This is a genomic window from Lactobacillus sp. wkB10 (assembly GCF_000760615.1).
GTDB lineage: Bacteria > Bacillota > Bacilli > Lactobacillales > Lactobacillaceae > Lactobacillus > Lactobacillus huangpiensis.
This window is the reverse complement of the sequence record NZ_JRJB01000004.1, coordinates 57,672-114,534: the sequence shown is the minus strand read 5'-3', so window position 1 is coordinate 114,534 and position 56,863 is coordinate 57,672. Positions and strand designations below refer to the sequence as shown.

Here is a 56,863-nt window from a genome sequence, read left to right as displayed (position 1 = left end):
AATAATTGGGATCTTGATGTTAGTCATACCAGCATAGACGGAATAGGTAGCTTTAATGGCGATTTTATCATTGCTTTAAGCGATGTAGCTGATGATTTAAGAGCCAAAGAGAAAAAAATTCCTATAGTAGGTATTAAAAATATGATGGATCAGAATGAAATTGAGGCCAAATTAGCTCCTCTTATGAATGAATAAAACAGGTGAAAGAAATGTTAAATTTTATTATTAGTTTTCTAAGTCAACCTGCTGTGCTGCTAGGTTTTGTGGCATTTATAGGATTGGTTGCCCAAAAAGACAAGGATTGGACAGATGTCACTAAGGGTACAGCAAAAACTGTTATCGGATTTTTAATATTTGGTATTGGTTCAAGCACTTTAACTGGCGTTTTGCAAAACTTCAATGTTTTATTTCAATCAGCCTTTCATATTCACGGCTTGATCGCTTCTCCTGAAGCGGCCACAGCTGCTGCACAAACAAAGTATGGCTTTGTTGTCGCTCTGATTTTAATTTTGGGCTTTGTAATGAATATCGTTTTTGCCAGAATTACGCCATTTAAAAATATCTTCTTTACGGGTCAACATAGTCTCTATTTTGCCTGTGTTTTAGGCCTGGTTCTTAAATTCAGCGGACTAAGCAATTTATGGGCCATTATTATTGGAGGGATTATTTTAGGCCTTTGTGCCAGTGCTTTACCAGAACTTTGTCAGCCATTTATGCGCAGAATTACTGGTAACGACAATCAGGCGATTGGTCACTATAACATGTTTGGTTATGCATTGTCTGGTGCAATCGGCCTGTTGTTCAAAAAGCACAAAGATGAAACTACAGAAAACTTTAACTTGCCAAAATCACTTTCGATATTCAAAGACTTTTTGATGGGTCTTGCAATTATCATGTTGATTTTATTCTACGTTTCAGCGCTGGCTGCAGGTCCGGTAGTTACAGGTAAACTTTCTGGTCCAGTCAATTGGTTAGTTTATCCGTTTATTCAGGCTATGACCTTTACTGCTGGAATGGGTGTTTTGATGTATGGTGTTGGAATGTTCCTAGAAGAGATTACTAATGCCTTTGTTGCAATTTCAACCAAGTTTATCCCAGGTTCACGTCCAGCTTTAGACGTACCAACAGTTTTTCCTTTTGCACCGACTGCAGTTTTGGTAGGTTTTGTCAGTTCTTACGCAGCTGGACTTGTAGCCATCGGGATAATGATTTTATTCCATAGTCCAATTGTGATTATTCCAGCAGCCCATATTTGCTTTTTCTCAGGCGGAACTGCTGCAATTTTTGGCAACTCAACAGGGGGCTGGCGTGGAGCCATTGTAGGTTCTTTCGTTGTGGGACTTTTGTTAGCATTCTTACCACTAATCCTAGTACCAGTCTTTCAACAAATGGGTATCAATAGTTCAACATTCCCGAATATTGACTACAACATTGTCGGCTCATTACTTCATGGCGTTTTGCAACTGTTTCATTAGGAGTAATTAAATGTTACAAAAAAATTTTTATGTAAGACAAATTAGTGATTTAAACATAATGACAGTGGTGCGAGATACGCCTGCAGAAACTTTGCGTATTGCAAAAGCCTGCTTTAAAGGCGGCGTTAAAGCGATTGAAATAAGTTTTACCGTTCCTACAGCCTTAGAGGCTATGAAGCTGGTTAAAAAAGAAATACCTGAAATGGTAATATGTGCTGGCACTGTTTTAGATACTGCTACTGCCAGACTAGCCATAATGGGTGGTGCTGAACTGATACTTTCTCCTGCTTTTGATTTGGAAGTAGCACAAATTTGTAATTTGTATCAAGTGCCTTATGCACCAGGTTGCAATAGCGTATCTGAAATAACTACTGCTTTAAAAAATGGTGCTTCTTTTATTAAAGTATTTCCAGGATCCAGTATGGGTGGAGTAAAAGAAATTAAAACAATAAGCACGCCTATACCTTATATGCCAATTTTGATTTCTGGCGGTGCTTCTGTAAAAAATTACCGTGACTTTCTCTCTGCTGGTGCTGATTGTGTCTGTTTTGGGTCAGCACTAACTGGTGATTCTGAAAAAATAACTGATAATGCTGTTCAGTTAACTAAAACTTTAGCTGATTTTCGGTCAGAGAAGAGGTAGTAATATGGATATTATTTCAAATATACAAGATGTCATTGAAAAAGAAATTTCGGCAATTGAACAGGTAGAAAAAGATCTACCTCTTAATGATCAAGATTACGAAAAAGTAGTTAATAAAATTATTTCTTTAAAAGAAAATGGCAGATTAATTTTCACTGGAGTAGGTAAGTCAGGCCATATAGGTAAAAAACTTGCTGCTACATTTGCAAGTACTGGTACACCTTCATTTTTTGTGCATGCTACAGAAGCTATGCATGGTGACCTAGGGATGATCACTGCTTCTGATTTGGTTATTGATATATCAAATTCCGGAGAAACTAAAGAAGCTGTCGCGGTAGTTGCACCAATTCAACGATTAGGTGCAAAAGTAGTCGCATTAACTGGCAATCAGGACTCAACTTTGGCCAAAGACTGTGATTACTTATTATTAGTCCATGTAGATGGTGAAGCAGACGAACACAACTTGGCTCCCACTAATAGTTCAACTTCCGCGTTAGTAGTCGGAGATGCAATTGCATTGACAGTCTCCAAAGCTAAGGGATTTTCTGAAAAAGACTTTGGCAAATTTCATCCGGGAGGAGCATTAGGCAAGAGGCTCGTTAAAGAAGGAGTTATTAAATAAAAACATTTATGAAGGAGATGGCAAAATGTTCAATGGTATTATTACTCCGATTGTGACGCCTTTTAATCGTGACAAAGCACAATCGATTAATTACCAGGCAGCTCATGTGTTAATTGACAAATTAATTAGTGCTGGTGTAAGTGGTATTTTTGCTCTTGGGAGTAATGGTGAATTTCACGTATTAACTCACGCTGAAAAAATTGCTTTTGTGAAAGCCGTGGTTCAGTACGTTGATCATCGCGTGCCGGTTTTTGCAGGAGCTGGGGCTTGCTCAACGAGTGAAACTATTGCTTTATCCCATGAGATGGAGGCTGCAGGAGCTGATGCCTTGTCAATAATAAATCCATATTTTATTAGACCACAAGATGATGAGCTATTTGACTTTTATCGTGATGTGGCAGCAAGTGTTGATTTGCCAGTAATTATGTACAATATTCCTAAAAATACCGGTTATAATATTCCGGTTAATGTTGTACGTAAACTTGCTGAAATTGATAACATTGTCGGGATTAAAGACAGTAGTGGTGATGTGGATTTAATTCGTAAATATCAAGAAGTTGCCACTGACAATAAGTTTCAAGTACTAATTGGTTCAGACTCAAAGATTTCTGTCGCTTATAAAATGGGTGTAAAAGCTGCTATTGCTGCAACAAGCAATCTAATTCCAAATGTTTTAGTTAACCTTGATCGTGCTCTAAAAGATGGCAATGATCAAGAAGCAGAAAAGTTACAAAAAAGCATAGATGTTTTACGTTCAGCCCTAAAGTTAGGGACGGTACCTGCAGTTTTAAAGCGGTCTGTAGAATTAGCCAATATTGCAAATGCAGGCCCAGCACGTAAACCGATGAGAGAAACCACGACTCAGGTTGACCAGGAAATTATTAAGATGCTCAAATATTATGGTCTGCATTCATAGTTAAAGCTAACTGATTAATTTGAAGCCACTATTTCATGATTATTCACTGTGATAGAAGAGACAGTATTTTATACTAAAAAGCAATGGTAAATTTTGCAATGACAGTGGCAATAGTGGATTTAGAAACTTTAATATTAAAAAAAGACTGACAAATTTCGTTTGTGAAACGCTGATTTATCAGTCTTTTTTATAACAATCTTAGCTAATGCGTAGAAAGTATTTTTCTAGTCTTTTTTATTCACTTCAGAGAAACTGTTGTTAACTTTTTTGGGATTAACTGGCTCTCAAAATGTTTATTTATTTTTTTCTAGAACTGTCATGAATAAATAATTTACGAGTATCAAGGGTAGTCTTATGATAAATTGTATTATATATCTTTCTTTTTGGATGAGCCCAACCCATACCACGTTTACCATAGTTGGGGATAATAGCTCTTTTTATGGCCCTTGTTGCTCTTCCCTTTGTTCTGGCAGAGATTGACCTTCTTAAACTAGGCTTTCTAAAACCAATTTTAATCATTACCTATTCTTCTCCTTAATCTTCCCATTTACATAAGGTGTAGCCTTGGTTAATAGCCCTTTTTAATGATATTTTGGTTATGTTTCCATGTGCTCTTCGAAGACCACGGCAACTCGGATTAAAATGATATCTTCTTCCCGAATTAGGAGCTATATAGACTTTACGTACATTACGTTTGGCGACACCTTTTTGCTTTTTTTGCTTTCTTTTTGCAGCTAACTTTCTTTTGCGAGCAGCTTTTCTTCTTTTAACAGTTACTTTTTCAGTAACTACTTTTTTCGCATTACTTTTTACTACTTTTGTTGATTTTGCGATAACCGTTTGTTGTGCATCTTGTATACCTGTGTTGCCAGACACAAAATTAGTGAAAAAAGTTATAAAAACCACTACAAAACAAAACCATATTTTTTTATAAAAAGCTTTTTTATTCTGCATATTTTACCTCCCAAATAAAATAATTAGTTTCTTAATATAATCATATCGCATATAGAAATAAAAAGTGCAAGTTTTTATATAAATGTATATAATATAAATCATATATATTAAAGTAAAAACGTATTTGATAACAAAATTTTGATTTTTCATTTAAGTAATATTTGTCTATTAACCAAGGGGAGAAGATTATGAGTATAGGACCTTTATCAGAGTGGGTTACTGCGGCCGCTGAAATTGCTGCTGTATGTGTTGCTTTATTTTTACCTGTTTACGATAAAAAACAGGAAAAACGTAAAAAGACACGCAATATGAAGGCAATTTTTAGATTTTTAATTAGAAAAGCACTGGACGAAAAAGATACGTCAAATTTAGAATCTTACTTTAAAATAAGTTATCTGGTGATTGACAGTAATGACGATAAACAGGTTTATTCATTAGTGCAACATGCAATTGAAATTTTGAATAATAAAGATATTACGCAGGATAAAAAAGAAACAGATGTTGAGCAACTGCTGGAATATCTTAAATAAAAAATACCTGTTTCAACGTAATAAAGGATCAGGAAAAGCCAGTCTTTTAGGTTAACAAAAAGGCATTGAGTATATTACTCAGTGCCTTTTTAATATGTTGTTTTTATTGTACTTATATTATTGGTTAGCAATTTTTCAAAACTAATTATTGAGTACAGATAGCTTTGGTCAAGCTAAATATTTAATTTTTGAGGCTTTGATTAAATCTCCTCCTCTAGCTGCAACGTTATAAAACAATTCTGCTTTATTATTATCGGAATTAGTCATCTTTACAGCTTTATATTCTGATTTCATCTGCTTTTTGACCAAGATGTCTCATTACTTTACCTTCCTTATCATAATACTGAATCATTAAAAAACTGATAAGTCCTTGTTTGATAATGTAACCTGAATTTTTATTCAAGTGACATAAATTTAACAAGATTTATCAGTTTTTAAGTTGAAATTGTTATTGAGTGCTAATATTTAGTTTCCTTAATATCGTCTTCTGGTCGGTGCTCTTGAATTCGAATTAGCTGCCATGTAAAATCACTTTCAGGCACACCATCTAAGTTTATGCTCAATTCGTCATCAGCAAAAGTGAAATCCAGCTCAGTCCTATTCTCAATCATTTCGATACGATTAGGATTGTCGGACAGACCCAGAATTTTTAGTGTTTCTGGCAGTGGCTGTTTGATAAAAATATATTTTTGATAAGGCATGTGCCTATTCTGGAGTACGAAACCGTTATTGTCTTCTACATTGCTAATTTTAAGCGCGCAGGGTTCGCTTTCATTAAAAGCATGGCCAAAAAGATGCATCCAGTTGTTGATTTGCTTAAGCATTTCTTCAGTTTCAGAAGGCAACTTATCATTATCTGTGACCGGAATATTAATTATCGTATTTTGCCCATCTTTACGATTGGCTACAAGCTTTGCAACTGCATCTGCTGGGACTAAATCACAACTTTCTTGGATAGTTTCTGCATCGACCAAAGCAATAGTATATTTTGCACAAGCTTTTTTAAAGTCTGTTTGATGAGCGTCAACGCTGACAGCCCGGGCTCCTATATTGCGAGCAGTTTTAACTAAAAAATCAGCGTCTACATCTTTTGTACTTTTTAGTTTAAAATTTAATACGATGGCAAAATCAGGATTCATTGATTTCTCTCCTTCAGTAGATATTATTAATAAGTTTAACCCAAAAGGTGGTAAAGATGAAAATTATTATTTCACCGGCAATGAAAATGACAGTTGATAATGACTCTTTTTCTGCAAGGACGCACCCGCAATTTTTAGCTCAAGCTCAAGAATTAGCTGCTTTTCTAAAAAAATGTAGTTTTAACGAATTACAAAAAATTTGGCAATCTAGTGATCGTACAACTAAAGAAGGTCAAAGGCAAATTCAAAATCTAAACTTGAATCAAAAAGATGGTTTAACTCCTGCGATTATTTCTTATTCTGGCATTCAGTATCAATATATGGCTCCCGACCTGTTCACTAAACCCGCCTTGTCTTATTTGCAAGAGAATGTCCGTATATTATCAGGTCTGTACGGTGTTTTGCGACCTTTTGACGGTGTGTGGCCATACAGATTGGAAATGAAAAACAAGGTAAAGGGGTTTAAACAGCCCAATTTATACCGATTTTGGGGCACGACAATTGCGAACAATCTTTTTGATGAAGATCAGATACTCATTAATTTGGCTTCTAAAGAATATTCTCGCAATGTTACTCCATACGTTAAGAATGGCAGGCAGATGATTACTGTTGATTTTCAAGAAACGAAAAACGGTCAGTGGAAAACAGTTGGGGTGCATGCCAAGATGGCTCGTGGAGAAATGGTGCGCTATATTGCTGAAAATCAATTAACTGAACCGGAGCAACTGCAGGGCTTTCATGATTTTGGTTTTGTGTTTGAGCCGAAAGTTAGTACTGATAACACTTATGTTTTCAGGACAAAGTTCGATTTTAAACGGCGCTAAAGTTTAAGATATAGAAATGTGAGGTTATTATGCAAATTGTTTTTGTTCGCCACGGTCAGACAGATTTAAATAAAACCGGTCGTATTCAAGGTTCGGTTTTTGATCATGATTTAGATGAGACTGGTCGTGCATGTGCTGAAAAAGCTGCTGCGAATTTCGATCCTTCGGGATTTGATGTAGTTTTTTCAAGTCCTTTAAAGAGATCTTTGACAACCGCTGAAATTTTTACTAAAGGACAAAAAGAAATAAAAATTGATAAAAGGCTAACGGAAATTAATTTTGGCGAATGGGATGGTCATTTTCTTTCAGAGCTAGGGCAAAAATATCCTGATGCCATTGATCCTTGGGGCAAGGCTGCAGCTGACTATATTAAATATGCACCAAGTGGCGAATCTTTTGCAGCTCTGGATAGAAGGTGCGGCAGTTTTTTAGATGATATGAAAAAGAATTATTTGACTAAAAAAGTGCTTGTATTTTGCCATGGTACTTTAATTAGAATGATGTTTGCCCACTATTTTACTCATGGTGACATGAAGTATTTTGAAACCATGGATAATTGTGCTTTAGCAAAAGTTTCCTATCTTAATGGTATTCCCCGGGTAAATTATTATAACCGTATTTTAACTTTTGAATAGCGTACTAAGTCTCATTGAAGAGGCTTTTTTTTGAAAACAATTATTCGAGCATTATAATTGACGACTAAAAATAAATGAACTATTATTTTTATAAAGTGACACGATGTCACTTATGACAAAAGGAGATGATTAGGAAAATGGCTAAGTCAACTTTTATTAACTTGCCTGCCGGCAAAAAGAAAAAAATTGAAAGTGCGTTGTTAAAAGAATTCAGCAGCTATCCTTTGGCAAAAGCGCAAGTAGCGCGAATAGTGAAAGAAACGGGCATCGCACGCGGGGCTTTTTACAAATATTTTGTTGATTTAGAAGATGCATACCATTATATGTATGAATTAGCTCTAAAAAGTATTCATTTGCCCATAAAAATAAAAGCGCAGTTTGATGCACAACAATATTATGACAATGTTGTTCATTTTATTGAAGAAATGCAAGCAAGTACCTATGCCGGATTAATAAAAATGCATATCTTGTATAATGAAAGTTCACCTGGTCATCCTTTTACACCAAAAATACTAGCTGGATTAGATCCGCAGAATTGGAGTGCAATGGTGCTAAGTCATGCCACCATTCGCTTAGTATTAACAAATCCAGTTCAAAAAAAGGCAATTATGACTCGTTTTAAAGCGAGCTTGGAACTGTTAAACAAAGGAAAGAACTAATGTTTTTAGCAATTAAAGAAATAAAAAGAGAGAAACTACGTTATGGGTTAATAATCTTAATGATTTTTTTGATTAGTTATCTTATATTTGTCTTATCGGCACTAGCAACTGGCTTGGCCAGTGAAAATACTCAGGCACTTGAATCTTGGGATGCTCAAAAAGTAGTCTTAAATAAAAATGCTAACGTAAGCATGAGTCAGTCATTTCTAACAAAAACTGATTTAAAAAAAGCAACACTATCTAAAGATGAAGCTTTATTGGGCCAAATCCCAGTGGTAGTTAAGAAAGCCGGACGTCCTCAAATTTCAGCACAATTTATTGGAGTTAAAAAGAAACAGTTTATTTATCATGATCAGGAACTTATTGCGGGTAGAAAAGCAAAAAAGAATTATGAGGTGGCTGTTGACCAAGCATTTAAAACCAAAGGGTACAAATTGGGCGACAAGCTTGCACTTAACGGTTCGAGTAGAAAGTACAAGATTGTAGGTTTTGTTAAAAATGCGAAAATTAATATTGCTCCAATTATTTACGGGACATTGGAGTCTTGGAAAAAATTGCGGCAAGGGATGCCAACTTTAGAGGCTTCAGCTGTAATTTCTCGTAATCATGACTACAAATATAATTATAAAGATAGCAAAACCTATCCCATTGACCAATTTATTAAAAAGCTTCCAGGATATACAGCACAAAATATGACTTTTGAATTGATGATCGGATTTTTATACATTATTTCATTAATTATAATCGCAGTTTTCCTGTACATTTTAACAATGCAAAAAATGCATAATTATGCGGTCATGCGTGCACAGGGAATTCCCAGCAGTACATTGGTGAAAGCAACCATTAGTCAGGCAATTATATTAGTCCTTGCTGGATTAATTATTGGCTTGGCAGCCATGCTCGTAACAGTTAAAGTTTTACCTGCCGCAGTTCCTATCAGCTTCACTCCTGAAATTATTCTGACCGGTACAATAGGTTTGCTGTTAACGGCAATTATTGGCAGCTTAATTCCAATCAGATCAATTTTAAAGGTAGATCCGGCACAGGCAATAGGTGAATAATATGGCAATTATCGAATTAAAAAATGTTCAAAAAGTTTATGGCACTGGAGCTGCACAAGTCGTTGCTCTAAAAAATATCAATTTTAAAGCCAATCTAGGTGAAGTGGTTTTAATTATGGGCCCTTCAGGAGCAGGTAAAAGCACCTTTTTAACAATAGCTGGTTCTTTGCAAAAACCAACTACAGGAGAGGTTATTGTCAATGGTCAGAATATTGCACGTATTTCTGCAAAAGCAAGTGATCATTTACGACTAACGCAGCTGGGTTTTGTATTGCAGGCTTATAATTTAGTTCCTTTTTTAAAAATTAGAGAGCAGTTTGAGCTAGTTAATAAGGTAAAGAAAGCAGGAAATATCAGTCAAGAAAAATTGCAGGAACTATTAAAACAGCTTGGTATCAATTCTTTACTTGATAAATATCCGAGTGAATTATCAGGCGGGCAGCAGCAACGGGCAGCAATTGCACGTGCTCTTTACGCCAATCCTCAAATTTTGCTGGCTGATGAGCCTACTGCTTCACTTGACAGTGAAAATGTTTCAGAAGTAGGAAAGTTGTTTAAAAAACTGGCGAAAAATTATAATAAGGCAGTTTTGTTGGTAACGCATGATCCAAGATTAAAGCAATACGCAGACCATATTTATGAAATGATGGATGGAGAAATAAAGCAAGAGATTTAGTTATTAAATTTCGTAAATAAAAATAACACTATAAAAAATAACTGCAAAAATTATTTTGATTAAAAGCGAGAAATCAACTAATCTTTTTTTATTAATAGTAATCTTATTATTTACAATAATTTCAGTTTAACATGAATAATGTTATTAATTAAAAATATTTTCAAAAAGTTTAAATTTGACAGAAAAATCCTTAATTCTTTTGTGTTAGAAAAAAAGTACTTTGTCCTTGACAAAGTACTTTTAAATTTACTATTCTTATTACTGAAAAGAAAATGTTATTTTTTGCAGTAAGATAACTAATGTAATTAAAAGCAGAGTTATTAATTTGTTTTTTAACTGCTTGAGTAAATTACTAGGAAATAATGATTTCTTTGCTAAAATAACAAAAAAGTATTTTTGAGTATATGTTTTAGTTTGGTATAATTTTTATTTTATTTGTTAGCGGTACCAGTATTTTATATTACTGATCAAAGCTATTCATGTAGAGGTATAGTAATGAATGATATCCCTGAAGATAAGTCGATTGAGTTATCAACTGATTATCAAAATCATAGTATTAATATGACATTTTCAGACAATCTAATAGATGATTCTGAACGAGGTTATATTCTTTCTGCTGCTTTCTTCTCTTATTGTGCTGCGCAAGGTCTAAGCAAAGAAGAAGTAAGTGACATGGTTTCAACTTATTATGATGAGTTTTTAAATAATGAGGAATAATAATTGACTCATTTCAAATATTTGTCTAAATGAAGTTTCGATAGTAGTAATACTGTCTCTGGAAAAACTGGTTTATAAAATAGTACGTTTTAAAGTTAATCAAGGAAAAAACCAAAATGGCTAGAAAAAAAGAAATAGGAAGAAATAAGATTTTAAGCATTGCCTACAAAATGGTTGTTAAGGATGGTATTGAGAGTTTGACTGCCCGCAATATTGCCAAGGCGGGGCATTTTTCGACGCAGCCTTTATATCTTGAATTTAACAGTATGGAAGACTTACGCAAAGAAGTATTGCGTAAAATTGCGGATAATTTAAAAAATAATATTTTGCAGAAAAAGTATACGGATAAACCATTAATTAATATGGATTTATCTTATATTGATTTTGCCAAGGAACAGGAAAACTTGTTCAGAGCAATGTTTGTTGACGGTAAATTTGGTAGTAAAATTATCGCCGATACATTAATTAATTTTGGTATTGAAAAATTTAGGGAGCAGTATCCGGATAGTAATTATTCCGAAGATAAAATTAGAAGTGTCGTCATTGCTAACTGGATTACTACCAGTGGTATTGCTTCATTAATAGTTAATAAAATTGCAACATTTTCGCAAACACAAATTATAAATGTTTTAACAGCACAGATTAACGATGCAATCTTAAATGACTGGCTAAGCAAGACAAATAAAGTTTCATTATTTGATACTAATGAAGGCAAGAACAAAAAATAAGCCTTAATGCATTATTAGTAAAGGATTTATTGGTTCGATTCAGGTATTAAATTATTAAAACTACCTGAAAGCAGGAGCATGTTAAAAAGATACGAATATGCTATAATTAGTACAGAAATTAGTATCCTGAAAGGTGGTTTTTATGAAAATCCTTGCATTATCTGGCTCAAATGCCAATAATTCATTTAATGAGGCATTGCTTAAATTTATATCTAAGCATTTTGCCGACAAGTATGATTTTAAGTTTGCAACTGTTAAAGGGTTGCCAATGTTTAAAGAGGGTGAAGATGCTCCCGAAGCAATCCAAACCTTGAGTAAAGAAATTGAAGACGCTGATTTGGTTTTAATTGGCTCTCCTGAGCAACAACACTCTGTTACCAGTGCTTTGAGCAGTGCACTTGAGTGGTTATCCTGTGTAACTCACCCATTCAAGGGCAAGCCGGTTGCTATTGTTTCAACTTCACCAATGCCACAAGGTGGATCTCGTTCACAAAGTCGTTTGAAGAGTTTGTTGACTGCACCAGGCTTTGGCGCTAAGGTCTTTAACGGTGATGAGTTCATGATGGGTGTTGCACCAACACAATTTGATGATAATGGTGACTTGAAAGATGAGTCAACCGTTAAATTCTTAGGTCAATTTTTCGATGAAGTTGATAGTTGGTACGCACAAGTAACTAAGTAGGAGGGCCGAGAATGAAAATATTAGCAATTGTTGGTACAAATGCATCTTTTTCATATAATCGTTTTTTAGCACAATTTATTGCTAAGCGTTATAGTGATAAAGCAGATATTGAAGTAAAAGAAGTCGATAAATTGACCCCTTTCTGCAGAACAGAAATGGCTGATGACACTATTAAGGCCTGGATTGAAGACGTTAAGAGTGCTGATGGCATAGTAATCACTACCCCTGAATATGATCATACTATTCCTGCTGCTTTAAAGAGCAGTCTTGAATGGTTAGGTTCACATGCAGGTCCTAATGTTATGAAGATGAAGCCAGTTGCTGTTGCTGGTGCATCATACGGTTCACAAGGTACTGGTCGTGCTCAAGAAGATATGCGTGAAATTTTGCTTTCACCTGATATGAGTGCAAACGTTTTGCCGGGCAACGAAGTTTTGATTGGTCAAGCTCCAGATAAGTTTAACAAAGAAACTGGTGAGTTGACTGATGAAGCAACTATTAAGCAGTTAGATGGCATGATGGATAACTTCTTCAAGTTTGTTGAACAAGCACATAAATAAACTTTTGCCAGTTTAACTGGCAGAGAGTAAAATAACCGGATAGGAGCATCCTATCCGGTTATTTTTGATGTGAAAGGAAGTTGGCATGACTGAACCTGTCGTTTTACCTGTAAAATCTGTGCGAAATCCTCGTGACTTGGGTGGCTATATTGGCTTTGGTGGCCACAAAATTAAAAGTCATCGCTTATTGCGTACGGGCAACATAAGTAAAATAATTCCAAAAGATAAAAATTTTTTACTTGATTATGGTCTGACTAAAATTATCGATTTGCGTTCCCCAGCTGAGTGCAAGGCTAATCCCGACCAAAAAATACCAGGTGTTGACCATTATGAATTTCCATTGTCAGTCGATGATAATACTGGTGGCAACGGACTAGATATGAGTATAGATTTTGAACATTATCGCCATGATCAGTATGCTGGCTTCTATACTATGTGTCAGAGATATCATGACCATGTCAGCAATAAATTTTCTCAGAATAGTATTAGTCAGATCATCAATTTGATTGCTGCTACGACAGAGGGTTCTGTTTTATACCATTGTTCAGAAGGTAAAGATAGAACAGGATTAGTAACTGTAATATTGCTTTACATTTTAGGAGTAGATTTAGAGACAATTCGGCAGGATTATCTTTATTCGAACTTGATGCTCAACGATTATCGCAAGGTTCGTGATGAGCAATTTAAAAGAGCCGGTGAAAATGATAAGTTTCGTGCCAACATGCGTATTTTGGGTTCAGTAGCAAATGCGTATTTTGATACCAGCTTGATTACAATTAATGAAAACTATGGCGATATTGATTCATATATTGTTAAGCAATTAGGAATTGATGAACAGATGCAGGAAAAAATAAGAGAAAACTATTTGGAAAAGTAAGGATAAATCAATGATAAAAAATTTAGCTTTAGAACAACAAGTGGGACAGCACCACGCTTTAGGCACATCAATAACTTTACAAATCTTTGGAGCACTGGATAAAAGCGTCATTAATGATTCTTTTACTTTGATTGATCATTATGAAGATCTGTTAACAGTTAATCGAGATGTATCCGAAGTAATGGATGTAAACCATGCTGCTGGCAAACATCCCGTGCAAGTTTCCAGTGGTACCTATGATTTGATCAAATTGGCAGTAGAAAAGAGCCGGGAAAATTTTGGCTTTAATGCTTTGATTGGTCCAGTCGTTAAGTTATGGGCAATTGGTTTTAAGGATGCCCATGTTCCAACTGATGATCAGATTAAAGAAAGAATGAAACTGATTGACCCGTTTAGCGTTGACTTAAATGATTCTGATCAAACTGTCTTCTTGAAAAAAGCAGGAATGGAATTAGATCTTGGAGGTATTGCTAAAGGTTGGATTGCGGATCGTATCAAAGATTTCTGGATGGCCTATGGCGTTCATGCCGGAATTATCAACCTTGGCGGAAATATTTTACTTGTTGGTGATTCTCCTAAACGGACTAGTGGTCAGTGGTCAGTAGGAGTGCAGGATCCTAAAGAACCTCGTGGCAATAATATAGCTTCGGTAATGGTGCCACAATGTTCAGCTGTTACTAGTGGTACCTATGAACGATATCTCGAAGTTGACGGTCATAAATACCACCACTTAATTGACCCTAGAACCGGCTATCCTGTTGAAACAAATTTAGCTGGAGTCACTACTTTTACCAGGTACTCAGTTGAAGCAGAAATTGAATGCAAAAGGCTGTTTTTTGCGGGAAAGCCCATTGCCGGTTGGCATGATGATCCTGATCGCATCGGAGCTGTTTTTGTATATAATGATGAGCACGTTGAGTATGATAATTTTCAAAAGTAGTAAATAAAAAGGTGCCCAAATGAAGGCACTTTTTTTGTTACATTATGTTTTTATCTTAAAAGATAACGATAAAGAAGTCATTTTTAATTTTATAAAAACAAAAACAGCTTTTAACCAACAGGCAAAAGCTGAGTTCTGATCTTAATTATTCTAAGCTGCAGTTCGACTAATACTAAAAATGCTGTTAAACAGACCATTAGATAAACCTGGCGTATTGTAAATAATGAAACGGATAAATGACGAATCGAGAGTTTGCTGGATAAACCATGGGTTTTGCAAGGCATTTAACATAGACAAAATAATATAAACGAAAAAATAACTGGCAAAAAAAGACGCGACAGCACCTAATACGCTATCTAGTAAATTACCAAAATTAGTTGCATGAGGATTTTTATTTGGCACCCATCCTTTAAAAATCTTAACCACCATTTTGCCGATAAAGACAATAACGAAAAAGGCTAAAAAACGGAAAAGCATCAAATTAGTTCCGGGAGTTAATGTGGTTTGAATATTTTGTCCCGTGATCTGACTATAAAGCCAATTGCCGACAGGATTTTGAAAAAGTATTGCTGCAATGAAGACAATGGCAGAAAAAACCAAATTGATGATTAGTCTGGTAAAGCCTGTTTGAAATCCTTTATAAGTTTTTAGTGCCAAATAAGCCAGAACAATTAAAGTAATAATCATATTAATCTCCTTTGACGATATTATAGCTTAATTTATGCGTTTAGACTTTGACGATAGTCAAAAAATATTCCATAATTAAAGGGATGCATTGACTTTACAATAAGCCATTTTTAGCGTTAAATTTAAAGGGTGTGAAACAAGGTTTCACGGGTGAAAAATGAATCCTGAACAGTTTGTCCAAGAATTATCAAAACGTAATTTTAAATTAAATGAAAATCAAATCAACCAATTTAACCAATACTTTACCAGTCTGATTGAGACTAATAAAAAAGTTAATCTAACACGAATAACAGAAAAAGATGATGTTTACTTAAAACATTTTTTTGACAGTATTACTCCTCTTTTTACGTTTGGCGAAATATTTACGAAATCTCAGACTTTGTGTGATGTTGGTGCAGGAGCAGGCTTTCCTTCAATTCCTTTAAAAATTATGGTGCCTGAATTACGAGTAACAATAGTTGATTCTCTTGGCAAAAGACTGAACTTTTTGCAGGAATTAATCACTCAGCTGGACTTGAAGAATGTTGCTTTAGTTCATGGACGCGCAGAAGATGTTGGACAAAATAAGCAGTATCGTGAGCAGTTTGATATTGTAACTGCCCGTGCGGTTGCCAACATGGCTGTGTTGAGTGAATATTGTTTGCCACTAGTTAAGAAAAATGGCAATTTTATCGCTCTCAAAGGACCAAAAGCTGAAGATGAATTAAATTCCAGTCAAAAAGCCTTAAAAAGTTTAGGTGGCAAGACAATTACTGTAAAAGAATTGCAATTGCCTCATAGCAGTGAAGACCGCACGTTGATTTTGGTAAAAAAAGTGCAGGCCACACCTAAAAAGTACCCGCGACAGGCGGGCACACCACACCGTAAACCAATTCAATAAACAGGGGGACTCAAAATGTCATTATTTTCTTCTTTGCGTCATCATGAAGAAATACCTAAAAATAAACAAGTTCAGGATATTGAACTAAGTAAAATTAAACCTAATTCATATCAGCCACGGCATGAGTTTTCTGAAGAATCAATTCGTGAATTAGCAACGACTTTAGATAAAGATGGCTTGCTTCAGCCTATTATTGTGCGTGAAAAGGGCGATGAATATGAAATTGTTGCTGGTGAACGCAGATTGCGGGCCGCAAAGCATCTAGCTTGGGAAAAAATTCCGGCTATCGTAAACAATATGGATGATAGTCAAGCTGCTTCATTAGCTTTAATAGAAAACCTGCAAAGAGAAGATTTAAATCCGATTGATGAAGCACAAGCCTATAATAACCTCATGAAGTTAAATAATTTAACTCAAACAACTTTGGCTCAAAATATTGGTAAGTCGCAATCTTATGTGGCTAATAAGTTGCGCCTTTTAAAGCTGACGCCTAAGGTGCAGAGCTATTTAGCCAGTGGTGAAATTTCTCCTCGTCATGGACGCTGTCTAGTCGGACTTAGTGAAAAAGACCAAGGTCGTGTCTTAGATGAAATTTTGGCTCATAACCTTAATGTGAGCGAGACCGAAAAAATAGTTAAAAATGTAGAACAATATTTTGCCGGTAAGAATGCTAAGGATAAAGAAAAAGAGCAGGCTGAAAGAACTAGACGAGCAGCCAATCGAATTCCCAAAGATTTAAAAGTACAGATTAATACGATTAAAAAGGCAATAAAGCTTGCACAGCAGTCAGGTATTAAGGTTAAATTTAAGGAAAATAACGATCCTGATGATTATATGATTACTATTGAATTAAAAAGAAAGTAGGAAGGCATGGAAAATATGGTGAGTGTAATTTCGGTTGCTAACCAAAAAGGTGGCGTTGGCAAGACGACCACAACTATTAATTTAGCGGCTTCGATTGCGGAACGCGGATATCAAGTCTTAATTGTGGACATTGATCCGCAAGGTAATGCAACTTCTGGCCTGGGAATAGAAAAATCCGAGATTGATCAAGATATTTATAGTGTATTGATTAATGATGTTCCGCTTAAAGATACGATTTTCCATACCTCAACTAATCGCTTGGATTTAGTTCCGGCAACTATTAATTTATCAGGTGCTGAAACAGAATTGATCAGTATGATGGCACGTGAAACCCGCTTAAAATCTGCTTTAGATTCAATTAGTGGCAATTATGATTTTATCTTTATTGACTGTCCACCTTCTTTAGGGCAATTGTCTATAAATGCCTTTACAGCATCAGATTCAATTTTGATTCCCGTTCAAAGTGAGTATTATGCTATGGAAGGTCTGAGTCAGTTGCTTAATACGATTCGTTTAGTACAAAAACACTTTAATAAAGACCTTGGAGTTGAGGGAGTTTTACTGACAATGCTGGATGCCCGGACTAATCTGGGCGCTGAAGTTGTTAAAGAAGTACGTTCCTATTTTTCTGATAAAGTTTATAAAACTATTATCCCGAGAATTACCAAACTAGCGGAGGCACCTAGTTATGGGGAAGCAATTACTGAATATGCGCCAAATTCTCGTGGTGCCGAAGTTTATGATGATTTAGCTAAGGAGGTGTTGAAGAATCATGGCAAGAAACTCAAGAAGTAAAGATACAAAAAAACATGGTGGCCTGGGTCGCGGAATAGAAGCCTTGTTTGAAGACGAGCCACAGATTGAAGACAATGAGGAAGAAATTCAGGATTTAAACTTAGGCGATATCAGACCTAACCCATATCAGCCACGCAAAAATTTTGATGATAAGTCTCTTAAAGAGCTAGCTGATTCAATTAAGGAAAATGGGGTTTTTCAACCGATAATCGTCCGTCAGTCAGTTAAGGGCTATGAAATTATCGCTGGTGAACGCAGGTTTCGTGCCTCAAAACTAGCCAAAAAGACCACAATACCTGCCATTGTGCGTGACTTTAGTGAAAGCCAAATGATGGAAGTTGCGGTTCTGGAAAACTTGCAACGTGAGGATTTAACACCGCTTGAAGAAGCCCAGGCATATGAAATGCTGCAAAAAAACTTAGGCTTAACTCAAGAAGAAGTTTCAAAAAGAATGGGCAAATCCCGTCCTTATATTGCAAATTACTTGCGTTTGCTTACTTTACCAAGCAAGACAAAGCATTTGCTTCAGCATGGTGATCTTTCAATGGGTCAGGCCAGAACGCTTTTAGGTTTGAAAAACAAAGACAAGATTGATGAAGTAGCAAAACAAGTGGTTAAAGAAGGAATGCCAGTGCGCAAAGTTGAGGCACTGGTCGCCAATCTTAATGCTAAAAAGCCACGCAAAAAGACAGTGCAGAAGTCACCTTTTATTCGTGCTACTGAACATCAGCTGGCTAATAAGTTGGGTTCAACTGTCAATATTTCTGAAAGTAAAAAGGGCAGTGGTCATTTATCTATTGGCTTTTCTTCAACTGCTGAATTAAACAGAATACTTGACGTGTTGGGAGTCGATCTTGATGAATAAAGAAATTTCCTATAGTTTAGCGGACACGGTACTGATGAAAAAACCTCATGCCTGTAAAACTAATGACTGGGAGATTCTACGCTTAGGAGCAGATATCAGGTTAAAATGTATGGGCTGCGGCCACATCGTAATGATGCCGCGTTCAAAATTTACGCATAATTTTAAAAAAGTTTTAACTAAGGCGAATGATCCGGTCAATACTAAAAATGAGCTTTATGTGCCTAAAAATGAAATAGCACAACCGCACTTTAATCAAGATAATAACTGATTTTGTTTTAGAAAGAGGATAAAAAATGTCACTAACTGCTGGGATTGTTGGGCTACCTAATGTTGGTAAGTCGACTTTGTTTAACGCAATTACTAAAGCGGGAGCGGAAATGGCCAACTATCCGTTTGCTACGATTGAACCGAATGTTGGTATGGTTGAGGTTCCAGACAAGAGACTTGCTAGAATTCAGGAATTGATTCCCGCTAAAAAAATAGTTCATACCACTTTTGAATTTACTGATATTGCCGGCTTGGTTAAGGGAGCTTCAAAAGGAGAAGGTTTGGGTAATAAATTCTTGGAAAATATTCGCCAAACTGACGCGATTATTCATGTTGTGCGTGCTTTTGAAGACGACAATATCACTTCAGTTACTGGTAAAGTAGATCCGGAAGAAGATATCAATACTATTAATCTGGAATTAGCAATCGCTGACTTAGATGCCGTTAATCGTCGGATTAGCAAGGTGAAAAAGATTGCCCAGCAAAATGACAAGGAAGCTAAAGCTGAATATAACGTTTTGCAAAAGATTAAACCGGTTTTGGAAGAGGGTCGCGCCGTTCGCTCAATCAAATTCAATGAAGATGAACAAAAAATTGTTAAGGGCTTGTTCTTGCTAACTGATAAACCAGTTATTTATGTTGCTAATATTGCTGAAAATTCAATGGCCGATCCTGAAAAAGATCAATATTATCAAATTGTTAAAAAACATGCAGAAAGTGAAAATGCTGAGTGTCTAGGAATTTCTGCAGCTACTGAAGAAGAAATTGCTGGTTTAGATGATGATGAAAAAGCCGAGTTTTTAGAAGCTGAAGGGGTAACTGAGTCAGGTCTTGACCGTTTAATCCGGGCAGCTTACCATATTTTAGGACTAAGAACTTTCTTCACAGCTGGTGGTCCTGAGACTCGTGCATGGACTTTCCATAAGGGGATGAAAGCACCACAAGTTGCCGGAGTTATCCATTCTGATTTTGAACGTGGATTTATTCGCGCAGAGGTAGTTTCATACACTGATTTAGACAAATATGAAACTATGCAGAAAGTTAAAGAAGCTGGTAGGTTGCGTCTTGAAGGGAAAGATTACGAAGTTCAAGATGGTGACATTATTGAATTTAGATTTAACGTTTAGGAAATAATAATGGCAGAAAAGAAAACTGAAGCACAAGCTAAAATAGATACTAACAAGCAGGAAAAATTAAAGGAAAAAGTAATCAATCAAAATATAGATGATGAAGTCAAACAAATGCAGCCTGCCGAGTTGCGTAAACAACTTAGCAATAAAAATTCTGACTATGTTTTTCGCTTGCAAAAAGAACTTGAAGCACAGGGTAAAATGAGTCGTGAAGAGGCTCAAAAAAGAGTAGATGCGCTCTTGAATGATTTAATAATTGCACAGCGTCATGGTCAACCGGCCAGTACATATTACGGCATGTCACCTAAATTAAAAGCTGCTGACATGTTAAAACCCAAAAAGAAGAAAGCTTCAGATATTCCGTTTTGGCAATATGCCACGGATAATGCCCTGTTTTATGTAGCTTTGCTATTTGGTCTTTTTGGCTTAATTGGTTTATTCCAAAAGAACAACAAATATAATTCAGAGATGGGTGCCTTAACTTTGTTGATTGTTGGTGCTGCACTGGGCGTTTTTATGACGAAGTATAATGAATGGGTCTTACCTAATGGCAGTAAAAATCGCAAGATCCCCTGGTCAAAATTAATTTGGGGTTTTATTTCAATGATGGCATTGCTCTTTATCTGCTTTGGCGTTTTATCTCTGAGAGCATTACAAATTATAAATCCTGTTTTGCCTGGAATATATAATTTAATAATTGCTGCGGTGGTATATGGTATTCGCTGGCTGTTCCGTCGACATTATCAAATTATTGGCTCTGCATTTTCACCAGCTGATAGGAGTAAATAGGTGCTTTTTGTCAATAAAAGAGCTATACTTAGATAACTATATGTTTTAAAGGATAAATAGATTTATCATGAATCTATTTATCCTTTTTAAACTGAATACACGTTTAAAAATAACGCATTAATAAATTAGAAAGAGGTATTTAATGATTAACACGCTGAGTAAATCGATTAGGCAGTATAAAAAATTGTCTTTGCTGTCGCCATTATTTGTTACTGGTGAAGTTATCATTGAAATGTTAATACCGTATTTAGTAGGTATTTTAATAGATAATGGCATTATGAAAGGGAACATGCCATATATTACTAAAACAGGTGTGATTTTACTTGTATTAACGGTCGTTTCTCTTGTCTTGGGTGCCAGTGCCAGCTACGCCTCTGCTCATGCTGCTGCCGGTTTTGCATCAAACCTGCGTAAAGATATGTTCTATCATGTGCAAGACTATTCATTTGAAAATATTGATAAATTTTCCAGTGCCAGTCTGGTGACGAGAATGACTACTGACGTTAATAACATTCAGATGTCTTACCAAATGCTGATTAGAATTGCGGTCAGAGCACCAATGATGCTATTGGTTTCAATTATTATGTCGATAATTGTCAGCCCTCGTCTATCACTTGTGTTTGTCGTGATAGCACCTATTTTTGTTATTCTTTTAGGTCTGGTCATTAAAAGTGCCAGCAAGTATTTTCCCAAAATCTTTCGTGGTTATGACCGCATGAACCAAGTTGTCAGGGAAAATGTTCGTGGTATTCGTGAAGTTAAGACCTATGTGCAAGAAGAAGCACAAACCGTTAAATTCAAAAAAGCAGCTGGTTTTATTTATAAACTTTTTGCTACAGCTCAAAAAATCATGTCTCTCAATTCTATGATTGTTATGGCTGTTTTAAATATTTCTAATTTAGCTTTTTGTTGGTTTGGCGCTAAGGAAATAGTTGGCGGCAGTTTACAAACTGGTCAATTAATTTCAATGTTTTCGTATTCAAACTCAGTTCTGGGCAGTTTAAATATGTTAGCTATGATAATTACACAGCTGGTAGTTTCTGGAGCTAGTGGTAACAGAGTTGCCGCTGTTATTAATGAAAAGCCATCAATTGAAAATCCACGAAAACCACTAAAACATATTAATAATGGTGAAGTGATTTTTGATCACGTAAACTTTAAATATGATCCTGATGATAAGGATTTAGCTTTAAGCAACATCAACTTAAATATCAGACCTGGTGAAACAGTAGGTGTAATTGGTCGTACTGGGGCTTCTAAATCGACATTGGTATCTATGATTCCTCGGCTTTATGATACCGATTCAGGAGCTGTGCGCGTATCGGGACATAACGTTAAGTCTTACGATTTAAAAACGCTGCGTGATAATGTTGCCATGGTTTTACAAAATAATGTCCTGTTTTCTGGAACTATCAAAGAAAATCTTAAATGGGGCAATGAAAATGCAACTGATGATGAGATTATAGCAGCTGCTAAAATTGCTCACGCTGACGATTTTATTCGTGAAATGCCTGATCAATATGATACTGTGGTTGAACAAGGCGGTAATAATGTTTCTGGTGGTCAAAAACAGAGAATTACTATTGCACGTGCTCTTTTGAAAAAGCCAAAAATCTTGATTTTAGATGATTCTACTTCTGCAGTAGATACGCAGACTGAACGTCAAATTCGGGAAGCTTTAGCACAGAATATGCCTGATACTACTAAGATTATTATTTCACAGAGAATTGTGTCAATTAAGGATGCAGACCGAATAATTGTAATGGATGAAGGCAAGATTCAAGACATTGGAACTCATGAAGAGTTGATGAAACGCAATGATCTGTACAGCTCAATCGCTAAGTTTCAAGAAGAACAGAAGAAGTAGGTGATTAATTTGGATAAAGCAGTAGAAAACAAAAATAGCCAAAATATTGATAAGCGTTCCACAATCTTATGGCGCCTGCTTAAATTAGTTGCCAGTACTAGTCCCTGGATGCTAGTTGCTTCGACGATTGCTATAATTTTAACAGCCGCAGCCAATGTTTTAGGATCACTATTTATTGAACGTCTGATTAATGTTTATATTATTCCGTTAACTAAGGAAGCACAGCCAAATTTTGGTCCTCTTCTACATGCAATTGCCGTTATGTTTGGGTGTTATGCTATAGGTTTTATTTCTAATTACCTTTTTGCAATGCTGATGGCAGTTTTAGCCCAAAAAGTACAGTTTAGAGTGCGGATGGAAATGTTTGAGCACATGGAAATGCTTCCGATTTCGTATTTTGATGAAAATGACTACGGCGATATTATGAGTTGCTATACTAACGATATTGATACGTTGCAACAAATGATTTCGCAGTCAATTCCGCAGTTTATGAATTCAGCGTTAAACCTTATTTTTGTTTTAGGTGCGATGCTGGTTTTGAGTTGGCAATTGACTATTTTTACTTTGGTAGTTTTTGCACTTTCGATTATAATTGTGCGCTTTTTGACAGTTCGCTCTTCTAACTACTTTCAACTGCAACAAAAGGAATTGGGTGAAGTCAACGGCTACAATGAAGAAATGCTGAATGGGCTCAAGGTAATTAAAGTATTTAGCCACGAACCTGAAGTTGAACAAGACTTTAATGCTTATAACGAATCGCTGAAAGTAGCATCAGGCAAAGCCCACACTTACGCTACTATTTTATTCCCTATCATGGGTAACATGGGTAACCTGCTTTACGTCTTAATTGCTGTTTTAGGCGGAGCCGTGGCAATTAACAAAATTGCACCACTTTCATTGGGTGTCATCGGTGCGTTTTTACAGTTATCTAAGCAGTTTGCAATGCCGATAGCTCAAATTTCACAACAGTTAAATTCTATTGTAATGGCTTTAGCTGGTGCGGACAGAATTTTCAAGTTAGAAGATCAGCCTGTTGAAGTTGATGATGGTGATGTTACTATTACCAAGGATGAAAATGTTAAGGGTGCTTGGCATTGGAACGTCCCACAAAAGGATGGTTCAGTAAAGAAAGTTACCGTTAAGGGACATATTGTGTTTGATCACGTTAATTTTGGCTATGAGCCAAATAAACAAATTTTGTACAATATTTCTATTGATGCTAAACCTGGTATGAAAGTTGCCTTGGTTGGTGAAACCGGTGCCGGTAAGACGACCATTTCCAACATGATTAATCGCTTTTATGAAATCAATTCGGGTACAATTACTTATGATGGTATTCCTATCAACAGAATAAAGAAAGATGATTTGCGCCATTCCTTATCAATCGTTTTACAGGATACTCATATGTTTACTGGCACCGTAATGGATAACATTCGTTTTGGTAATACTGAAGCAAGCGATGATGATGTTTATCAAGCAGCACATTTATCACATGCCGATGAGTTTATTCATCGCTTAGATGAAGGATATAAGACGATTATCGATGGCAATGGAGGCGATTTGTCTCAAGGACAAATGCAACTGCTTAGCATTGCCCGCGCAATGATTGCGGATGAACCGGTAATGATTTTAGATGAAGCAACATCAAGCATTGATACGCAAACAGAAAAACTTGTGCAAGCAGGCATGGATAATTTACTAGCCGGACGTACCAGCTTTGTCATAGCGCACCGCTTGTCAACAATTGTTAACTCTGACTTAATCCTGGTACTTGATCATGGCCATATTATTGAAGCAGGTAACCACGAACAGCTCCTAAAGAAAAAGGGTTACTACTACGAGTTATATACTGGTAAAAAAGAAATTGAATAGAGCTTTTAAAAATATTCCCAGTCTTATTGGCTGGGAATATTTTTTTAAGTAATATCTCTAAGCAATAATTGCTTTTAAAATACCAGTTTGTGTTATGGTAAAACAAAAGAAATTGATCATTTTAATGCTATTAATATAATCTGTTTAGTAAATTTAATGATAGAAAGCAGTAGTAAAAGAATTAAGCGATGAATCAAATTATCCAAATTTTAAGCGAACGCAGGGGAGATTTGGGCGTTGCCTTATTGCAACACCTGCAAATATCGTTAGTTTCATTACTGATTGCAATGGTAATTGCAATGCCTCTGGCTTTCTGGGCAGTAAAACACACCCGGGCTGCAGAATTTTTATTACAAATTGCCAGTATATTGCAGACAATCCCTTCATTGGCACTGTTGGGTTTGCTAATTCCCCTTGTTGGAATAGGGACAGTACCTGCTGTTATTGCTCTAGTTGTATACGCTTTATTACCAATTTTTCAAAATACTTATCTGGGCTTAACTGAAATTGATCCTGCTCTTGAAGAAGCTGCAGACGCATTCGGCATGTCTCGTTTGCAAAAGTTGCTTAAAGTAGAATTACCTTTAGCTATGCCAACAATTATTTCTGGTATCAGGACAGCACTGGTTTTAATTATTGGAACTGCCACTATGGCGGCTTTAATTGGTGCTGGTGGTCTTGGGAGTTTTATTCTATTGGGAATTGACCGTAATAATACCGCTTTAATTGTTATAGGAGCAGTATGTTCAGGGATTTTAGCGATCACGTTAAGTGCTTTGATTAAGTGGCTGGAGCATGCATCGGTTAAAACTGCTTTAGGAATTTTAAGTGTCAGCATCATATTTTTGGCCGGAAGTGGCATTTACCAAGCGGTTACCAGTCAAAAAGCAACTGTTACTATTGCTGGCAAGTTGGGTTCTGAACCAGAGATTTTGATCAATATGTATAAAGATTTAATTGAGCAAGACGATTCACATGTGCAGGTGACTCTGAAACCCAATTTTGGTAAAACGACCTTTTTATACAGTGCTTTGAAAAATGGCAAGATTGATATTTATCCTGAATTTACAGGGACCGTTTTGGAAACTTTTGCCAAATCTCCTGTGAAAACGGCAGGTCTAAGCGAAAAAGAGACTTATGAAAAAGCTAAAAAATTAATGTATAAGCAAGATAAACTGACTTTGCTTAAACCCATGGCGTATGATAATACTTATGCTTTAGCTGTCAAAACCTCTTTTAAAAATAAAAATCATTTAAAGAAAATCAGTGATTTGGCTAATATTACTAATCAGTTAAAAGGTGGCATGACTTTAGAGTTCATTGACCGTGGGGATGGTTTTAAAGGGATCAAGAAATTATACAAAATCGATTTTCCGGTTAAATCGATGGAGCCGGCCCTGCGCTATCAAGCAATAAACCAGAACAAAGTTAACGTGGTCGATGCATATTCAACTGACAGTGAGTTGCGACAGTATCATCTAAGTATTTTAAAGGATGACAAACATAACTTCCCTATTTATCAAGGTGCTCCTTTAATGAGTAATGACTTTGCAAATAAGCATCCCCAAATTGTGCATAGTTTGAATAAATTAGCAGGCAGAATTACCGAAAAGCAAATGCAGGAAATGAACTATGAAGTAAACGTTAAAAATATGGATCCGGGACAAGTTGCACATAATTTTTTAGTAAAACAGCATTTGCTTAAGGAGAAGTAAGATGACTTCAGCGATAAAATTTGATCATGTAAAAAAATCGTTTGCTGATAAAGTAGTAGTAAATAACCTTAATCTCGATGTTCAGCAAGGTGAATTGTTCGTTTTAGTTGGCAACTCCGGTAGTGGGAAAACTACATCTGTTAAAATGATTAACCGTTTGGAAGACCCAAATTCTGGCCTGGTTTTAGTTAATGAACGGCCTACTACAGAATACGATGTGCAAAAACTGCGCTGGCAAATTGGCTATGTTTTGCAGCAAATTGCACTTTTTCCCAACATGACAGTTGCTCAAAACATTACTCTGATTCCAGCGATCCAGGGTAAGAGCAAAAACCTTGATGAAACAGCTACAAGGCTATTAGAAAAAGTGGGGCTGAATCCGCAGGAATATGCCTCAAGATATCCGCGTGAATTATCTGGTGGGGAGCAGCAGAGGATTGGAATTTTGCGGGCAATTGCCTCTAAGCCACCAATTGTCTTAATGGATGAACCGTTTAGTGCCCTTGATCCACTTTCAAGGGCAAATTTGCAAAAACTGGTTGTTGACTTGCATCAACAGCTTCATAACACCATTATATTTGTCACTCATGATATGAATGAGGCGCTGCTTTTGGCGGACAGGATTGGTATTATGAAAGATGGTCAATTATTGCAGGTGGACAAACCAGAGGAGATTTTAAGACATCCTGCAAATGACTTTGTAAGAGACTTTTTTAAAGGCAGTTTGGGCAATAACTTATACGAAACGCCTTTGAGGCAGGCGGCTTTATTTAATAAATATAAAAAAGATGATTCAAGGTCACTACCTGATATGTTGGTAATTGGTGAAGAAGAAACTATCGCTAGGCTGCTGCAGCTGTTGTGTGATCATGAAGCGTTGGCAGTGCAAAATCAAAGTAAGGAACTTTTAGGATATATTGATCGGCAGTGGATAGTGGAATATTTAAATGGTATTAGTAATTTAAATTAAGAAAGCAAGCTGGAAAAATCCAGCTTTTTTAATAAAATAATAAAGTTATGCTTGAATATTAGTAGTTTGTTACAAAATTGTCTAAAATATTAGACATAGATTCTGCTACACTATATTTAGTAGAATGGAAAAATAAAACGAATATAATCAATAAGTAAAAAGAAGGGAATTAGCCCTATGAAAATTTTAGTTGTTGACGATGATAAAGAAATCGTCGAACTGTTAAGTATTTATCTAAAAAATGAAGGTTATACCCCAGTCGTTGCATACAGTGGCAAGGAAGCCATTACGAAATTAACTACCACTCCAGATATTGCTTTAATGATTTTGGATGTTATGATGCCTAATATGAGTGGAATTGATGTTATCAAGGAAGTTCGTAAAGACTCTGATATTCCTATTATCATTGTGTCTGCTAAGACGGGGGATATGGATAAAATCCAGGGTTTAATTACAGGCGCTGATGACTATGTGTCAAAGCCATTTAATCCATTAGAGGTTATGGCGCGAGTTCGTTCGCTTTTACGTCGTAGTCAAAAGCAGGTCAAAGATGATGAACCCGACATTCTTGAAGTTGGACCGCTTATTATTAACCGTGATTCACATGAAGTTAAAACAATTGATGGCAAAGATATTCAGTTAACTGCTTTGGAATTCGGTATTCTGTATCTTCTCGCCAGTCACCCTAATCGTGTATTTTCTGCTGATGAAATTTTTGAACGGGTTTGGCAACAGGAATCGATAGTTTCTGCTAAAACCGTTATGGTGCACGTTTCGCACTTGCGTGACAAGATTCAAACGGCCACAGGCGGCGAAGATGTTATTCAGACTGTTTGGGGTGTAGGCTATAAAGTTGAGGCTTAGCTAGATGAAAAAAGAAAGGGTCAAGCTGACAGCTGCTGAAAAAAGCGAGTTGTTTGCTGAAGGCGTTATAACGGTTATTTTGCTGTTATTGTTAAACCTATCGGTGATTATTTTAATCAACTTGACAATTTTACAAAATAAAAACCTGGTTAACGGCATTTATTTTTTAAAAAAGACCATTACTTTTGCTGGTGGACGCCATTTATGGTCTTGGCAAAATACCTTTATTATTTTTATGGGTATTGGCGATTTAATCGTTCTCTACTGGCGCTTAATTCGGCGTTATCATCAAATGCAGTTAAGACATGTTATTTCTGAACTGCATTATATTGCAAAGGGACATTTTGATCATACAATTTCTTTTAAAGTCAAAACAGACCTACAAAAAGTAATTGATTCGATTAATTCATTAGTTGATAGTACAGTCAACGCAATCAATGAAGAAAAGGCGATTGAAAAATCTAAAGATGAATTAATCAGTAATGTTTCTCATGATATCAGGACGCCCTTAACTTCTATCATTGGATATTTGGGATTACTTAAATCGGGGGTGTCAGATCCAGCAGATCAGCAAAAATATCTTAATATCGCCTATATGAAGGCAGAGCAAATGAAGTCTCTGGCTCATGATCTGCTTGAGTATACAACGTTAAAATCAACAAGTACTAAACTAAATCTGTCTTCTTTACATATTTTTTCTATGTTAGAACAGGTGGCAGCGGGATTTGAATTTGAAGGTCAAGAAAAAGGGATAGTATTTAATATTGAAGCAAGACCTAAAAATTTAACGATTGAAGCTGATGCGGAAAAGTTAGTACGCGTTTATAACAATCTCATTACCAATGCTTTGAAATATGGTACAGGGGCAACACAAATTAATTTGATTGCTAATTTGGTCAACAACAATGAAGTTGAACTACGGGTAGAAAATAATGGTGCCCAAATTCCTGAAGAGTCGTTAAAAAAAATATTTGAACGGTTCTATAGAGTAGAAGGATCTCGGAATACTAAAACAGGTGGTACAGGACTGGGTCTATCAATTACCAAAAGCATTGTTGATCTTCATCACGGCAAAATTCGTTGTGAATCTGATAAAGATTGGACACGTTTCATTATTTGTCTGCCTTTGAACCTAAAGAGTGAAAAAACTCCAGCATAGCTGTGGTATAATTTTGACTGAGATAATAAATAGAGGAGTATAGCATGAGTATTTCTTTAAATACCTGTATTTTAATTTTAAAAGAGCACCATCTGCTTAAATCGAGTGCTGTTCAGGACACCGTCCCATCTAAAATGGAATATGTGTCATATGATTCACGGGATGTTCAAACCAATACACTGTTCTTTTGTAAAGGTGCTGGCTTTCGTCCTACCTTTTTGTCAATGGCAAAAGCAAATGGTGCCAACTGTTATGTAGCAGAGCAACCATATCCAGAAGGCAAGGGAATGCATGCACTGATTGTGCGCAATGTTTCTAAGGCAATGGCTCTATTATCTGCAGCCTTTTTCCGCTTTCCTCAAGATGATTTATATTTAATTGCTATTACTGGTACTAAAGGTAAAACCACTACTGCTTATTTTCTAAAAGGAATGCTGGATCAAGTCAATGGTGGCAAAACAGCACTGATTTCTTCTGTCAACACAGTTGTGGGTCAGGGAAAAGATGATACTTTTAAATCCAGCTTAACCACTCCTGAATCACTTGATTTGTTTCGTGATATGCGAACGGCTGTGGACAATGGTATGACGCACATGGTTATGGAAGTTTCCAGTCAGGCTTATAAGAAAAACAGGGTGTTTGGACTAACTTATGATTTAGGCTTTTTCTTAAACATTTCACCCGATCATATTGGACCTAATGAGCATCCTAACTTTGCTGATTATCTGCACTGTAAACTGCAATTATTGGTTAATGCGCGCAAGTGTATTATTAACGCTCAGACTGACCATTTTGACGAAGTTTATGCTGCTGCCACGACTACTACTGATCCAGACAGTATCTACTTGTTTGCTGACGAAAAATTTACCAATCCGAACCTAAAACAGACAATTGATTTTCGCTTTGCAACCGAAAAACTTGATATGGCTCAGACTAAATTCCAGGTATTATGTGTCAGTGACAAAGCAAAGCAGCTTAAAATAGCTGGTGATTACCAGTTAAAGATGCTGGGTGACTTTAATGAATCAAACGGTACGGCTGCAGTAATTGGAGCCGGACTGGCCGGAATGAACCATGACGATGCTGCTAAAGGAATTAGTCAAGTAACAGTTCCTGGACGGATGCAGACAGAAGTGACCAAAGACCATGGTGTAGTGGTTGTAGATTATGCACATAACGAAGCTTCCATGATGGCACTTATGGGCTTTATGCAACGTGAATTTAATAATCCAAAAATCATTGTTGTTGTAGGTGCTCCAGGTGATAAGGGTGTCTCTCGCCGTCCCGGTTTTAGTCACAGTTTAAATGCATATGCGGATAAAGCTTTTTTAACTACTGATGACCCTGGATTTGAAGATCCAAAAGAAATTGCACAGGAAATTGATGCCGGAATTGATCATTCTAAAGTTGATGTAACAATAGAACTAGATCGTAAGAAGGCCATATATGAAGCCATTAATTTATCGAAAAAAGGTGATATTGTCCTGATTTGCGGTAAAGGTGCAGACGGTTTTCAAAAAATTCGTGGTGTAGATACACCATATCCATCTGATATTATGGTTGCTCAACAGGTAATTAATGAGCTTGAAGGCAAAAAAGAACACTTTAGAAGTTAGAAAAGCAGGTATAATGAAACATTTTTTTAGTATTATTGGCGGTATGGGCACTATTGCGACTGAAAGTTATGTCCGGATGATTAATCATCGTATCAAAATTACTAAAGATCAGGATTATTTAAATTATATTTTAGTTAATGATGCACAAGTTCCTGATCGTACAGCATATATCAAAGATCCCAGCAAGCCTAATTTCTTCACTGCTTTGCGTGAGGATATGCTCCAGCAAGCACAACTAAAGCCTGATTTTTTTGTAATGCCATGTAATACGGCTCATTATTGTTATGATGACTTGGCTAAACTGACAGACATACCTTTTTTGCATATGATGCGTATTGCTGTTCATAAGTTTATAACCGATTATCCACAAGAGAAAAAAATTGGTTTAATTGCCACCGAAGGATCAATTTACGATCATTTGTATGAAGATGAGATTAAAGAAGTAGGGCGCGAGGTTGAACTTGGAGGATCTGAGATTCAGCCAATGGTTACTGAACTGATTTATTCAAATATCAAGGAAAAAGGTGTGGTTAATGGCGAACTTTACCACCACATATTGCAAACAATGCATGATCAATATGGGTGCAATGTGATTTTACTGGGCTGTACTGAATTGTCGCTGGCTCAGGAAAAAGCTCCAGATCATCCTTATAACGTTATCGATCCACAGGTGATCTTGGCTGACGTAGCAATTGAACTGGAACTGAAGATACGTGCGGGAATGGATCCAAAAGCAGCTATAAAGAAATATATGTATTAACAGTTGACTGGTGATGCATCTAGATAAAATTTAAAAAAGCAGTAATTAATTTAGTTACTGCTTTTTAATTTTGAAAATTATTTTTTATTAAGTATAAAATAAGAAAAACCCAGTAAATAGCCTTTATAATTTAACTTAGTAGCTGTCTATAATTTTTTAATAATATTAACAATAAATTTGCTATTGCCGATAGTGCATAACTATATTATACTAATAACAGTTGAATACGGTTTCTTCGGGGCAGGGTGTAATTCCTTACCGACGGTGACAATTAATAATTGAAGTCCGTGACCCGCGTTTTGCGGTGGAACTAGTGCAAGTCTAGTACCGACAGTTAAAGTCTGGATGGGAGAAGAACAAACAAGATTAGACAGAAAACTCGCGTCGTTATTAAACTTCGCTGAAATCTTATTTGATGAATATAAAATAAGCCTCGTTGATTTTATCAACGAGGTTTTTAATGCTTAGGAAGTGAAATAGTGCAGGATAGAGATTATATGCAAATGGCAGTCCAAGAAGCTTTAAAAGCCCAGGGAATGACTTGGACAAACCCATTAGTTGGTGCAGTTTTGGTTAAAGATGATCAGGTTATAGCAACTGGCTACCACCATCAATTTGGCAAAGAACATGCGGAAGTAAATACACTGTCGCACTTAGCAGATCCCAAACAAGCTCAGGGAGCAACTTTGTATGTAACATTGGAGCCTTGCAGTCATTATGGTAAGCAGCCACCTTGTTGCAAAAAAGTAGCCGAGGCCGGAATCAAAAAAGTTGTTATCGGTCAGGTCGATCCTCATCAAATTGTGGCAGGTAAGGGCATTAAATATCTTAAAAGTCATGGGGTTCAAACTGAAGTCATTGGTGGCACTGAGAGTTTAAATGTTGCGTATAACTTTTTTTATCAGCAAGAAAGACCATTTGTGACACTTAAATATGCAATGTCTATTGATGGCAAAATTAATGCCGCGGGCAAAAGAAGAACACTTTTGACTCGGGATGCGGCTCAACTTGATGTACAAAAATTGCGGTTGCAAAATCAAGCCATTTTAATTGGTGCAAACACATTACGCATCGACAATCCGCTTTTAACTGTCAGAATAAAAAACTTACCACATCCACCTATTAGGATTGTTTTAACTAAGGATGCCAATCGGTTAGACTTTACCAGTCGAATATTTAAGACTCGCGGTCAAATTTGGTTACTGAGTGAAACAAACTTAACTCAAAATGTTGGAGAAAATGTGTGCTGTTATACTGCTAGCAATTGGACACCCCAAAAGGTAATCCGGCTTTTGGCTGAACATGAAATTCAATCGTTGTTAGTTGAAGGTGGAAGCAATGTACAGGCCCAGTTTATAGCAACTGATTTGGTGGATGAAATAGTAACATATATTGCACCTCTGGTGTTGGGTGGCACAGCACTGTCTGCTGTGTACGGACAGGCTTTAACAGAAATAAGTCACTACCAATTATTGGATGTTAAAAGTTTAGGACAAGACGTAAGAATTCGCGTGAGGAGAAAAGGATGTTTACAGGAATAATTCAAACAACGGGTACGATTACCCGCTTGGAAATTAGTGCGCAACATGCAAGACTAGGTATTTGTGCACCTGAACTGATACAAACAGATTTGCCATTGGGAGCAAGTATTGCCGTGAACGGCATTTGTTTAACCATTACTGACTGGAGCGAAGAAGACTTTGCAGTTGATGTAATGCCAGAAACAATGAAAAGAACTAATCTAGGCAAGTTGCAAAAAGGTAGCTTGGTAAATTTGGAGCCTTCACTAGAGTTAAACGGCAAACTTGATGGACATATTGTTGCAGGACACATTGATACAACAGCCGAGCTGGTAAAACGAGTTGAAAACGAAAATTCTATTGAATTGGAATTTCAAGTACCACATAAGTATGATCCCTTTATTGTTGAAAAAGGATCAATTGCTATTGATGGTATTAGCCTAACAGTCACGATGGCAGAGAATGATCATTTTGGAGTAAGCTTAATACCTTATACCATCCAAAATACTACTTTGGCTCACTACCAGGTAGGCGATAGAGCAAATATTGAAGTGGATATGATTGGTCGCTACGCAGTTAAGCAGATTCAGGCTTGGAAAAAAGAATTTTGATGGAGAAAAAAATGACAGAACAATTGAATGAAAAAATACAAAAAGTATTACAGCATATGTTAAAAGGCGGATTGGTAATTGTGGCTGATTCACCTCAGCGCGAGTCTGAAGGGGATATGATTGGCTTAGCAGAAAAGGTTACACCACAAGCAGTTAATATGATGATTACTAAGGCTCGTGGATTATTGTGCGTACCAATGAGCAAAGCTTATGCCGACCGTTTGCAGTTGAAGCCAATTGAAACGGGTTCGAACGATACTTTTGGCACGGCCTTCACTCTTAGTGTTGATTCCACTGAAACTACGACGGGAATTTCAGCTTTTGACCGGGCAAAGACTATTAAAAAATTGGCTGATCCTAATAGCCAATGGTCTGATTTTTACCATCCTGGTCATGTTTTTCCGCTAGTAGCTAAAGAAGGTGGGGTATTGGAACGTACTGGTCACACCGAAGCAGCATTAGACTTAGCCAGATTGGCCGGAGTTGCTCCTGTTGGCTTTATCTGCGAATGCATTAAAAAAGACGGAACGATGGCTAGACGTAAAGACTTGAAAGCTTTAGCGGAAGGACTAGGCATTCCTTATTTGACTATTGAAGAGTTAATTGAATACCGCAAAAATCAGGAAAACAAAGATTTGGGGATTGAATCTTTTACTAAGGTTGATTTTCCCACCAAGTACGGTCACTTCCAGCTTGAAGGGTTTAGAGATAAAAAGCATCCCGAAAAGCAGCCTACTTTGTTAATTAGCAAAGGCGAAGTTAAAAAAGGTGAGCCACTTTTGCTGCGGCTTCACAGTGAATGCTTGACAGGGGATGTTTTTGGCTCTAAACGCTGTGATTGCGGCGCTCAGTTAGCTGAAGCACTAACTAAAATTGAAGAAAATGGTTCAGGAGCGGTTTTATACTTGCGTCAAGAAGGTCGGGGAATTGGTTTGGAAAACAAGTTACGAGCCTATAAATTGCAAGATGAAGGTATGAATACGGTAGAAGCTAACCAGCATCTAGGCTTGCCGGTTGATGCTCGTCGCTACAATGTCGCAGCCGAAATCCTAAGACAAAAGGGCGTTAGTGAGGTTAATTTGATGACCAATAATCCTGACAAAGTGGCACAATTAGAAAACTATGGTATTAAAGTTGCGAAACGAATACCAGTTGAAGTGGGCATGACTGCAGAAAACAAAAAATATTTAGCGACTAAAAAACATGAAATGAATCATATTTTAAATGAGGTGGATTAATTATGAAAGAAATTAACGGAAACATTGCTCAAGGACAAGATAAAAAGATTGGTATTGTTGTTGCTCAGTTTAATGGTGTGGTAACGGATCGTCTCCTTTCTGGAGCTGTGTCACAATTAAAAAAATCGGGCGTGAAAGATGAAAATATTGTGATTGTGAGAGTACCTGGAGCATTCGAAATTGCCCGCACAGTCAACTGCTTGGCAAAGAGTGGCAAAGTCGATGGCATCATTGCACTCGGAGCAGTAATTCGGGGCGAAACAGCTCACTTTACCTACGTTTGTGAAGGCACTACCTCACAGTTAGCAGCAGCATCAGCAAATGGCACAGTGCCAGTGATGTTTGGCGTGCTAATGACTGATACGGTTGCACAAGCAACTGATCGTGCCGGTGGTAAATCGGGCAATAAAGGTGCAGAATGCGCCACGGATGTGCTAGAGGTTTTAAATATAGAAGAGCAAATTAAACAATTATAATTACTACATTTAACCACTGTTCATAATGACTAGAAAACAAGTCGCTTCTACTATCAGAAACGACTTGTTTTATTTTTTAATTAATAAATATATTGTTAGTATATAATTATATATTGCATAAAAGCTGTTGGTGTTATTTTATATTTTGAATTTTATTGTGGTATTTTAATTTCTTTATCATTATTTTAGTAAAAATAATTTAAAATAAACTTGCTTTGTTATTGTTTAATATATATACTGAAGGTGTAATAATATGCATATTTTTTTAGGTAGATAAAAAGTTACATTTACGATAGAGGTAAGAAATGAATAAAGGATTAGATCACAACAAGCGGACTGGAGCACTGCTTTTTAGCAGTTTAACGGCAGCCGCACTTGGTTTGATGAGTTTGAATACTAATGTGGTAAAGGCTGATAGCAATTCAGGAACACAAGACACTGCACAAAGCTTTAATAGGAATGATAATGATATTCGTGTTGAAACTCGAGTAGCAAATAATACTATATCTCAGGCAAATAATCAGGGCGCTACTGCTGATAATGCGAATACCACTGCACCAGAAGGAAATACTAATGGTACTACAGATAATGCAGATGAAACTCAAAATGGGAGTGTAGAATCACCGCAGGGCAACAATAAAGATTCCAACTCTCAAACTTCTGCTGGTAATGATCAACCAGAAACAGACATCACTAAGAATGAAAATAAAATTAGTACAAAAACTATTAAAACAGGTAAGTGGGGTAATGCTGACGAAAGTTATGATAGTGATACTAACGTATTAACTGTAAGTGGGAGTCATGATAAGGATAATCCGACTATTGTAAGTAATGCTGGTCTTGTAGCTGGATTTCTAGGTCAAAATGGACCAGACCCTGAGTGTACGCATGTAAAAAAGGTAATCTTTGACGGCTACTTTAAAGTTGTTGGCGATGTTAAGTCAGTTTTTATTCGTCTTAGAGGCCTAACTGATATTGAAGGTTTAGAAAACGTTGATACTTCGGAAGCAACCACCATGTATGCCTGGTTTAGTCAATGCAGTAGTCTTAAACACGTAGATCTTTCTCATTTTAACACCTCAAATGTTAAAAACATGTCTTATATGTTTGACCGCTGTACCAATCTCGAAGATCTTGACCTAAGTAAATTTGATACTTCCCAAGTCAAAGATATGTCATATATGTTTGTTGGTTGCAAAAGTCTCAAAGAATTAGATTTGCAGAATTTTGATACTTCCCAAGTCACAAATATGTCATGGATGTTTGCAGGGTGTGAGAGTCTTGCAAAATTAAATGTTACTAGCTTCAATACCGCTAATGTTAAAGACATGTCATATATGTTTAATCACTGTGCAAGTTTGACTAACATTGATGTACACAGTTTTGATACTAAAAATGTTGAAAATATGAAAGCAATGTTTAGTATGTATTATTCATACTCTAGCGATACGAGTTCAGTATTCGGTTGGGATTCCAGCCTTGTCTCACTTGATCTTTCTAACTTTAATACTAGTAAAGTTACGGATATGTCACTTATGTTCATGAAATGTACAAAGCTAAAAGACCTAAACATCTCTAGCTTTGATACCTCTCAAGTTACAACTATGAATAGTATGTTTCAAGGATGTAATAAATTAACATACTTAGACCTGCGCAACTTTGATACTGCAAATGTTATAGATATGTCATACATGTTTCGTGATACGAATAGTTTAGTTGGTTTGAATTTGTCAAGTTTCAATACTTCTAAAGTAAAAAGCATGAGTCAAATGTTTTATCTCTACGCTGATCCTAAAGAAGATGGTAAATATCCTAAACTTTCGAACTTAAGAACCCTAGACATCAGCAATTTTGATATGAGTAGTAATGGTAGCACCTATGATATGCTGAAAGGGCACCAAAACCTGCTAGTTTTGAAACTGGGAAAAGGAAACAAACTCGTTTCAATTATGGGTCTTGATACACCAGGAACTTGGTTAAATGTTGGAAAGAAAACAATGCAGGATCCTGAAGGCTCAGAAAAATGGTCATCAGGTGATCTGATGAAAAATTGGCAAGTTGGTGCAAAAGATGAAACGTACGTGCGTGAAACTACAATAACAGCTCACTATCAAGATGAAAAGGGCAAGACGCTTGCGCCTGATGAGACCTACACTGGCACATACAGCACTCCTTATGAAGCTAAAGTTAAAGAAATTCCTGGTTATGTTTTAACGGCTATGCCGAAAAATGCTAAAGGACTGATAGGCGAAAACGTAGATGATATTATGTTTATTTATCAAAAACCTACTGACAATGTTAACGGTAAAACGCCTGTTAAGGCCGCTGATGTAACGGTTCATTATGAAGATGAAAACGGTAATCAAATCGCTCCTAATGTTATTTTAAGCGGTAATGTTGGTGACGGCTATCAAACTGAAACAAAAACTATTTCCGGTTATACGTTAAAGACCAGACCTAATAACGCTACAGGTTTCTTTACCAGCCAACCTCAAGATGTGGTTTACGTTTACACGAAGAATGATCAAAGCGCTAAGGAACCGGGAAAAGAACCAGGACAGGAACCAAGCGACAATGACAATAGTCATAATTCTAGCGGTAATACAAAGCCGAATAAGAAGGGAACACATAAGACTAATAAAAAGGCAAATAAAGAAGGCAAGTCTACCGCTAAGCCAAATAACGGTTGTGAACAACTAAGTAAGTCTAATGGTGCAAGTAAAAAGACCAGAACTTTGGCTCAGACAGGTTCAGATAGAAAATCTCAAATAGGCATGCTTCTTTTAGGTATTTCAGCACTAGTTTTGAGTCTTTTAGGTGTGGGGACTAAACGCAGAAGAAAAGAATAATAACTGTTTGAAGCACACTAATTTAAAAAGTTAACTTAAATCAATCATTTCTTTTATGAGGGATGGTTGATTTTTTACCAATTTTTAATTGATCATTTCTTGGCGATACCGCTGCACATTATTGCCAAGAAGGCTAAAAACAAGTAAAAGGGCAATTCCTGCAGCAAGTAAAGTAAGAGCTGGTTTGTGGCAAGCATTGGCGATTGCAGATATTCCGACAGTAAAAATGATATTCAAGAGAGCACTCCCCAGCTGCAGGAAACTCGATTGGGAAGACTGCACCTCTTTACCGGTTCTTTTAATTCTAGTTTTATTGCACCAATTAGCGATTGGTAAAGTTTCGCCATATATCAGTACAGTAATAACAGTCATAGTAACGATTGTTTGGTTTAAAAAGAAAATTCCTAAAGCCAGCGTGGTAATAAATACTAAAGTACTAAGTAGCCAAAATGTATTATCAGAGTGAATAAGAGCAGCACCTAAGAAAAGACCGCTGACTACGGCAACTAGTAGCCAGTAAACGTGACTGTAGTTAGGATCAATCGCTTTCCAAAAATAGATCATCAACCCATTAAATACTGATTGGAGAGCACTGGTAAAAATGGCGACAATAATTGAGGCGCGTAAGCCTTTGCTAGCAGTTATTTTGTGCCAAACTGTCACGAGGTGGGTTAAAGTTTTAAAACTATTTTGGCTTTTTGTAAAGTGCCTCTGGCGTAAAGCAATAGAGAGAAAGATGTTTATAAAAAAGCCGCCGCTTGCTACCAAGAGAAAAGACAAATAGTTGCGGGTAGTAAAAATTAAAACTGCCATCGCTGCCACACTGGCAATATTACCAATAAGTCCGGCAATGGAATTATGGTTAATAGTTCGCTCCAGTGCATTATCAGTCAGAAGTGACTTTAAATTCCCAGTGAAAGATAACCCTTCTACTAAGCTAAACATTGTTATACAAAGGTCAACGAGAATGTATAAGGGTACAAAGTATTTTTGCGGGAAAGTAAAAGGGAGTAATAAAAATAAACTCAGTAAAATATACATCCAGATAAGCATGCGTCGCTTATCAGTGTTGTCGAGCTTGGAACCAATAAATAAAACGCTCAAAATAAGTGCTAACGAACTGATACTCGAAATTAAGCCGTTAATAACGATATTATCTGAATATTCACGGATAATTAGTGAACCACCAATTCCAACTAAGATGCTGCTAAAATTCGTCAAAAAATTGATTAGTGGTAATAATATTTGATTACGACTGAGAAAGTTATTATTGTCCAATTTTGTCACGCTTTCGTTTTGTATAATGAGAAGCGTAACATGTAGAAATTTTGCCGACACCAAAAGTAACATAAAAGGCCGTTTCTTTTACTTGAAACGACCTTTTTTAATATGCAAAATTAAATTGTATTTAAAATTGGCTTTCAAAAGGGATAAAAAGACCATTTCCATTAAGGAAATGGCTTTTTTATATATTTTTTAATGTTTGAATTTTTTTTTTAAAATCGCCTTTAAAAATGTAAGAACCTGAAACTGCAATATCAAGTCCTGCTTTTTTTAGTTCACCAATATTTTGGTTGCTAATGCTGCCATCGGCTTCAATTTGATAATGATAATGATTAATTTGTCTCAGTTCATCCAGTTCTTTAACTTTGTTAATAGTATTGGGGATAAATTTGGCACCACTTGTTCCAGGATTAACTGACATGACCATAACTTGATCAACGAAATCGAGAACAGGAGTTATGGCATTGACAGGAGTACCGGGATTAATAATAACTTCGCTTTTTTTGCCTGCATGTTTAATTAATGATAGAGCACGATGAATATGCTGTGTTGATTCTACATGTATGCCAATTACTTTCGTAGTTTTACAACAGTAGTGGTTAATTAATTTTTCTGGATTATTTACCATCATATGAACATCGAGTGGGATTGAAGAGTAATCACTTATTTCCTTAACCAGATTTTCGCCGAAATCAATTTCAGAAACAAAAGTACCATCCATTACGTCAATATGAAAATAATCAGCTCCTCCTTTTTCTAATAAAGTTAGTGTTTTTGCTAGATTGATTTTAGGGCCACTATGTAAAGATACGGCTACTTCGACCATTTTATCTCCTCCTTAATATAACTTATAGCCAATACGCTCTTTTATTGCAAAATAATTTTTGCCCAGTAAGAGTGAAAGTTATGCTCCTTTTATTTTCACCTTGCGGTGCAAAATTGCTTTTTCCTTTAATAAATAAAGCGCTTAATATTGTGACATAAAGAAAGGCGGATGAAGGAATGTTCTTCGATAAAAGAATAATCAAGCTAGATGTTGATGCAAGAAATAGCACAGAAATAATTACCAAAATGGCTAAAGCACTGAAAGAAAGGGATGTAATTAAAGATAGTTATTTGGAACATGTTTTAAAACGGGAAACCGACTTTCCAACTGGGTTAGAACTTGAAGAGGGATTTGGAGTGGCAATCCCTCACACGGATTCGGCATATGTCAATACTTCACAGATAGCTCTAGCAACTTTAAAAAACCCCGTTCAATTTAAAAGCATGGTAAATAAATCTGTCAATGTCAAAGTTAACATTGTCTTTATGATTGCAATGAGCAAGCCGCATGAACAGGCGCAGTTATTAAGCAATTTAATGACTTTCTGCCAAAATAAAACGGCTATTAAAGAGTTGATGTCAGCATCTGAAATTGATCAAGCAGATCAAATATTGAAGAAATACGGATTGAATTAAAGGAGTGGTAAAAAATGTTTGTACAGGCCATACATTGGTTCTTAAACTTAGGCTCAACAGTTGGTATACCAATTATTATCATTATTTTGGGTCTCATTGTCGGTTTAAAACCATCTAAAGCACTGATTTCCGGTTTGACCTTAAGTGCTGGTTTTATTGGAATGAACATGGTAGTTAACATGATGGCTACTAACTTGCAACCTGCAATTAAATTGATGGTTGCAAGATATCATTTGTCGTTAAGTATTATGGATGTTGGTTGTGGAGTCGGAGGGCCACTTGCCTTTTCCAGTTCCTTAGGTGTTTTAGCAATTCCACTAACTATTTTAATAAATCTGGTTTTAGTGTGGATTGGTTTAACAAGAACACTGAATGTTGATATTTGGAATTTATGGCAACCAACATTTATTGGTTTGCTGGTATGGGCAGTTTCAGGTAATTATGTATACGGCATAATTGCTTTAGCTGGTGGTTTTCTACTGGAATTGTTTTTAGCAGACTTGATGCAGCCAATTACGGAAAAGTTTTTCAACTTGCCTGGTATTGCTGTAACTCATACAATGGCTCTTTCAGCCACAATTTTAGCTGTACCGTTAAACTGGTTATTTGATAAAATTCCAGGATTTAACAAATTAGACGCAAGTCCAGAAAAAATTCAAAAACGGTTTGGCGTTTTAGGTGATCCATTAGTTATTGGCTTTATTGTAGGAGTTGGTATCGGACTACTAGCTGGCTTTGATGTTTCTGGTATTTTGCAACTTGGAGTTGAAATGGGCGCAACTTTGAAGATCATGCCAAAAATGATTTCAATGTTCATGGAAAGTTTAACCCCAATTTCTTCAGCAACCCAAGAGTTTACTAAAAAGCATTTACACGGTAAAAAAGTAAACATTGGTATGGATGCTGCTTTAACTGTTGGTCATCCAGCTGTGATCGCTACTAGTGTTTTAATGATTCCAATCTCACTGTTCTTAGCCACAGTTTTACCTGGTAATAAAGTTTTGCCTCTAGGAGATTTAACACTTTATGTTTATGTATTTACTCTATTAGTTGGTGCTTTTAAAGGCAATATTATCAGAAGTTTAATAGGAGCAGTCATCTATTCGGTACCAATGCTGTATTTGTCTACTTGGCTTTCACCATTAGTAATGAAGAGTTTCAGGTTGGCCAATTACAGTATTAATACGAAAGGTGCGTTTTCGTTCGAACTGTCTGGATTATGGACAAATTCAATTTTCGTTTGGATGACGCAAAACTTCGGTCTTATTGGTTTGGGTGTTTTGATAGTTGTTTTACTTGGCCTTCTATACTACTTAAATGTAATTAAGAAATTTAATGCTGGTCCAAGTGCAGAGAAAGGTGAATAATCATGAAAAAAATGTTAATTATGTGTGGTGCTGGACATGCTACTTCAACCATTGTCCACGCAAAAGTTAATGACTGGCTAAAAGAGAATGGCTTTGAAAATGACGTTGAAATTAAGCAATCTGCTGTTAGTCAAGAAGTTGAGAACATTCAAAATGGCAATTATGATATTGTTATTTCAACTACGATAGTTCCTGATGAAATTAAAGACAAGGTAATTAATGGTGTAGCTCTTTTGACAGGTATTGGTACAGATCAAGTATGGGACAAAGTAAAGGCAGCTATTGAATCATGAGTTTCTATTTTGATGAATTAGAGCTAGAAACAGTCCAAGGCAGACCTTCTTATCATATGATTACGGAGCAAGTAAAGGACGCTGTTAACAAAAGTAATATTGCTAATGGCATTTGCTTAGTGCAAACTACGCATACAACATGTTCTGTCTATTTTGACGAGTATATGCATGACAAAAATTACTATGATGATGATTTCCTGCAAGTTGATCTAACTAATGTATTAGACAAGATAATTCCTCGTCAGCAGTCAGAGAATTATCCCTATCTTAGCCCTGGTCCAGAGCATATTGCTTATGGAATGAAAAAGACTGATCCTAATTATCCGGCGGTTAAATGGACGATGTTAAATACAGATGGTCATTTGAGATCAGATTTCCTTGGGTCAAGCGTTACCTTGGGAGTTAAGCAGCATAAACTACTTTTAGGTTCAGTTGGTCAGATCTTTTTTGCAGATTTTGACCAAACTAGAGCAAGAAAAAGAAAAATTGAAATCACAATTCTAGGTGAAACAGATGAATAATTATTCGGCACTTTTCCAAGCTGAAGGCGAAGAAATTATTAAGCTTGGTCAAAGCATTAGTGAAGAAGATTTTACTCATTTACTGAAAACCATAGAAAAAAATACTAATAATGTTTTTCTCACTGGTTGTGGTACTTCAGCAATGGCAGCCCGCAAAGCAACCCACACATTAAATGTTGTAGGTATCTCAGCTTTTTATCTTAATCCGTCAGATGCAGTTCATGGTGGCTTAGGACAAGTGAAAAAAGGCGATACTGTCATCTTTATATCAAAAGGTGGTTCTACTAAAGAATTAACTAGTTTTGACCAAAATGTTAAAGAAAAACAGGCAAAAATTGTCACTGTAACTGAAAATGTTGATTCGATTTTGGCAAAAAATGCAGATTTGGTTGTAAAAGTTAAAGTTGAAAAAGAACTGGATGAGTTTAATATGCTGGCTACCACCAGTACTTTGGCTGTCATTTCTCTATTTGATGTTATAGCAACAATACTAATGAAAGATGAAAATTTTACCAAAAAAGCCTTTTTATTAAATCATCCTTCTGGTAAAGTGGGACAGCGACTAGCAAAGGATGTCAGAAATGATTGACGAATTTGATCAAATTATTAGTGAACTTAGCTATATAAATTGTGATCTCACAAATGAAAAAGCTGACCAAATTTTAAGAATGTTTTTGAATGCCAAAAGTATTTTTCTTTCGGGTGAAGGCAGAAGTGGCTTAATGATAAATGCTCTTGCAAATCGGTTAACGCAGTTTGGCCTTAGAGTACATCTAGTCACTGAGATAACAGCACCAGCGATTGGCAAAGATGATTTATTAATTTTTAATTCTGCTAGTGGTAAATCATCAACTCTTATTTCGCAAGAAGAAAGTGCTAAAAAAGCAAAAGCAAAAATTATAGTTTTTACAGCTAATAAAAAGGCACCGCTTAATCAAAAATGTGATGTGACTGTATTAATTGAGGCCCAAGACAAGGATACAGCTGGCTCTTCAATTCAGCCTATGGGAAGTTTGTATGAACAATCTTCTTTACTATTGTTTGACAGCTTGGTATTAAGAGCTCTTCATACTAATTTGGTTACAGCAAGTCAATTACGTTCAGTACACTCTAATCTTGAATAGGTGAGGAGATAAATGATGGGTGGCAACAGAGATTTATTAGATTTTTTACGACAAAATAATGAATCTTGGATCACTGCGAAAACTCTTGCAATGAAACTGGCAATTTCGGAAAGAACGGTGAAAAATAGAATAGCTCAGTTACGTCAAAACAATATTGAAATTGAAAGTGGACCAAAAGGTTATAAATTTAAAGGTAGTAATGAAACCCAGGTAAAAAATAGGAGCCTACCTATAACCGTCAATCAAAGAAGCTCGTGGCTGATACGAAAATTGATTATGGCGGAAGAACCAATCAATATTTATGATTTATCTGGTCAACTTTACATTAATGATGTGGAGCTAAGAAGAGAAATAAAAAATTTAAGCAATGAGTTTTCCAATTTTGATCTGAAATTAGTTCGTTCTGGTGATTTTTATCATGTTGAAGGAAAAGAAGAAAATAAAAGGAAAATATTGTCATCAATCATATATCATGAATTGAACGGGACGCTGTTAAATGAAAAAGCAATTCAAGAATATTTTCCTGATGTTAAAGTTCATTTAATCAGCAAAATTTTAAGTCAAAGTATTTCTGAAACTAAGACAAAATTAGATTCTTTTAATTTTAGCAATTTCTTATTACACCTGGTAATTATGATTGATCGTTCTGATGAAACAATAGAAAAGCCGGATGTTAATAAAATTGATAATGTTTTAGTACATCGACTTGTAGAAGAGATTAATAATAAAACTGACTATTGCTTATCCGCATATGATGTTAAGCAACTGGTAAATATGTCGGAATTATTAATAGGGAATCATAAGATTGAAGTACCCGAAAAGTCACAAATTAATAAGTTATTTAAGAGAATCGTGTTGTTTGTGAGAAAAACCTATGACTTAGATCTCGACGAAGAATTATTTAAGAAAAGATTTTTGCCACATTTATTACGTTTAATAGATCGTTTTAAAAATAATGATACAATTCATAATCCCTTGGCAAAAAATATAAAAAACTCTTCACCTACAATATATGAATGTGCTACTTTAATAGCATATGAAATAAATAATGTGTTAGGTATTTCAGTTAGTGAAGAAGAAATTGCTTTTATTGCTTTGCATGTAGGTAATATCGTTACCGAGCAAATCAGGAATGAAAATAAAGTTATCGGTCAGTTGTTTATGCCGGAATATCATGGTAATGCTAAAGACACTGTAGACATTATTGATCAAAAATTTAATAATGATATGGCTTTACTTAATACTATTACCGATGAATCTGATATTTTAGATGAAACGCAACTGGTAATTGTGGCAGACTCAAAACAAATTATAAAAAATCATAATTTTGTGCAAATCTCTAGTTTTCTGTTACCTAATGACATTAATAAAATTCAAAAAGCAATTAAGCAGATTAAGGATGCAAATTTATCTCAAGAATTAAAACGTGGTCTGGCAAAATTTACATCTAAAAATAACTTTGTTAGAGAAAGTGGCAGTCGGAGTGCTTCAGAAATTATTCACTGCATTTCTACGCAATTTATTAAAGAAAAAATTGTTGGTCAGGATTTTGAAAAAAAGATTTTAGAAAGAGAAAAGCTTTCTAGTACAGCTTTTGGATCAGTTGCAATTCCGCACCCTATCGATTATGATGCCGAGAAGAGCCAGTGGTTTATTTATATTAACCCTAAGGGAATAAAATGGGGAAATCAGTTAGTTTATTTAATTATTACGTTGGCTTCTAGCAAGAAGGATGAGAAGAAATTCCGTAAAGTTTTTGATGAACTATCTGAGGTTATCATTAATGATAATAAAGTTTCTAAGTTAACTGCCAGTAAAACGTATGATGAATTTGTAAATGAAATTGTAAAAGTTGAATAATTAATCAGTAATATAAAAATGTATTGTTATTTTGGATAGCAGTACATTTTTTTGTTGGCAATTTTAAAAATTTACTTTCTCACTGTATAACTAAACCTTTATAATTAAGATACTATGTTTTTTAATCAATTTAATAAGTTGGGAGAACCTATGGTTACAATTACTGGTTTGCGTGGCGTACCCATAATTTCTAAAGTTTGTGACTTGCCACAAATATTAATTAAAACAATCAAAAAGGAGCATTTTCGAATTGCTGATGGCGATATTATTTGTGTAGCTTCTAAAATTTGCTCGCTAGCAGAAGGCGATGTTATAGATCTAAACCAAGTTGTGCCGACTCCTTTGGCACAAAAAATTCAGCAGCGAATTCCCAGAAAAGATGAGCATTTAATTCAAGTAATTATCGACCAAACCGGTGATCCCACTGGTAGCAAGCTGGAAATAAGTGGAAATCATATTGGTGCATGGCTATCAAATGGATTGTTTTTAACTAGTGGCGGTGTTGACAAGGGTAAAAATAATACGGCGATAACTTTGCCCAAGAATTGTGATTTAACAGCTAAACGCATCAGCAATGCTTTTTGCCAAGAGTTAGGGGTAAAAACGAGTGTGATTATTACTGATAGTGACGGTAGGGCAGATAAAAAAGGTGCTAATCAGGTAGCAGTTGGCTTATACGGTTTAAATGGTCTGAGAGTAAATAAAGAGGCTGGTACAGCTGAGACGCTTTGTGATTTGCTGGCAGCTGCTGCGGGTTTAGTAATGGGACAACGTGGTATTAATATACCATTAGCCTGCATTCACGGTCTTGAATATGATAAAGATACGTCTTCTGGCATTAGAGATACCGTAAATTAGGATTAATAGGAACTTTCAAACTTAAAAATAAAAATTGTCAATTTTTTAAAGCAAGAATAGGAGAAAGAGTAAATGAAAATTATTTGTTATGGTGTAATTAAAATGGAAGAAAAAATTATTGAAAACTGGGCTCAAAAAAACCAAGTTGAAATAAAAATCGTCCACGATGACTTGTCTGCAGATAATGCTGGTTTAGCTCAAGGTTTTGACGGAGTGAGTTCTGAAGGCAATCTTCCAGTCGGCGCCAGTGTCTACGAAAAATTTAAGCAATTTGGCATTAAGCAATTATCCGTGCGGCAGGTTGGAGTTGATAACCAAGATTTAGCAGCCGCAAAAAAGAATGGCATTAAAATTACGAATGTTGCAGCGTATTCACCAAGGGCCATTGCCGAACTCGGTGTGACCGATGCAATGTACTTATTGCGTAAAATTGGGATTTATCAAGACAGAATGGCTCATGGGGATTTTACTTATGATAAAAGTACAATTAGTACTGAAATTTTTAATTGCACTGTCGGTATAATTGGTGCCGGTCATATTGGTGGAGCTAGTGCACACCTATACAGCGCACTAGGGGCTAAAGTTTTGGCTTATGACCCTGTTTATGACGCGTCTCTGGAGCCGTACCTCACTTATACTGACTTTGACACGATTCTTGCTAAATCCGATATTATTTCTTTACATACACCATTACTAGCAAGTACCGAAAACATGATTGACAAAACTGCTTTTGATAAAATGAAGAAAAAGCCCATTCTGATTAACGTAGCTCGTGGGGGCTTAGTTGACACACAAGCTTTAATTGCGGCCCTTAAAAATGGGCAAATTTCTGCTGCAGCCTTGGATACTTTAGCCGATGAAACAGATTTTTATGATAAAAAGAATATGCTGAATTCACTACCGGAAGATTATAAAGAACTACAAGCAATGCCACAGGTATTAATTACTCCGCATATTGCTTTCTTCACGAAACTAGCTGTTAAAAACAGTATTGAAATTGCTTTGAACGATGCTAAAACAATTATTTCCGGAGGAGAAGTAAATAGCGTAGTTAACTTGTAAATAGATAGTGAAAATATTTTGGCCGCAAATGGTCGTTATAACAATAAAATGAAACAGCATCTTTAAACAAAAATAGCTAAGTTTTTACTTAGCTATTTTGTGGTTTCTCTGATTATTAATTTAGTTGGAATTAAAAATTGACTTCCTTTTTCATTTTGCTTATTGATGGCATGCATCATGCTGGTAACAGCTGTTTGTGCAATTTTTCTGGTATTTTGCTGAATGGTTGTTAACTTTGGTGTAACTATGTTAGCTGCAGGTACATCATCGAAACCAACAACTTGAATCTGTTGAGGAACTTGGTAACCAAGATTTTTAAGATATTTGAGTAATTCCATTGCAATACCGTCATCGACAGCGAATAAACTGTCAGTTTTGGGATTTTTTCGCAAAAATTTGACGAATGAAGATTGACTTTGTAACTTCAGTTCGTGGCGTGACTTGGCAAATTTAAGAGAATGATTTTTCAAACTTTCCTTAAAACCGTCAATTCTAGATTTAATTGAGCTACTAACTTTTTTGACTACGACTACAGGAGATTTTGCTCCTTTTTGAAATAAATAATTAGTTGCATCCAGGGCGCCCTGATAGTGATTAGAGGAAATAAAAACTGTATTATGAAAATTTTCTGGTTCGCGGTCAATACAAATGTAGGGAATTTCTTTTAGAGAACTTTGAAATTTAAAACCGTGTTGATAAGATCCGGAAATTACAATAATGCCATCAACCTTTTTGTTTTCAAGCATACGTAAGTATGCTTTTTCTTTTTGTTCATTTTTATCAGTATTACAAATAATGGTGGAATAGTTTTTGTTAAACAGCAACTCTTCAATTTTTTGAACCAAATCGGCAAAGAATGGATTTTTAATGTCTGGAACAAGGATTCCAATGGTGAATGTAATATTCGTACGCAAACTACGGGCATTGTTATCGATTTTATAGCCAGTTTGCTTAATAACGTCTAAAACCCTTTGCCTGGTTTTTTCAGAAAACCTGCCATTATTATTAATTACCCGTGAAACTGTTGCAGTTGAAACATTACATAATTTTGCAATGTCTTTAATTGAATATTGCTTCATTACCTACTCCTTCATTTATTGCCTAATTATATCATTAAAATAAAAATTTAAGTTCTTTTATAGTTAAACGATTGCTCTATTTATCATGTACTATTTAGAAAAACGTTTACAAAATAAAAATTAAGTGTAATAATATCAGTGTGTTGTGTGAGTAAACGATTACTCAAAAAGGAGGAGAAAATGTCTTTAATACTAAGTCCGTCAATGATGTGCGCAGATTTTAGTAATTTAAAACAAGAAGTTGAAAAGCTGAATAACGCTGGAGTCGATATGTATCACATGGATGTAATGGATGGTAGATATGTTCCGAATTTTGCATTAGGACCAGAAGATTATCAAACAATCCGTTCCTTGACGAAAAAACCTATGGATGCTCATTTGATGATTGAAAATCCCCGTTCTTACATTAAATTCTTTAGTGATTTGGGAGCAGACATTATTTATTTTTGTCCAGATGCTGAAAAACAACCTGCGAGGACGATTGATGATATTCACGCTTTGGGTAAAAAAGCTGGAATTGCAGTAAATACGGGAACGTCTTTCACTACAGTTCAAGAACTTTTACCTAACGCAGACTATGTTTTAGTAATGACTGTTCATCCAGGATTTGCTGGACAGCCATTTCAAGATTTTGTAATGCCAAAGCTGCAGCAGTTTGTCGCGGCAAAAGAAAAGTATAAATATGTTTTAGGAATTGACGGAGCAGTTTCACGAGAAAAAATTAATCAACTGCATAGAAAAGGCGTTGATAATTTTATTCTCGGAACTTCAGCACTATTTAACAAGTCAGTTTCTTATCAGGAAACAATTGCTCAAATCAGAAAGGAAAATCAGTAAAAATGGTTGCAAAGAAAATAAAAATAGCTTTTGGATCAGATCATGTCGGCTTGGAACTGAAACCGACAATTATGGAATATGTTAAAAGTTTAGGTTATGAAGTTTATGATTTTGGGACAAAGAGTAATGAGCGAACTGATTACCCTATTTACGGTCAAAAGGTTGGTAAAGCCGTTGCTAATGGGGATTATGATCTGGGAATCGTAATTTGTGGCACTGGTGTAGGCATTTCATTAGCAGCAAACAAGGTAAAAGGTATTCGTGCCTGCGTATGCAGTGACTGCTATTCAGCTAAGCTCTCGCGAATGCATAACAATACAAATGTATTAGCTTTCGGCTCTCGCGTAGTTGGTCCAGAGTTAGCCAAGATGATCGTCAAAAATTGGTTAGAAGCCAAATATATTGGCGGTCGTCATGAAAGAAGGGTAGAAGAATTAGCAGCAATTGAAAGTGATAATGAACAAAAGTTTGATGAATTGGAGCACTCTAAAGAATTTGATGGCAAAGAACAATTTGAGGACCAATCATTGTAAGGGATAGGTGAAAAAAATGTCCGAAAATCTTGGCAAAAAAATCTTATCGTTAGTTGGGGGGGCAGGATAATATTTCAAATATCACCCACTGTGCTACACGACTTAGGATGCGCTTAGCAAATAATGAAATAGCTCATAAAAATAAAACAAAAACTGAATCTTTAGATGGAGTCATTAGCGTTGTAGAAAAAGCTGGCCAGTTTCAAGTTGTTATTGGGCCAGCGGTACCTCAGATTTATGATCAGTTAATTGAAAACATGGATTTAACAAGCAGCGAAAATGAGCATACAGCTAAAGAAGAGAATACCAACTGGTTTCTAAAATTAATGGATGTTATTGGAGGGATTTTTACCCCATTACTACCGTTATTTGCTGGGTCAGGTGTTTTTAGAGGGTTAGTTTTACTTGCAACACAATTAAACTGGTTATCTACATCTTCTTCTACTTATCATATTTTGACAGTAGCATAGACGGCCGTCTTTTATTTCTTACCGATAATGCTTGCAGTTACAGCTGCTGAAAAGTTTAAGTGTGACAAATTTGTGGCTGCAGCCATTATGGGTGCTTTAATAATGCCTGAGTTTATGAAACTAATGGGTAGTACAGGCAATGGTACAATTGTCCACTTCTTCGGTATACCTTTAGTATTAATGACTTATACTTCAACAGTTGTGCCAGCTATCTTGGCAACTTGGTGTCTATCATACTTGGAAAAATGGCTAAGAAGTTGGATACCAACTAATTTACAGTTATTATTTGTTCCACTAATATCTTTATTTGTTATGGTGCCGTTAACTGCAGGAGTTTTTGGACCGTTTGGCGTATACGTAGGAGAAGGGATTTCAAATGTTATTAATTGGTTAATGAACCTTAACGGATGGGTTGCAGGAGCCCTGATAGGTGGCGTGTGGAATATTTTTGTTATATTCGGCTTACAGTGGGCAGTTAACCCAGTAATGATTAATAATATTAGCAGCTTAGGTTATGACTATATTGTGCCATTAACATGTGCGGCCAACTTTGGTATGGCAGGAGCAACACTTGGTACTTTTGTCAGAACAAAAGACAAAAAAATAAAGGCTTATTCTATCTCAGCGCTTTTATCAATTTTCTTTGCCGGCATTACAGAACCAGCGATATACGGTATTGGAATCCGTTATAAAAGGCCTTTAGTTGGAGCTGTTGCAGGAGGAGCAGTTGGCGGTGCGATTATTGGTGGAATGAAAGCTAAAGCATTTGCGTTTGTGTTTGGTGGTTTAACTACTTTACCAGCTTTCGTAGGTAAAACTTTTATTCCTTATTGTTTAGGATTACTAGCCTGCTTTGTTGTCGGCTGTGTTGTCACAATGGTTTTAGGTATTGACGAGAATAGTACAGAACAAAAGACATCTAATATGAATTCTGCTCAATCTGTCTCAAATGAAAGTATTTTGAATCCAATTTCTGGAGAAGTTGAAGACTTAACCCAGGCTCATGATCCAGCATTTGCTGATGGTTCAATGGGTGACGGCTTTGTTATTGAGCCTAGTTCAGGAGATGTTTATGCACCATTTGATGGTGAAGTTACTATGCTATTTAATACTAAACATGCAATTGGCTTAACTTCAGACAATGGCGTACAAGTAATGATCCATATTGGAATTGATACAGTTAAACTAAATGGCGAATATTTTGAAAGTTTTGTCAAACAAGGAGATAAGATTAAGCAAGGTCAAAAGCTATTACATTTTGATTTAAACGAAATTAAAAAAGCAGGTTATGATTGCTCTACTGTTGTCATTGTTATGAATACAAAAGATTATCAAAGCGTTGAACTACTGAATGCAGGGAAAAATGATCATGGCAGTGCCACTTTGAAGGTTCAAGTTTAGCTTTTATAATTTCTATTATAAGAAAAATATTAATTAATAGACTAATAAATTACAGTTTTGTTAACTTAATTTATTAGTCTTTTTTCTGAAATAAAAAGTTTTTTCACAAAGTAAATTGTTTTGATAGGATGTAAAATAACCATTTTTATTTTATGTCACTGCTCTATATGAAATGTTTTTGCTAAATGCTAGTATATTATTAAAGTAACAAACATAATATTTACTTAAGCAAATCTTGGAGGATATCATGATTATCAGAAATTCAGCATACGGTGAAGAATGGGGGTTATTAGACCCTAAAGTCTTGGAAAGAACTAAAAATAAGCCTCTTCTTTCTGACGAAGAAGCTATAGCTCCAATTGATTTAAGCAGTATCGACTTCCAAAATGCAAGAGATAGGATGGGTTCGCCAAATAAAGATTTAGCTAGTTCATCAATTATTAATAAAAGTATTTTAATTAAATGTGAAAATAGATATATACCTGCTATAGTTTGCAGGTCTGCTAGTAAAATTCCCACACGTAATGCTTGTTTATATTTGCATGGTGGTGGCTTTATCGGTGGTAATAGTTCAACATTGCTAAATCAGTGCCGTTTAATTGCGGAGAAAGCAGATTGCACTGTTATTTCTCTTGATTATCGTTTAGCTCCAGAAACTCCCTTTCCAGGGCTTTGCATGATTCTTATGAAACAGTGCAATGGATTGTTAATCATCAAAAATATTTAGGTTTTAAAAACTCACAAATCTGTGTTGCAGGTGACAGTGCAGGCGGAAATTTAGCTGTTGGATGTGGATTGCTTGACAAAAATGGTTATATTAAGCAAGTAATTTCAATTTATGGAGCTTTAGATCTGCAGAAAGTTTTCCAAACAATTTATCATTGGGATTATTCTTTATATGAAATGAATAAAGAGCAAACAAACTTCATTCATACTAGACTAAATAAAATAATGTATATTGCTAATTTAATGAGACCACTTTATCTTGGCCAAAACCTAGTTTCTGATCCATTGGTTAGTCCAGTTTATGCAAATGATTTTAAAAATATGCCAACTGTTACATTAATTGAAGCAGAATTTGACTACTTTTTACCTAGCAATAGATATTTTGCTAATTTGCTAAAAAATAAAGGTTTTAAATGTCAAGAAATTTTATACAAAGGCCTTGATCATGGCTTTTTTGATCGTTTAGGCTATTTAAAACAAACGGAAGAAGTCTGTGTAGACATTGCTAGCATTATTAAAGGTGAAAAATTGTAAAGTACCGTTTAAGTTAGCAGAAACAAAAAATAGCAAGATTTTCAATTTAGAAAATTTTGCTATTTTTATTAATTCTTCTGGCCTTAAGCTATGCCTAATGCACTTATCAAAATGCAAAAAACAATTAAGCCCAAGATGACAACTGTAAAGTTGACGTGTTTCTTTGCTATCAACCAGTAGCAACCTAAAGTTATCAGCAAAGGAACTAAACCTTTAAGAAGTGAATCCAGAATATTTTGAACGTTGATTACTTGACCTCCGCCAACATGAAAAACTAATTTAGTCTTAAACTGGACTAGGCTGCTCGTCATGCCGCCAAGCATTATTAAACCTAAAGTTCTGGCCGCTTTTGTGAAAATTGTTAATAAACCAGATGAATACATTTCAGTGATATATTCAGAACCTACTGTAAATCCTAGTTTAGTCATTTCCCAGCGGCACCATTGAGCAGGAATATTGTAGATCAATAGGAAGACGAAGGGTGCTAAAACATTGCCTTGCATTCCAAATGTCATTGCGACTCCAGCGGCAATAACTCTTAAAATACCCCAAAATAGTGTGTCACCAATTCCAGACATTGGTCCCATTAAACTGGCTTTGACGGCACTAATTGAAGAAACATCATAATCTTCGTGTTGGGAAGCCTGCTTCTCCATTGATGCAACTAACCCTTGGCAAAAGGTTCCCACATATTGAGTGATATTATAGAAAACAATATGTCTTTTGAGAGCTTGCCGCTTTTCTTCTGAACCATTTTTGTAATAATGATCTATAAAAGGTAATATTGAATATTCAAATCCTGAGCCATATTCATTCGCATATTGTAAGGGAGCACCAATAGTTAATGATCTGAGATACAGCTTGCGGAGTAATTTTTTATCAGTTGGTGAAATTTTAGTGTTTTTAGTTATAGATTCTTGTGTCATGATAGAAAGTCCTCTTCTTCTTGCTGACTGGCTGACTCATTATTGTTTGCAGTAGTTTTTTTGTGTTTAAGGTCAAAAATATCTTTATCATAAAAGGCGAAGACTACAGCAAATACTAAACCAATTATTCCGACAACCAGTAAAGGCAGTTTTACATATTCGACTAGAATAAAGCCAAGGAAATACCATACTGCAAGTTTCTTTTCCCAGACCATGCTTAAAAGCATTGCAAAGCCAGCAGCTGGGAGCAGACCGCCTGTTAAACCCAGACCATTTTCAACAAAGGAAGGTAAAGCTTTAATAAAAGCAGCAACAGGTTTTACACCAATGACGACGGTTATGAATACTGCAATAAAGAAAACCAATGATCTGGCAAACCATACGCCATAATGAAGCCAAACTAACTTCTTTTCGTTAGCTTTGTCTGCTGCGTCAGTCCAGGAATCTTGAAATAATGAAAATAAAACATAGGTTCCAACTTCAAGCAGGCCGCCTAATAATCCCATTGGAATTGCCAAAGCAACGGCAGCTTTTGTGTCCCCACCACCAATAATGGCATATGCAACTGCCAGTACAGTTGCTACAGAAGGATTTAGAGAAACAGCGCCTCCTACATTTACAGCTCCAATAAATGTTGCTTCAAGCATCGCGCCTAAAACAATTCCTGTCTGTAAATCACCTAAAAGCAGACCAACTAAAGGTCCTACGACAATGGGTTGATCGGCCATGTTCTGACCTAACAACCAGTCACCACCGTAGCAAATAAATTCGGCTAAGCCACAAAGAAATGCAGCTAAAATTATATTATTCGACATATTATTGCTCCTTTAATAAATTAGAGAATTTGTCTGCCTTGTCCGTTGGTATAACTTGATGAACAACATTTGTTCCAGATTTTAACAGTTTTACAGCCGCTTCTTTATCGTCTGCGGTTAGTAAAATTGAACCAGTAATCTCTGTTTTCTGGCTTTTATCTATTCCATCAAAGCGACCAACGTTAGCAATATTAATTCTTTCGATTTGCTGACCATTCAGGCCGGTAAAGATTCTTTCCGCATCTTTTACCTGGTTAACAACCACAAACATCGGAATATTTTGGGCCTTAGGATTTTGAAAAAGTTTTATTGCTCCACTAACATCTCTTACAAGAACTTTGGCGGTACCTTGCACAGACATTTTTAATGCACTCTGCTGCATTTCATTTTTACTTGCTGCATCGTTAGCTACTACGATATGAGAAGTTCCTAAATGTCCAGGCCAAGTAAGTGCCACTTGTCCATGAATTAAACGGTCATCAACTCGCAATTCTTTAATCATAATTCATTACTTCCTCATCAACTTAAAAAATCACTGTCAGTTTCATTATTGTTTGTTTTAATTGGCTCAATAATCTGCAATTGTTTTCTGGCTTCTTCAACCAGATTACTGCACTTTTCTTTAGTTAAAGGTTGCGTTTCAAGGACTAGTGATAAAACTAAGGGCAGATTAACTCCTGTAATTAAGATAAAGTGATATTTTTCGAGCATCAAAGTCATTTTTTGATTAACACTACCACCATAGATATCGGTCAATACTATCAGCTGTTTTTCTTTATCTTGATTTGAAATAATTTCTTCTGCTTTTTTAGTCCAATCGCTCTCATCTACATATGCGTCAATAAATTTAACATTAGTAGTCAAACCACTGAGAAATTTAGTGCTATTATATAAGCCTTCTGCAAGGGTACTATGAGTAATAATTAGGAAACTATTCATAACTTATGCCTTGTTAGCTGAGCCGAAAACTTCAATTTTATTTTTAATGTCTTCTTTTACTAATTCCATAATTTTTAAATCAGCGTCATATAAGAAAACTTGTTGTTCTTTTTTGCTATCAAGATATTCTCTTAAGCCATTAGTGACATTAAATGACATCACGGAATAATAATTAATTTTGCTTATGCCATTTTTAATAGAATTCTTGTATTCTTCATCTGTTAATCCAGAACCTCCATGAACAACTAATGGAACAGGAACTGCTTCAGCAATTTCATGTAGTCTATCAAAATTTAATACAGGTTTTTCCCGATAAATGCCATGAACCGTACCATAAGAAA

General features: G+C 35.8%; 62 protein-coding genes, 1 pseudogene and 1 riboswitch (2 of these 64 only partly in view). Of the genes and pseudogenes, 51 read left to right on the top strand and 12 right to left on the bottom strand.

Going from position 1 to position 56,863, the window contains the following annotated elements:
• The 5 genes in view from LACWKB10_RS03905 to LACWKB10_RS03885 are tightly spaced (at most 25 nt apart) and all read left to right on the top strand, a layout consistent with a single transcriptional unit that may run on beyond the window.
• Window positions 1–195: the 3' portion of a PTS sugar transporter subunit IIB gene (locus tag LACWKB10_RS03905; RefSeq protein ID WP_034978948.1), read on the top strand. Its footprint begins 84 nt before the window's first position; 195 of the gene's 279 nt are visible here — the last part of the coding sequence; its start codon lies beyond the left edge, outside the window; it ends in the stop codon at window positions 193–195.
• A gap of 14 nt (window positions 196–209) precedes the next feature.
• Window positions 210–1,475 (top strand): PTS ascorbate transporter subunit IIC, encoded by a 1,266-nt coding sequence (locus tag LACWKB10_RS03900; protein WP_034978946.1) that lies wholly within the window; start codon window positions 210–212, stop codon window positions 1,473–1,475.
• A 10-nt stretch (window positions 1,476–1,485) separates the two neighbouring features.
• On the top strand, window positions 1,486–2,118 hold the full coding sequence (locus LACWKB10_RS03895; protein WP_034978944.1) for a ketohydroxyglutarate aldolase: 633 nt from the start codon (window positions 1,486–1,488) through the stop codon (window positions 2,116–2,118).
• A gap of 4 nt (window positions 2,119–2,122) precedes the next feature.
• Window positions 2,123–2,740 (top strand): SIS domain-containing protein, encoded by a 618-nt coding sequence (locus tag LACWKB10_RS03890; RefSeq protein WP_034978942.1) that lies wholly within the window; start codon window positions 2,123–2,125, stop codon window positions 2,738–2,740.
• A 25-nt stretch (window positions 2,741–2,765) separates the two neighbouring features.
• Entirely contained in the window at window positions 2,766–3,656 is an 891-nt protein-coding gene (locus LACWKB10_RS03885; protein ID WP_034978939.1) for a dihydrodipicolinate synthase family protein, read from the top strand.
• A 297-nt stretch (window positions 3,657–3,953) separates the two neighbouring features.
• On the opposite strand, the gene LACWKB10_RS03880 is transcribed toward LACWKB10_RS03885, so the two are convergent.
• Window positions 3,954–4,175, bottom strand: coding sequence for a hypothetical protein (locus tag LACWKB10_RS03880; RefSeq protein WP_235191498.1), 222 nt, complete (start codon window positions 4,173–4,175; stop codon window positions 3,954–3,956).
• 15 nt (window positions 4,176–4,190) lie between these two features.
• Window positions 4,191–4,610, bottom strand: a complete 420-nt coding sequence (locus LACWKB10_RS03875) for a hypothetical protein (RefSeq protein ID WP_034978937.1) — start codon at window positions 4,608–4,610, stop codon at window positions 4,191–4,193.
• Between the two features lie 188 nt (window positions 4,611–4,798).
• Here LACWKB10_RS03875 and LACWKB10_RS03870 point away from each other — a divergent pair, with 188 nt between their 5' ends.
• Window positions 4,799–5,140: a hypothetical protein gene (locus LACWKB10_RS03870; protein WP_052060276.1), complete on the top strand. Its 342-nt coding sequence runs from the start codon at window positions 4,799–4,801 to the stop codon at window positions 5,138–5,140.
• Between the two features lie 458 nt (window positions 5,141–5,598).
• On the opposite strand, the gene LACWKB10_RS03865 is transcribed toward LACWKB10_RS03870, so the two are convergent.
• Window positions 5,599–6,279, bottom strand: a complete 681-nt coding sequence (locus LACWKB10_RS03865) for a hypothetical protein (protein WP_034978935.1) — start codon at window positions 6,277–6,279, stop codon at window positions 5,599–5,601.
• Window positions 6,280–6,335: 56 nt separating this feature from the next.
• Between LACWKB10_RS03865 and yaaA the strand changes: the two genes are divergently transcribed.
• The 11 genes from yaaA to LACWKB10_RS03810 all read left to right on the top strand — a co-directional run bounded on the left by yaaA (window position 6,336) and on the right by LACWKB10_RS03810 (window position 14,638).
• Entirely contained in the window at window positions 6,336–7,103 is a 768-nt protein-coding gene (gene yaaA, locus LACWKB10_RS03860) for a peroxide stress protein YaaA (protein WP_034978933.1), read from the top strand.
• 29 nt (window positions 7,104–7,132) lie between these two features.
• Window positions 7,133–7,738 carry a histidine phosphatase family protein gene (locus LACWKB10_RS03855; RefSeq protein WP_034978930.1) on the top strand — a complete coding sequence of 202 codons (606 nt, stop codon included), beginning with the start codon at window positions 7,133–7,135 and terminating at the stop codon, window positions 7,736–7,738.
• A gap of 137 nt (window positions 7,739–7,875) precedes the next feature.
• Window positions 7,876–8,397: a TetR/AcrR family transcriptional regulator gene (locus tag LACWKB10_RS03850; RefSeq protein ID WP_034978928.1), complete on the top strand. Its 522-nt coding sequence runs from the start codon at window positions 7,876–7,878 to the stop codon at window positions 8,395–8,397.
• Window positions 8,397–9,458: an ABC transporter permease gene (locus tag LACWKB10_RS03845; protein ID WP_034978927.1), complete on the top strand. Its 1,062-nt coding sequence runs from the start codon at window positions 8,397–8,399 to the stop codon at window positions 9,456–9,458. Before LACWKB10_RS03850 ends, LACWKB10_RS03845 begins: the two co-directional genes overlap by 1 nt.
• Before the next feature lies 1 nt (window position 9,459).
• On the top strand, window positions 9,460–10,134 hold the full coding sequence (locus LACWKB10_RS03840; RefSeq protein WP_034978925.1) for an ABC transporter ATP-binding protein: 675 nt from the start codon (window positions 9,460–9,462) through the stop codon (window positions 10,132–10,134).
• Between the two features lie 495 nt (window positions 10,135–10,629).
• Window positions 10,630–10,851, top strand: coding sequence for a hypothetical protein (locus LACWKB10_RS03835; RefSeq protein WP_034978923.1), 222 nt, complete (start codon window positions 10,630–10,632; stop codon window positions 10,849–10,851).
• Window positions 10,852–10,967: 116 nt separating this feature from the next.
• Window positions 10,968–11,579, top strand: coding sequence for a TetR/AcrR family transcriptional regulator (locus tag LACWKB10_RS03830; protein WP_034978921.1), 612 nt, complete (start codon window positions 10,968–10,970; stop codon window positions 11,577–11,579).
• Window positions 11,580–11,721: 142 nt separating this feature from the next.
• Window positions 11,722–12,261: an NADPH-dependent FMN reductase gene (locus LACWKB10_RS03825; protein ID WP_034978920.1), complete on the top strand. Its 540-nt coding sequence runs from the start codon at window positions 11,722–11,724 to the stop codon at window positions 12,259–12,261.
• 11 nt (window positions 12,262–12,272) lie between these two features.
• A complete protein-coding gene (locus LACWKB10_RS03820) occupies window positions 12,273–12,821 on the top strand; it encodes an NADPH-dependent FMN reductase (RefSeq protein WP_034978918.1) in 549 nt (182 codons plus the stop codon).
• An 85-nt stretch (window positions 12,822–12,906) separates the two neighbouring features.
• Window positions 12,907–13,698, top strand: coding sequence for a tyrosine-protein phosphatase (locus tag LACWKB10_RS03815; RefSeq protein WP_034978916.1), 792 nt, complete (start codon window positions 12,907–12,909; stop codon window positions 13,696–13,698).
• A 10-nt stretch (window positions 13,699–13,708) separates the two neighbouring features.
• Window positions 13,709–14,638, top strand: a complete 930-nt coding sequence (locus tag LACWKB10_RS03810; protein WP_034978915.1) for an FAD:protein FMN transferase — start codon at window positions 13,709–13,711, stop codon at window positions 14,636–14,638.
• A 150-nt stretch (window positions 14,639–14,788) separates the two neighbouring features.
• Here LACWKB10_RS03810 and LACWKB10_RS03805 read toward each other — a convergent pair whose 3' ends face one another.
• Window positions 14,789–15,325: a CvpA family protein gene (locus LACWKB10_RS03805; RefSeq protein WP_034978913.1), complete on the bottom strand. Its 537-nt coding sequence runs from the start codon at window positions 15,323–15,325 to the stop codon at window positions 14,789–14,791.
• Window positions 15,326–15,482: 157 nt separating this feature from the next.
• On the opposite strand from LACWKB10_RS03805, the gene rsmG reads away from it, so the two are divergent.
• The 20 genes from rsmG to LACWKB10_RS09805 all read left to right on the top strand — a co-directional run bounded on the left by rsmG (window position 15,483) and on the right by LACWKB10_RS09805 (window position 38,432).
• Window positions 15,483–16,205, top strand: coding sequence for a 16S rRNA (guanine(527)-N(7))-methyltransferase RsmG (gene rsmG / locus LACWKB10_RS03800; protein ID WP_034978911.1), 723 nt, complete (start codon window positions 15,483–15,485; stop codon window positions 16,203–16,205).
• A 15-nt stretch (window positions 16,206–16,220) separates the two neighbouring features.
• Window positions 16,221–17,069: a nucleoid occlusion protein gene (gene noc / locus LACWKB10_RS03795; protein ID WP_034978909.1), complete on the top strand. Its 849-nt coding sequence runs from the start codon at window positions 16,221–16,223 to the stop codon at window positions 17,067–17,069.
• Between the two features lie 15 nt (window positions 17,070–17,084).
• Window positions 17,085–17,864 carry a ParA family protein gene (locus LACWKB10_RS03790; protein WP_034979054.1) on the top strand — a complete coding sequence of 260 codons (780 nt, stop codon included), beginning with the start codon at window positions 17,085–17,087 and terminating at the stop codon, window positions 17,862–17,864.
• Window positions 17,842–18,729 carry a ParB/RepB/Spo0J family partition protein gene (locus tag LACWKB10_RS03785; RefSeq protein WP_034978907.1) on the top strand — a complete coding sequence of 296 codons (888 nt, stop codon included), beginning with the start codon at window positions 17,842–17,844 and terminating at the stop codon, window positions 18,727–18,729. Before LACWKB10_RS03790 ends, LACWKB10_RS03785 begins: the two co-directional genes overlap by 23 nt.
• A complete protein-coding gene (locus LACWKB10_RS03780; RefSeq protein WP_034978905.1) occupies window positions 18,722–18,997 on the top strand; it encodes a DUF951 domain-containing protein in 276 nt (91 codons plus the stop codon). Before LACWKB10_RS03785 ends, LACWKB10_RS03780 begins: the two co-directional genes overlap by 8 nt.
• Before the next feature lie 25 nt (window positions 18,998–19,022).
• Window positions 19,023–20,123 carry a redox-regulated ATPase YchF gene (gene ychF / locus LACWKB10_RS03775; protein WP_034978903.1) on the top strand — a complete coding sequence of 367 codons (1,101 nt, stop codon included), beginning with the start codon at window positions 19,023–19,025 and terminating at the stop codon, window positions 20,121–20,123.
• Between the two features lie 9 nt (window positions 20,124–20,132).
• Window positions 20,133–20,915 carry a DUF1129 family protein gene (locus tag LACWKB10_RS03770; protein WP_034978900.1) on the top strand — a complete coding sequence of 261 codons (783 nt, stop codon included), beginning with the start codon at window positions 20,133–20,135 and terminating at the stop codon, window positions 20,913–20,915.
• 142 nt (window positions 20,916–21,057) lie between these two features.
• The gene (locus LACWKB10_RS03765) at window positions 21,058–22,782 is read left to right on the top strand and encodes an ABC transporter ATP-binding protein (protein ID WP_034978897.1); all 1,725 of its coding nucleotides are present in this window, start codon (window positions 21,058–21,060) and stop codon (window positions 22,780–22,782) included.
• Entirely contained in the window at window positions 22,783–24,654 is a 1,872-nt protein-coding gene (locus tag LACWKB10_RS03760; RefSeq protein WP_369792481.1) for an ABC transporter ATP-binding protein, read from the top strand.
• A 188-nt stretch (window positions 24,655–24,842) separates the two neighbouring features.
• Entirely contained in the window at window positions 24,843–26,369 is a 1,527-nt protein-coding gene (locus LACWKB10_RS03755) for an ABC transporter permease/substrate-binding protein (RefSeq protein WP_034978895.1), read from the top strand.
• A gap of 1 nt (window position 26,370) precedes the next feature.
• Window positions 26,371–27,339 (top strand): ABC transporter ATP-binding protein, encoded by a 969-nt coding sequence (locus tag LACWKB10_RS03750; protein WP_034978894.1) that lies wholly within the window; start codon window positions 26,371–26,373, stop codon window positions 27,337–27,339.
• A 177-nt stretch (window positions 27,340–27,516) separates the two neighbouring features.
• Complete coding sequence (locus tag LACWKB10_RS03745) at window positions 27,517–28,203, top strand: response regulator transcription factor (RefSeq protein WP_034978891.1); 687 nt, start codon at window positions 27,517–27,519, stop codon at window positions 28,201–28,203.
• Window positions 28,204–28,207: 4 nt separating this feature from the next.
• Entirely contained in the window at window positions 28,208–29,362 is a 1,155-nt protein-coding gene (locus tag LACWKB10_RS03740; protein ID WP_034978889.1) for a cell wall metabolism sensor histidine kinase WalK, read from the top strand.
• Window positions 29,363–29,406: 44 nt separating this feature from the next.
• Window positions 29,407–30,978: a UDP-N-acetylmuramoyl-L-alanyl-D-glutamate--2,6-diaminopimelate ligase gene (locus LACWKB10_RS03735; protein WP_034978887.1), complete on the top strand. Its 1,572-nt coding sequence runs from the start codon at window positions 29,407–29,409 to the stop codon at window positions 30,976–30,978.
• Window positions 30,979–30,991: 13 nt separating this feature from the next.
• The gene (locus LACWKB10_RS03730; RefSeq protein WP_034979050.1) at window positions 30,992–31,738 is read left to right on the top strand and encodes an aspartate/glutamate racemase family protein; all 747 of its coding nucleotides are present in this window, start codon (window positions 30,992–30,994) and stop codon (window positions 31,736–31,738) included.
• 227 nt (window positions 31,739–31,965) lie between these two features.
• Window positions 31,966–32,099: riboswitch (FMN riboswitch) on the top strand.
• 118 nt (window positions 32,100–32,217) lie between these two features.
• Window positions 32,218–33,279 carry a bifunctional diaminohydroxyphosphoribosylaminopyrimidine deaminase/5-amino-6-(5-phosphoribosylamino)uracil reductase RibD gene (gene ribD, locus LACWKB10_RS03725; protein ID WP_235191497.1) on the top strand — a complete coding sequence of 354 codons (1,062 nt, stop codon included), beginning with the start codon at window positions 32,218–32,220 and terminating at the stop codon, window positions 33,277–33,279.
• A complete protein-coding gene (ribE, locus tag LACWKB10_RS03720) occupies window positions 33,264–33,869 on the top strand; it encodes a riboflavin synthase (RefSeq protein WP_034978885.1) in 606 nt (201 codons plus the stop codon). The genes ribD and ribE overlap by 16 nt, the downstream gene beginning before the upstream one ends.
• Window positions 33,870–33,880: 11 nt before the next feature.
• Window positions 33,881–35,107 carry a bifunctional 3,4-dihydroxy-2-butanone-4-phosphate synthase/GTP cyclohydrolase II gene (locus tag LACWKB10_RS03715; RefSeq protein WP_034979046.1) on the top strand — a complete coding sequence of 409 codons (1,227 nt, stop codon included), beginning with the start codon at window positions 33,881–33,883 and terminating at the stop codon, window positions 35,105–35,107.
• A 2-nt stretch (window positions 35,108–35,109) separates the two neighbouring features.
• Window positions 35,110–35,583, top strand: coding sequence for a 6,7-dimethyl-8-ribityllumazine synthase (gene ribH, locus LACWKB10_RS03710; RefSeq protein WP_034978883.1), 474 nt, complete (start codon window positions 35,110–35,112; stop codon window positions 35,581–35,583).
• 305 nt (window positions 35,584–35,888) lie between these two features.
• Complete coding sequence (locus tag LACWKB10_RS09805; protein ID WP_052060275.1) at window positions 35,889–38,432, top strand: BspA family leucine-rich repeat surface protein; 2,544 nt, start codon at window positions 35,889–35,891, stop codon at window positions 38,430–38,432.
• 84 nt (window positions 38,433–38,516) lie between these two features.
• On the opposite strand, the gene LACWKB10_RS03700 is transcribed toward LACWKB10_RS09805, so the two are convergent.
• Window positions 38,517–39,710, bottom strand: coding sequence for a hypothetical protein (locus LACWKB10_RS03700; RefSeq protein ID WP_152560555.1), 1,194 nt, complete (start codon window positions 39,708–39,710; stop codon window positions 38,517–38,519).
• A 187-nt stretch (window positions 39,711–39,897) separates the two neighbouring features.
• Window positions 39,898–40,542: a ribulose-phosphate 3-epimerase gene (gene rpe / locus LACWKB10_RS03695; RefSeq protein WP_034978880.1), complete on the bottom strand. Its 645-nt coding sequence runs from the start codon at window positions 40,540–40,542 to the stop codon at window positions 39,898–39,900.
• 176 nt (window positions 40,543–40,718) lie between these two features.
• On the opposite strand from rpe, the gene LACWKB10_RS03690 reads away from it, so the two are divergent.
• The 9 genes from LACWKB10_RS03690 (at window position 40,719) to LACWKB10_RS03650 (ending at window position 48,262) form a co-directional block, all read left to right on the top strand.
• Window positions 40,719–41,177, top strand: a complete 459-nt coding sequence (locus LACWKB10_RS03690; RefSeq protein ID WP_034978879.1) for a PTS sugar transporter subunit IIA — start codon at window positions 40,719–40,721, stop codon at window positions 41,175–41,177.
• Window positions 41,178–41,191: 14 nt separating this feature from the next.
• A complete protein-coding gene (locus LACWKB10_RS03685; protein WP_034978877.1) occupies window positions 41,192–42,544 on the top strand; it encodes a PTS galactitol transporter subunit IIC in 1,353 nt (450 codons plus the stop codon).
• Window positions 42,545–42,546: 2 nt separating this feature from the next.
• Entirely contained in the window at window positions 42,547–42,837 is a 291-nt protein-coding gene (locus tag LACWKB10_RS03680; protein ID WP_034978874.1) for a PTS sugar transporter subunit IIB, read from the top strand.
• A complete protein-coding gene (locus tag LACWKB10_RS03675; RefSeq protein WP_034978872.1) occupies window positions 42,834–43,358 on the top strand; it encodes a YjbQ family protein in 525 nt (174 codons plus the stop codon). Before LACWKB10_RS03680 ends, LACWKB10_RS03675 begins: the two co-directional genes overlap by 4 nt.
• Window positions 43,351–43,947: an SIS domain-containing protein gene (locus tag LACWKB10_RS03670; RefSeq protein WP_034978870.1), complete on the top strand. Its 597-nt coding sequence runs from the start codon at window positions 43,351–43,353 to the stop codon at window positions 43,945–43,947. Before LACWKB10_RS03675 ends, LACWKB10_RS03670 begins: the two co-directional genes overlap by 8 nt.
• Window positions 43,940–44,482: a 6-phospho-3-hexuloisomerase gene (gene hxlB, locus LACWKB10_RS03665; RefSeq protein ID WP_034978868.1), complete on the top strand. Its 543-nt coding sequence runs from the start codon at window positions 43,940–43,942 to the stop codon at window positions 44,480–44,482. The genes LACWKB10_RS03670 and hxlB overlap by 8 nt, the downstream gene beginning before the upstream one ends.
• Window positions 44,483–44,494: 12 nt before the next feature.
• Window positions 44,495–46,342 (top strand): transcription antiterminator, encoded by a 1,848-nt coding sequence (locus LACWKB10_RS03660; protein WP_235191496.1) that lies wholly within the window; start codon window positions 44,495–44,497, stop codon window positions 46,340–46,342.
• Window positions 46,343–46,492: 150 nt separating this feature from the next.
• Window positions 46,493–47,200, top strand: a complete 708-nt coding sequence (locus tag LACWKB10_RS03655) for a coenzyme F420-0:L-glutamate ligase (protein WP_034978866.1) — start codon at window positions 46,493–46,495, stop codon at window positions 47,198–47,200.
• 72 nt (window positions 47,201–47,272) lie between these two features.
• Window positions 47,273–48,262 carry a D-2-hydroxyacid dehydrogenase gene (locus tag LACWKB10_RS03650; protein ID WP_034978864.1) on the top strand — a complete coding sequence of 330 codons (990 nt, stop codon included), beginning with the start codon at window positions 47,273–47,275 and terminating at the stop codon, window positions 48,260–48,262.
• Window positions 48,263–48,354: 92 nt separating this feature from the next.
• Here LACWKB10_RS03650 and LACWKB10_RS03645 read toward each other — a convergent pair whose 3' ends face one another.
• Window positions 48,355–49,341, bottom strand: a complete 987-nt coding sequence (locus LACWKB10_RS03645) for a LacI family DNA-binding transcriptional regulator (protein WP_034978862.1) — start codon at window positions 49,339–49,341, stop codon at window positions 48,355–48,357.
• Window positions 49,342–49,521: 180 nt separating this feature from the next.
• On the opposite strand from LACWKB10_RS03645, the gene LACWKB10_RS03640 reads away from it, so the two are divergent.
• The 5 genes and pseudogenes from LACWKB10_RS03640 to LACWKB10_RS10380 all read left to right on the top strand — a co-directional run bounded on the left by LACWKB10_RS03640 (window position 49,522) and on the right by LACWKB10_RS10380 (window position 53,842).
• Window positions 49,522–50,178, top strand: a complete 657-nt coding sequence (locus LACWKB10_RS03640; protein WP_034978860.1) for a ribulose-phosphate 3-epimerase — start codon at window positions 49,522–49,524, stop codon at window positions 50,176–50,178.
• 17 nt (window positions 50,179–50,195) lie between these two features.
• Complete coding sequence (gene rpiB / locus LACWKB10_RS03635; RefSeq protein WP_052060281.1) at window positions 50,196–50,711, top strand: ribose 5-phosphate isomerase B; 516 nt, start codon at window positions 50,196–50,198, stop codon at window positions 50,709–50,711.
• Window positions 50,712–50,818: 107 nt separating this feature from the next.
• Window positions 50,819–51,181: a hypothetical protein gene (locus LACWKB10_RS09800; RefSeq protein WP_052060273.1), complete on the top strand. Its 363-nt coding sequence runs from the start codon at window positions 50,819–50,821 to the stop codon at window positions 51,179–51,181.
• 27 nt (window positions 51,182–51,208) lie between these two features.
• Entirely contained in the window at window positions 51,209–52,582 is a 1,374-nt protein-coding gene (locus LACWKB10_RS03630) for a glucose PTS transporter subunit IIA (protein ID WP_052060272.1), read from the top strand.
• Window positions 52,583–52,829: 247 nt separating this feature from the next.
• Window positions 52,830–53,842: pseudogene (locus tag LACWKB10_RS10380) on the top strand (alpha/beta hydrolase).
• Between the two features lie 83 nt (window positions 53,843–53,925).
• On the opposite strand, the gene LACWKB10_RS03615 reads toward LACWKB10_RS10380, so the two are convergent.
• The 5 genes in view from LACWKB10_RS03615 to LACWKB10_RS03595 are tightly spaced (at most 17 nt apart) and all read right to left on the bottom strand, a layout consistent with a single transcriptional unit that may run on beyond the window.
• A complete protein-coding gene (locus tag LACWKB10_RS03615) occupies window positions 53,926–54,768 on the bottom strand; it encodes a PTS system mannose/fructose/sorbose family transporter subunit IID (protein ID WP_034978857.1) in 843 nt (280 codons plus the stop codon).
• On the bottom strand, window positions 54,765–55,583 hold the full coding sequence (locus LACWKB10_RS03610) for a PTS sugar transporter subunit IIC (protein ID WP_052060270.1): 819 nt from the start codon (window positions 55,581–55,583) through the stop codon (window positions 54,765–54,767). Before LACWKB10_RS03610 ends, LACWKB10_RS03615 begins: the two co-directional genes overlap by 4 nt.
• Window position 55,584: 1 nt before the next feature.
• On the bottom strand, window positions 55,585–56,085 hold the full coding sequence (locus LACWKB10_RS03605; RefSeq protein ID WP_034978855.1) for a PTS sugar transporter subunit IIB: 501 nt from the start codon (window positions 56,083–56,085) through the stop codon (window positions 55,585–55,587).
• 17 nt (window positions 56,086–56,102) lie between these two features.
• Window positions 56,103–56,522: a PTS sugar transporter subunit IIA gene (locus LACWKB10_RS03600; RefSeq protein WP_034978853.1), complete on the bottom strand. Its 420-nt coding sequence runs from the start codon at window positions 56,520–56,522 to the stop codon at window positions 56,103–56,105.
• Between the two features lie 3 nt (window positions 56,523–56,525).
• Window positions 56,526–56,863, bottom strand: the 3' end of a protein-coding gene (locus LACWKB10_RS03595; protein ID WP_034978851.1) for a class II fructose-bisphosphate aldolase. 526 nt of this gene lie beyond the right edge of the window; 338 of the gene's 864 nt are visible here — the last part of the coding sequence; its start codon lies beyond the right edge, outside the window; its stop codon occupies window positions 56,526–56,528.

Excerpts from the sequence above, each read along its gene's own strand:
- LACWKB10_RS03740 (WP_034978889.1), top strand. The coding sequence starts at position 28,208 with ATGAAAAAAGAAAGGGTCAAGCTGACAGCTGCTGAAAAAAGCGAGTTG.
- LACWKB10_RS03870 (WP_052060276.1), top strand. The coding sequence starts at position 4,799 with ATGAGTATAGGACCTTTATCAGAGTGGGTTACTGCGGCCGCTGAAATT.
- ychF (WP_034978903.1), top strand. The coding sequence starts at position 19,023 with ATGTCACTAACTGCTGGGATTGTTGGGCTACCTAATGTTGGTAAGTCG.
- LACWKB10_RS03885 (WP_034978939.1), top strand. The coding sequence starts at position 2,766 with ATGTTCAATGGTATTATTACTCCGATTGTGACGCCTTTTAATCGTGAC.
- LACWKB10_RS03675 (WP_034978872.1), top strand. The coding sequence starts at position 42,834 with ATGAGTTTCTATTTTGATGAATTAGAGCTAGAAACAGTCCAAGGCAGA.
- LACWKB10_RS03855 (WP_034978930.1), top strand. The coding sequence starts at position 7,133 with ATGCAAATTGTTTTTGTTCGCCACGGTCAGACAGATTTAAATAAAACC.
- LACWKB10_RS03655 (WP_034978866.1), top strand. The coding sequence starts at position 46,493 with ATGGTTACAATTACTGGTTTGCGTGGCGTACCCATAATTTCTAAAGTT.
- LACWKB10_RS03875 (WP_034978937.1), bottom strand. The coding sequence starts at position 4,610 with ATGCAGAATAAAAAAGCTTTTTATAAAAAAATATGGTTTTGTTTTGTA.
- noc (WP_034978909.1), top strand. The coding sequence starts at position 16,221 with ATGTCATTATTTTCTTCTTTGCGTCATCATGAAGAAATACCTAAAAAT.
- LACWKB10_RS03640 (WP_034978860.1), top strand. The coding sequence starts at position 49,522 with ATGTCTTTAATACTAAGTCCGTCAATGATGTGCGCAGATTTTAGTAAT.
- LACWKB10_RS03815 (WP_034978916.1), top strand. The coding sequence starts at position 12,907 with ATGACTGAACCTGTCGTTTTACCTGTAAAATCTGTGCGAAATCCTCGT.
- LACWKB10_RS03895 (WP_034978944.1), top strand. The coding sequence starts at position 1,486 with ATGTTACAAAAAAATTTTTATGTAAGACAAATTAGTGATTTAAACATA.
- LACWKB10_RS03605 (WP_034978855.1), bottom strand. The coding sequence starts at position 56,085 with ATGATTAAAGAATTGCGAGTTGATGACCGTTTAATTCATGGACAAGTG.
- LACWKB10_RS09800 (WP_052060273.1), top strand. The coding sequence starts at position 50,819 with ATGCGCTTAGCAAATAATGAAATAGCTCATAAAAATAAAACAAAAACT.
- LACWKB10_RS03865 (WP_034978935.1), bottom strand. The coding sequence starts at position 6,279 with ATGAATCCTGATTTTGCCATCGTATTAAATTTTAAACTAAAAAGTACA.
- LACWKB10_RS03890 (WP_034978942.1), top strand. The coding sequence starts at position 2,123 with ATGGATATTATTTCAAATATACAAGATGTCATTGAAAAAGAAATTTCG.
- LACWKB10_RS03900 (WP_034978946.1), top strand. The coding sequence starts at position 210 with ATGTTAAATTTTATTATTAGTTTTCTAAGTCAACCTGCTGTGCTGCTA.
- LACWKB10_RS03750 (WP_034978894.1), top strand. The coding sequence starts at position 26,371 with ATGACTTCAGCGATAAAATTTGATCATGTAAAAAAATCGTTTGCTGAT.
- LACWKB10_RS03880 (WP_235191498.1), bottom strand. The coding sequence starts at position 4,175 with ATGATTAAAATTGGTTTTAGAAAGCCTAGTTTAAGAAGGTCAATCTCT.
- LACWKB10_RS03715 (WP_034979046.1), top strand. The coding sequence starts at position 33,881 with ATGACAGAACAATTGAATGAAAAAATACAAAAAGTATTACAGCATATG.
- ribE (WP_034978885.1), top strand. The coding sequence starts at position 33,264 with ATGTTTACAGGAATAATTCAAACAACGGGTACGATTACCCGCTTGGAA.
- LACWKB10_RS03830 (WP_034978921.1), top strand. The coding sequence starts at position 10,968 with ATGGCTAGAAAAAAAGAAATAGGAAGAAATAAGATTTTAAGCATTGCC.
- LACWKB10_RS03790 (WP_034979054.1), top strand. The coding sequence starts at position 17,085 with ATGGTGAGTGTAATTTCGGTTGCTAACCAAAAAGGTGGCGTTGGCAAG.
- LACWKB10_RS09805 (WP_052060275.1), top strand. The coding sequence starts at position 35,889 with ATGAATAAAGGATTAGATCACAACAAGCGGACTGGAGCACTGCTTTTT.
- LACWKB10_RS03730 (WP_034979050.1), top strand. The coding sequence starts at position 30,992 with ATGAAACATTTTTTTAGTATTATTGGCGGTATGGGCACTATTGCGACT.
- LACWKB10_RS03805 (WP_034978913.1), bottom strand. The coding sequence starts at position 15,325 with ATGATTATTACTTTAATTGTTCTGGCTTATTTGGCACTAAAAACTTAT.
- LACWKB10_RS03735 (WP_034978887.1), top strand. The coding sequence starts at position 29,407 with ATGAGTATTTCTTTAAATACCTGTATTTTAATTTTAAAAGAGCACCAT.
- LACWKB10_RS03600 (WP_034978853.1), bottom strand. The coding sequence starts at position 56,522 with ATGAATAGTTTCCTAATTATTACTCATAGTACCCTTGCAGAAGGCTTA.
- ribH (WP_034978883.1), top strand. The coding sequence starts at position 35,110 with ATGAAAGAAATTAACGGAAACATTGCTCAAGGACAAGATAAAAAGATT.
- LACWKB10_RS03685 (WP_034978877.1), top strand. The coding sequence starts at position 41,192 with ATGTTTGTACAGGCCATACATTGGTTCTTAAACTTAGGCTCAACAGTT.
- LACWKB10_RS03785 (WP_034978907.1), top strand. The coding sequence starts at position 17,842 with ATGGCAAGAAACTCAAGAAGTAAAGATACAAAAAAACATGGTGGCCTG.
- LACWKB10_RS03670 (WP_034978870.1), top strand. The coding sequence starts at position 43,351 with ATGAATAATTATTCGGCACTTTTCCAAGCTGAAGGCGAAGAAATTATT.
- LACWKB10_RS03825 (WP_034978920.1), top strand. The coding sequence starts at position 11,722 with ATGAAAATCCTTGCATTATCTGGCTCAAATGCCAATAATTCATTTAAT.
- LACWKB10_RS03615 (WP_034978857.1), bottom strand. The coding sequence starts at position 54,768 with ATGACACAAGAATCTATAACTAAAAACACTAAAATTTCACCAACTGAT.
- yaaA (WP_034978933.1), top strand. The coding sequence starts at position 6,336 with ATGAAAATTATTATTTCACCGGCAATGAAAATGACAGTTGATAATGAC.
- LACWKB10_RS03780 (WP_034978905.1), top strand. The coding sequence starts at position 18,722 with ATGAATAAAGAAATTTCCTATAGTTTAGCGGACACGGTACTGATGAAA.
- LACWKB10_RS03840 (WP_034978925.1), top strand. The coding sequence starts at position 9,460 with ATGGCAATTATCGAATTAAAAAATGTTCAAAAAGTTTATGGCACTGGA.
- LACWKB10_RS03770 (WP_034978900.1), top strand. The coding sequence starts at position 20,133 with ATGGCAGAAAAGAAAACTGAAGCACAAGCTAAAATAGATACTAACAAG.
- LACWKB10_RS03690 (WP_034978879.1), top strand. The coding sequence starts at position 40,719 with ATGTTCTTCGATAAAAGAATAATCAAGCTAGATGTTGATGCAAGAAAT.
- hxlB (WP_034978868.1), top strand. The coding sequence starts at position 43,940 with ATGATTGACGAATTTGATCAAATTATTAGTGAACTTAGCTATATAAAT.
- LACWKB10_RS03645 (WP_034978862.1), bottom strand. The coding sequence starts at position 49,341 with ATGAAGCAATATTCAATTAAAGACATTGCAAAATTATGTAATGTTTCA.
- LACWKB10_RS03835 (WP_034978923.1), top strand. The coding sequence starts at position 10,630 with ATGAATGATATCCCTGAAGATAAGTCGATTGAGTTATCAACTGATTAT.
- rsmG (WP_034978911.1), top strand. The coding sequence starts at position 15,483 with ATGAATCCTGAACAGTTTGTCCAAGAATTATCAAAACGTAATTTTAAA.
- LACWKB10_RS03850 (WP_034978928.1), top strand. The coding sequence starts at position 7,876 with ATGGCTAAGTCAACTTTTATTAACTTGCCTGCCGGCAAAAAGAAAAAA.
- LACWKB10_RS03810 (WP_034978915.1), top strand. The coding sequence starts at position 13,709 with ATGATAAAAAATTTAGCTTTAGAACAACAAGTGGGACAGCACCACGCT.
- LACWKB10_RS03845 (WP_034978927.1), top strand. The coding sequence starts at position 8,397 with ATGTTTTTAGCAATTAAAGAAATAAAAAGAGAGAAACTACGTTATGGG.
- LACWKB10_RS03755 (WP_034978895.1), top strand. The coding sequence starts at position 24,843 with ATGAATCAAATTATCCAAATTTTAAGCGAACGCAGGGGAGATTTGGGC.
- rpe (WP_034978880.1), bottom strand. The coding sequence starts at position 40,542 with ATGGTCGAAGTAGCCGTATCTTTACATAGTGGCCCTAAAATCAATCTA.
- LACWKB10_RS03745 (WP_034978891.1), top strand. The coding sequence starts at position 27,517 with ATGAAAATTTTAGTTGTTGACGATGATAAAGAAATCGTCGAACTGTTA.
- LACWKB10_RS03630 (WP_052060272.1), top strand. The coding sequence starts at position 51,209 with ATGCTTGCAGTTACAGCTGCTGAAAAGTTTAAGTGTGACAAATTTGTG.
- LACWKB10_RS03820 (WP_034978918.1), top strand. The coding sequence starts at position 12,273 with ATGAAAATATTAGCAATTGTTGGTACAAATGCATCTTTTTCATATAAT.
- LACWKB10_RS03610 (WP_052060270.1), bottom strand. The coding sequence starts at position 55,583 with ATGTCGAATAATATAATTTTAGCTGCATTTCTTTGTGGCTTAGCCGAA.
- LACWKB10_RS03650 (WP_034978864.1), top strand. The coding sequence starts at position 47,273 with ATGAAAATTATTTGTTATGGTGTAATTAAAATGGAAGAAAAAATTATT.
- LACWKB10_RS03660 (WP_235191496.1), top strand. The coding sequence starts at position 44,495 with ATGATGGGTGGCAACAGAGATTTATTAGATTTTTTACGACAAAATAAT.
- LACWKB10_RS03765 (WP_034978897.1), top strand. The coding sequence starts at position 21,058 with ATGATTAACACGCTGAGTAAATCGATTAGGCAGTATAAAAAATTGTCT.
- LACWKB10_RS03680 (WP_034978874.1), top strand. The coding sequence starts at position 42,547 with ATGAAAAAAATGTTAATTATGTGTGGTGCTGGACATGCTACTTCAACC.